A 52923-nucleotide genomic window follows, 5' to 3' on the forward strand; every position below is an offset into this window, starting at 1 on the left:
AACAACGACCTCGCCTACGAACGCGACTACCAAGCCTGGCTCGCCGAAGAAAACGGACCACCACCACCCTTCTGAGAAGAGCGATCAACCTTCGGTGGGCTCGGCCGCGTTCTGAGCGGCGTACTCCCCCGGCGTGCTGCCCAGCATGGACCGAAAGTCGTTGATGAAATGGGCCTGGTCATACCAGCCGAGTCGTACTGCCAGATCAGCGAAGTCGACTCCGGGCACGGTCTCGATCTCCAAAGCCGCCTGCTGCAGCCGATATCGGCACAGTACCCATTTGATCGTCACCCCGACATAGCGCCGGAACACCCGCTGCGTGGTTCGCGTACTCCACGGCGAGAGCTCCATGACCTGCTCCACCCGCTGCAATGTCGCGTCGTCACGCATCCGGTCGATCAACGGGCAGAGCGCCCGGTAGGTCGGGTCGGGCTCACCGGCCATCGCACCGATCGCCTCGTCCAGATCCGGTGCGCCCAACAACCCGTCGTCCACCGGCACTACGCGGCCGGTGAGCGCCGCAGCGTCCCCACCGAAACGGCCAACGAAACCACCGGGACGAAATCGCGCCCCAACCACACCACCCCGACCGCTGATCGTGATGCGGAAAACCTCGGGCACCACCCCGTGCAGCAACGTGGCGGGCAGCCGATGCCCATGGCGCACAACATCATCGCCCCACTCGTGGGTGAGATGCATGGCAGGGAAGGTGATCACCGTGCTCTCGAATGGACCTGCCTCATGCCGGTCCCAGGTCACCGACCAGAAGTGCTCGACGAAGCTCGCAGCCGCCTCCGACGGCGCCCACCGCTGAAGGTCGAATGCCGAGGCACTGCCCGCACGGCCGACCACGCCGCGCATCGGCGCGTTCTGCTGTGACGCGTTTTTCCAAGCCGGCATTGACCCCAGCCTACGAAACTGGTCGACATGAGTGTCACACCGATTCCGGAGGGCTACACGAGCCTGACCCCGTTCATCTGCGTCGACGGCGCTGCCGACGCGATCGCTTTCTACCAGAACGTGTTCGGTGCCACGGTCGTCGAGCGGATGGACGGCGCTGATGGCACCGTCTCGCATGCCGAGCTGGATTTCGGCAACGGTCGACTGCAACTCGGCGACCCGCAGGAGGCCTTTCAGATCGCCGCTCCCGCACCAGGCGCCCCGGCAACCTATTCGATGGGGCTGTACTGCCCCGACGTCGATGACGTGGTGACCCGCGCGGAGAAAGCCGGGGCGACCATCCGCGAACCTGCGCAGACGTTCGTCACCGGTGACCGGTTCGCGTCCGTCCTCGACCCGTTCGGTCTGCGCTGGACCGTGATGACCCGCGTCGAAGACCTCACGCCGGCCGAACGTGAACGACGCGTCGCCGAATGGGCGGCCACCGCCGGCGGCTAACGTGGCGGGATGTCTTGCGTGTTCTGCGCCATCGCCGCAGGTGATGCCCCCGCCATCCGCATCTACGAGGACGACAACTACCTGGGCGTCCTCGACATCAGGCCGTTCACCCGAGGACACACCCTGGTGATCCCGAAGCGGCACAGCGTCGACCTGACGGATACGCCGGCCGAGACCGTGGCGGAGATGGCCCGCATCGGTCAACGCATCGCGCGTGCAGCCCGCCGATCCGGACTGCACGCCGACGGCAACAACATCGTGATCAATGACGGCAAAGCCGCCTTCCAGAGCGTGTTCCACATCCATCTGCACGTCGTGCCGCGCCAAACCGGCGACAAGCTGTCCTTCGTCAAGGGCATGATGGTGCGCCGCGATCCGGACCGCGAGGAATCGGGACGCCTGTTACGTGCAGCGTTGGCGGAGCTCGACGAATCCGCGCAGGATTGAGCCCATGAGCATGCCCTGGTGGGAGCGGTATATCGGCCTCCCGTTGCTGTTGCTGCACGACAAGGTCTACAAGGCCACCGACGGCCGGATCGGCCATCACATCCCAGGCGGTCCGACCGCCCTGATCCTGCATACGGTGGGTGCCAAAACCGGTCTGCAGCGCGCGAATTCGCTGACCTACGCAAAAGACGGCGATAACTACCTCGTCGTGGCGTCGAAGGGTGGTGAACCGACGGCACCCGGCTGGTACCACAACCTGAAGGCAAATCCGCAGGTCGAGATCAACGTCGGCCCCAAGCGATTCGGTGTGACGGCCACGCCGGTGATGCCCGATGAGCCCGACTACCCGCGGCTGTGGGAGATCGTCAACGCGATGCCGGGCAACAAGGACCGTTACAAGGGGTACCAGAAGCGGACGTCACGTCCGATCCCGGTGATCGTGCTGAGCCCCTAGAACAGCTCCTTGGCCAGCAGTTCCAGGGTGGTGTCACGGGCCGTCGCGGTCGTCGGATCGGCGCCGCGACGAGCCGAGCCCACGGGGTTGACCATCACCTCGTCGACGTCGAATTCCTCGGCCAAGGCCCGGACCTGCTCTGCCGCCTCGGTAGGTGAACCGACCACGGCGCGCGCGAGCCCGGAGGCCACAACGGCCTGCGCCTGCGGGGTCATGGTCGTCGCCTCGGCGTCCTCGACGAGATCGAGAGCGCCGAACGGCTGGCCGGTGCGCAGCCGGCCCATCATCTGTAATTGCGGCAGGAGCAGGGCCCTGGCCTCTTCGCTCGTCTCTGCCACCGAGGCGTTGACAGTCAGGAAGGTCACCGGCTCGGACGCCAGATCGCTGGGCTGGAACTCGTCGCGGTAGACGGCCAGCGCCTCGGCGGTGCCGTGCCCGGAGAAATGGTGGGCGAAGACGTACGGCAGCCCCTTGGCCGCGGCCAGGTGCGCTGAGTACATCGACGAGCCGAGCAGCCACATCCGGGGTTCGGTGACCGCGACGGGCGTCGCCTTGAGCACGTAGTTCTCCCGCATCAGGTCGCGCGGCAACGGCACGCGGACACCGCGCGCACTCATCAAGGCCACCACGTCGTCGAGGTACTGCGGGAACGCTTCGATATCGCGATCGTCGCGCCCGGCGGCGCCACGCAGGGCCAGCGAGGTGACCGGGTCTGATCCCGGGGCCCGACCGATGCCTAGATCGATGCGACCGGGATGGGCGGCCTCCAGCAGCGCGAACTGTTCGGCCACCGCCAGCGGTGCGTGGTTGGGCAGCATCACCCCGCCCGACCCCAGCCGCAGTTGCGTGGTGTGCGCGGCGAGATGCGCGATCAGCACCGGCGGGCTGGTGGCGGCCACCGCGGGCATGTTGTGGTGTTCTGCGAGCCAGTAGCGGGTGTATCCGAGCCGGTCAGCGGTCTGCGCCAGGTGTGTCGTGGCCGTCAGGGCGTCGGCAGTGGACTGGTCGGTGCGAACCGGGACGAGGTCGAGGACAGAAAGCCGCATGACAGCGTCAACGTCACGAGCGGCCCGGTTCGTTCCCGTCCGCCTCGGTCACCAGGTGCTCGGCGGTGACGAAGATGTCGTCGAGCATGGCAGGCGTGAGCCGGCCGGTGAAGGTGTTCTGCTGGCTGGGGTGGAAGCATCCGAGAAGCGTGACCGGGCCGAACGCCGAGGTCAGCGACGCCGTTGCACCGTGGCCGAACTTTGGGGCGGGTTTGGGGCGATCCCCGATCAACTCCAGCGCCGCCCGCCAGGCAAAGCCGCCCAATGCGATGACCACGCGCACCGACGGTCCGGCCAGCCGCCATTCGGCCTGCAGCCATGGCGCGCAGGTGGCCCGCTCGGCCGGTGTGGGCGCATTCGCCGGAGGAGCGCAGCGCACCGCGGCCGCCATCCGGGTGCCGCTCAACTGCAGACCGTCGGCGGCGTCGACGCTCTCGGCCTGGTTCGCCAGACCGGTCCGGTGCAGCGCGGCGAACAGGAAATCCCCCGAGCGGTCGCCGGTGAACACCCTGCCGGTGCGGTTGGCGCCCTGCGCGGCAGGCGCCAGCCCGACGATGAAGATCCGCGGCTGCTCCGAACCGAACCCCGTCGCCGGGCGACCCCAATATGGTTGATCGGCAAAAGATTTCCGCTTGGCGATCGCGACCTCTTCGCGCCAGGTGACCAACCGGGGGCAGGCCCGGCACACCGAGATCAGCGCGTCCAGCTCGTCCACCGACCCGGCCCCGGCCGCCAGCCGCCGCACCTGCGCGGCGGTCTTCGCCACCGGAGTGGATGGGGTGGCCGGATCACCGGGCCAGCCCGAGCCTGGCGGTACCGGGGACGTGAACAGTTCTCCGGTCCTTGGATGAGCGAGCTCCATCAGCTCACTGTGCCCGAAATTCCGTCGCGACGGGTGCGGGCACGCTGCTAGATTCGGCCGCGATAGCCATGACCGACACCAAGCGCGGCCCACTGCTGCTGATCCTGTTCGCCGCGCTGATGGCCGGGGCGGGCAATGGCATCACGATCGTCGCGTTCCCCTGGCTGGTGTTGCAGCGCAACGGTTCCGCGCTCGACGCGTCGATCGTGGCGATGGCCGGGACCCTGCCGCTGCTGATCGCCACGCTGATCGCCGGGGCAGCCGTGGACTATCTGGGCCGGCGGCGCGTCTCGATGATCTCCGATCTACTGTCGGCCCTGTCTGTGGCGGCGGTTCCGACGCTGGCCCTGACCTTCGGGGTGGACGCGGTGAATGTCGCGGTGCTGGCTGTCCTGGCCGCGTTGGGCGCCTTCTTCGACCCGGCCGGGATGACGGCCCGCGAGACCATGCTGCCCGAGGCCGCCGGCCGCGCGGGGTGGACGTTGGACCACGCCAACTCCGTGTACGAGGCGGTGTTCAACCTGGCCTACATCGTCGGTCCAGGCATCGGCGGCCTGTTGATCGCCACCATCGGTGGAATCAACACGATGTGGGTGACCGCCGGGGCGTTCTGCTGTTCGATCCTGGCCATCTCGATCCTGCGGCTCGAAGGTGCGGGCACGCCGGACCGCTCCATGCTGACCGAAGGCGTCCTCGCGGGCATCGTCGAAGGGCTTCGATTCGTCTGGCACACACCGGTATTGCGCACCCTCGCGATCGTCGACCTGGTGGCCACCGGGCTGTACATGCCCATGGAATCGGTCCTTTTCCCGAAATACTTCACCGACCGCAACGAACCCACCGAACTGGGCTGGGTACTGATGGCGCTGAGCATCGGCGGGTTGCTGGGGGCGCTCGGCTACGCGGTGCTGTCACGACCGCGGGCGGTCAATCGGGCACCGTACATGAGCCGACGGGCCACCATGCTGACCGCGGTGATCACGCTCGGCGTGGCGATGACGGTCATCGCGTTCCTGCCACCGCTTCCACTGATCCTGGTGCTGTGCGCGATCGTCGGGTTCGTCTACGGGCCGATCGCGCCCATCTACAACTACGTCATGCAGACCACCGCCCCGCAGCACCTGCGCGGCCGCGTGGTCGGGGTGATGGGTTCACTGGCCTACGCCGCCGGCCCGCTCGGCCTGATCCTGGCCGGACCGCTGGCCGACGCCGCCGGCCTGCACGCGACGTTCCTGGCCCTGTCCCTGCCGATGCTGCTGCTGGGTCTGGTCGCGGTCTTCCTGCCGGCACTGCGCGCCTTGGACTCCGGTCGTCAGCATTGACTCTGCGCCCACGGTGAGAAACTGCAGGTGATCAGCGCCCTCACCGCAGAGTGAACGGCCCGAACTACGATTCCGGTGTGGAATCCGCGCTGTCGAAGTTGATCGCCGAACTGCCCGAGGGGGTCGTGGTCACCGACCCCGACATCCTGGCCTCCTACCGCCAGGACCGGGCTGCCGATCCGGCGGCGGGCACCCCGCTGGCGGTGGTTCGGCCGACCCGCACCGAGGAAGTCCAGACCGTGCTGCGTTGGGCCGGCGAGCACCGGGTGACGGTCGTCCCGCGTGGCGCAGGGACCGGGTTGTCGGGCGGCGCGACCGCGCTGAACGGCGGGATCGTGTTGTCCACCGAGAAGATGCGTGACATCACCGTCGACCCGGTCACCCGCACCGCTGTCGTGCAGCCCGGCCTGCTCAACGCCGAGGTGAAGAAAGCCGTTGCCGCACACGGGCTGTGGTATCCGCCCGACCCGTCGTCGTTCGAGATCTGCAGCATCGGCGGCAATGTCGCGACCAATGCGGGCGGGCTGTGCTGCGTCAAGTACGGCGTCACCACCGACTACGTGCTCGGGCTGCAGGTGGTGCTGGCCGACGGCACCGCGGTACGGCTGGGCGGCCCGCGCTTGAAAGACGTTGCGGGCCTGAGCCTGACGAAGCTGTTCGTCGGCAGCGAGGGGACGCTGGGAATAGTCACCGAGGCGACGCTGCGGCTGCTACCCCCGCAGCACTCCCCGTGCACCGTGGTGGCCACGTTCGATTCCGTGGAAGCCGCGTCGAACTCGGTCGTGAAGATCACCGGCAAGATCCGGCCGTCCATGCTGGAGTTCATGGACTCCGTGGCGATCAACGCCGTCGAGGACAAGCTCAAGATGGGCCTCGACCGCAACGCCGCGGCGATGATGGTGGCCGCCTCCGACGATCGCGGTGCCGCGGGCGCCGACGACGCCGCGTTCATGGCCCAGGTGTTCACTGAATGCGGTGCCACCGAGGTGTTCTCGACGTCCGATCCGGACGAGGGTGAGGCCTTCGTGGCCGCCCGCCGTTTCGCCATCCCGGCCGTCGAGGCCAAGGGCTCACTGCTGCTGGAGGATGTCGGTGTGCCGCTGCCCGCACTGGCAGACCTGGTCAGCGGGGTGGCCGAGATCGCGGCCCAGCGGCGACTGCTGATCTCGGTGATCGCCCATGCCGGTGACGGCAACACCCACCCGCTGATCGTGTTCGACCCGGCCGACGCCGATGAGGCGCAGCGGGCTCAGCTGGCGTTCGGCGAGATCATGGACCTCGCGATCGGCCTGGGTGGCACCATCACCGGTGAGCACGGCGTGGGCCGGCTCAAGCAACCGTGGCTGGCCGGCCAGATCGGCCCGGACGCCATGGAACTCAATCACCGGATCAAGCGGGCGCTGGACCCACACAACATCCTCAACCCCGGCGCAGCGATCTAGCCCGGACTCAGGCCGCTGCGAACATCGTCAGCAGATGGCTTGTGCGCCAGGCGATCAACGCAAGGAATACCAGTAGCACCGCCACCGAGACCCCGGCCTGGATGGCATTTCGACGCGCGCCCGGGGCGTACACGTAAGCGGCGGCGATACCCGCACCCGTGATCAGGCCGCCGATGTGGCCCTGCCAGCTGATCGCCCCGGTTCCCAATGCGGGCCCGGCGAAGGTGAACACCAAGTTGATGATGACGACGGCAGCGATCATGCGGACGTCGAGTTGGAGCTTGCGGGCCACCACGAAGATCGCACCGAACAGGCCGAAGATCGCCCCGGATGCGCCGGCGGTCGGGACGTTGACCGGCGTGAGCAGGTACACCAGTACCGAACCGCCCAGCGCGCTGAGCGCATACAACGCCCCGTATCGCAGCCGGCCCAGCCACTGCTCCAGCGGCGGACCCACCACGTAGAGGGCCCACATGTTGAACAACAGGTGCATCACGCCGTAGTGCAGAAAAGCCGAGGTCACCAGCCGGTAGTACTGGTCGTAGACCGCGATCCCCGGGGCCCACAACGTCAGCTCCTCGGTGACCCGATCCCCCGAGGCCATCTGCAGCACGAACATCACGACGTTCACCGCGATCAGCGCGTAGGTCAGGATCGGCGCCCCGGCCCGGGCCACCCCGCCGAACTGCGTGCGCTCGGCCCGCACCGACCTGGCGCCCTCGTTGACGCACTCCACACACTGATGGCCGACGGCCGCCGAGCGCATGCACTCGGGGCAGACAGGGCGCCCGCAGCGGGTGCAGCTCACATAGGTGGGACGGTCCGGATGCCGGTAACACGTCGGCGTCTGGGCAGGTAGCTGCGGCGTGCCAGGGGTGTTCATCACGCCCGAGCCTAATGCGGGTCCGACTATTGACACAGATGCCACGACTGTCGTACGAATAAGACATGGCAGCGACTTTGTCTCACAGCTCCGCCCGGTTCGTTCCCGCCGACGCCGACACCTGGCCCAATCCGTGGCCGATGTACGCCGCTCTGCGCGACCACGATCCCGTGCACCACGTCGTGCCCGAGGAGTCGCCGGAGCACGACTACTACGTGCTCTCCCGGCACGCCGACATCTGGGCGGCCGCCCGGGACCACGAGACCTTCTCCTCGGCGCAGGGCCTGACGGTCACCTACGGAGAGCTGGACATGATCGGGCTCGCCGACAACCCGCCGTTCGTCATGCAGGATCCACCGGTGCACACCGAGTTCCGCAAGCTGGTCTCGCGCGGGTTCACCCCGCGTCAGGTGGAAGCGGTGGAGCCCAAGGTGCGGGAATTCGTCATCGAGCGCCTCGAGGGGTTGCGCTCGAATGGCGGCGGGGATATCGCCGCCGAGTTGTTCAAGCCGCTGCCCTCGATGGTCGTCGCGCACTACCTCGGGGTGCCCGAGGCAGACCGGGACCAGTTCGACGGCTGGACAGACGCCATCGTCGCGGCCAACAGCTCGGCCGGCGGTATCACGGCGGCGATGGGCACCGCCGGGGCTGCAGTGGCCTCGATGATGGGCTACTTCTCCGAGCTCATCGAACGACGCCGCCGCGAGCCCGGCGACGACACCATCTCGCACCTGGTGGCCGCCGGCGTCGGTGCGGACGGCGACATCGCCGGCGTGCTGTCGATTCTGGCCTTCACGTTCACCATGGTCACCGGCGGCAACGACACCACCACCGGAATGTTGGGCGGCGCAGTGCAACTCCTGCAGCAGCGGCCCGATCAGCGTCAACTTCTGATCGACGACCCCGAACTGATCCCGGAAGCTGTCGACGAGTTCCTGCGGCTGACCTCCCCGGTGCAGGGTCTGGCCCGCACCACCACCCGCGACGTCACCATCGGCGACACCACCATCCCGGCCGGGCGCAAGACGCTGTTGCTGTACGGCTCGGGCAACCGCGACGAGCGTGAATTCGGTGAGAACGCAGCCGAACTCGACGTGCGACGCGCCCCGCGCAACATCCTGACCTTCAGCCACGGTGCACACTTCTGCCTCGGCGCAGCAGCTGCCCGCATGCAGTCCCGGGTGGCACTGACCGAATTGCTCTCCCGCTACCCCGGTTTCGAGGTCGACCTGGACGCGGTGGTCTGGGCCGGCGGCAGCTATGTGCGACGGCCGTTCTCCGTGCCGTTCCGAGCCGGGGCCTGATGCCCCGCGACTGGTTGTCGGCCCGGCGGTCCGAAGTGGCCGCCGACCACATCCTCGACGCCGCCGACTCGCTGTTCACCCAGCAGAACGCGGCGACCGTCGGCATGCACGAGATAGCCGCCGCCGCAGGATGTTCCCGCGCCACGCTGTACCGCTATTTCGAGAACCGCGAGGCGCTCTACACCGCCTATGTGCACCGCGAGGCACGTCGGCTGTACGAAGAGGTCAGCGAACAGGTGGCCACGGTCACCGATCCGGCGCAGCGCCTGATCGAGGGCGTGATCACCGCGCTGCGGGCAGTGCGTGTCAGCCCGGCGCTGTCGTCGTGGTTCGCCACCGCTCAACCGCCGATCGGCGGCGAGATGGCCGAACACTCCGAGGTGATCCGCGCGTTGGTGGAAGGCTTCGTGCGTTCACTCGCCGGCGAAACGGGGCAGCGCGACGACGTCGTGGGCCGCCGCGCCAGGTGGCTGGTGCGCGTCATGGTGTCGCTGCTGGTCTTCCCCGGCGTCGACGAGGCGGACGAGCGGACCATGCTGGCCGAGTTCGTCGCCCCGCTGGTGATCCCGTCAGGACTGCGCGCACAGTAGCCGATTGCCCGGCACGCAGGGCGAACCTGCCCCATACTTTCGATTATGGCCAGCCACCCGACGCCACTGCCGCCGCTCCCGGCGGTCACCAGCATTGCCGAGGTTGTCTCGGCCATCGACACGGTCACCGATTGGGCTGTGGAAACGTCAAGTCGGCTGGGCTATTTCGCCGCCCTGTACAAAAGGATCACCATCGCAGTAGGCACCGCGGTCGACGCCGGCACATTCGAGGACGGTCCACGGATGGACCGGCTCGACGCGGCGTTCGCACAGCGCTACTTCGATGCGCTCAACGGCTACTTCCACCCGGACCGGTACCCGAAACCCACCCGGTCCTGGCGGGCCACCTTCGAGTGGGCCGACAAACCCGCACCGATCCTGGTGCAGCACATGCTCGCCGGCGTCACCGCCCACATCGTCCTCGACCTCGGCATCGCGGTACAGGGTCTCGTGGGAGCAGGCCGGCTACCGTCGCTGCACAAGGACTTCGACACCATCAACGCCGTGCTGGCGAGCCAGATCGCCGGGGTGGTCAACGACATCAACGAGCTGTCACCGGCGCTGGCCGACATCTATGCCGTGCTCCAACAGCATCAGATCTTCGTCCTGAACGAGGCGATCCGCTCCCTGCGTGACAGCGCATGGCGGTTCGCCACGGTGCTGGCGTTGGAACCCGGATTCGCGCGGCCACCGACGATCTGGGCCCGAGACCTCCAGGTGAGCCGGCAGGCGCAGGCCGTGTTCGACCCACCCAGCCTGGTCGGCGCCTTCGATCTGGCGATCAAGGAGATCGCCGCGCGCGAGAGTCGCGATGTGGCCCACAACGTTCGGGTGCTCGACCAGATCGCCGAGACGCCCGCCCCGATTCAGACAGTGCTTTGACGGTGTGAGGCCGGGCGGCGTCAGGCCACCCAGTAGGCCTGCGCCTTGATGGACTTGCGCGGGATCCCGTATTCCTCGCGGAAGACCCGTGCCACGGCCCGGGTGGTGCGGTTGTTGCATGCGACCCAACCGAAATGGTCCGAGGCGTCAAAGGCCGACGCGCTGACGGTCGCCAGCAGATCCTCTTCCGCCCGGTCCACCCAGATGATCTCCGCGCCACCGGTGACCGGCAGCTCGCGGTCGTCGTCATATCCGGCCTCCAGGAAGACCCAGGCCGGGGTATCCCCGATCGCGTCCAACAGTGAGTTGATCGCGGGAAGCGACGCCGTGTCACCGACGATCACATAACCGGCCGGTGCCGGCTCGGGTAGGGCGAAATTGCTGCCGAGGACCGTCACGTCCAGGACGTCGCCGGGCTGGGCCGCACGGGCCCAGCGGGTGGCGATGCCGTCGTGCATGGCGAAATCGATGTCCACGGTGCCGGCGTGCGGATCGGCGTTGACCAGGGTGTAGCCGCGCTGATGAGCCTTGCCGTCGTCGGGAAACCAGCCCCGCACCCACATCGTCGGATGAACCCGATGCTCAGCGAGCAGTTTTTCCGCTTTGAAGTGAAGTCGGAGGTAGTTCGGCGTGAGCTCGGTACGGCCCGAGACCGTCAGCTCGTAGTCACCGCCCCGCCAGAGTTTGACCAGGGCCCCCTCGAGCCCGCGCGACGCCTTCTGCTCGGCCATGCGTACCTCCTGTGAACCTTCTTATTAGGTAAGCTTACCCTAACTAAAAGATCAGGAGCGGACGCGCGTGAACCGGTGCAGCAACCAGGCGGCCGGGATGGTGAACACCATGGTGAGCACGAACAGGTTGAACATCGACCCCGTGTAGACCGGATCGCGCATCACCTCGACCATCACCAACTCCATGATCATCAGGTGGATCAGGAAGATCTCGTAGGAGATCTCACCGAGGAAGACCATCGGGCGCGACGCCAGGAACCGGCTGTACCAACCTCGGTCGCCCAAAGCCGGCGGAGCCACCAGCAGAGCCGCGATCACCGCATAGAAGAACGTCTTGGCCAACGCCTCGCTCAGCTTGGCCGGCGACGTGGTCGGCTCCCCCGCGAGCGGCGTCGACGCGATGAAGTAACACACCACCGCCAACGGCACGCACACCATTCCGTAGCCACGCACCTTGAGCTGGCTCAGCACGGTCAATGCCATACCCGCCACGAACCAGGCCATGTACGTGGGCAGCCACAACCGGGCACCGTCGGGCAGACCCGTGGAATCGTGCACGATCCACAGCCACAGCGGAGACATCGCCGCCAACGAGGCCAGGCCGAAGAACAACAGGCCCGGGCGCCAACGCCGCCGGCACAACACCACCAGCAGCAGATAGGCCACCAGCGGCAACGCGACGTAGAACGCCGCTTCCACCGCCAGGCTCCACATCTGGGTCAACCCCTGATGCAGGTAGGAGAACAGGTAGTTGTCCGTATAGATCTGAGACAACGTCAGATTGCGGAACAGACCCATCCAGGTGTGCCCGGGATTGGGGCCCGCCGTCCGGAAGTGGTAGAGCAGGTAGGCGAGCAGCACCGTGACCACATAGGCCGGCATGATCCGTCGCACCCGGTGCCAGGCGTAGCGGCGGACGGACGGGGACTTGCCCCGCCCGATGTCGCCGGAGGCGGCAGCCCGCACCCACGGTCGGAACAGCAGGAAACCGCTCAGCACGAAGAAGATCGGCACACCGATCTCGGCCCGCGAATACACCAGCCCGAGATAGCCCTGCCCATACTTGCCGGTCGTGTACGCCGCGTGGGTCAGCACCACCAGAATGGCGGCCACCGCACGGATCCCGGTCAGCGACGCGACCCGCGTGGACCCAGAAGCCCCGGAGACCACGTTGTCTACCGACTCGAGGCCACCTTGATCCGACGGCCCCTTCACGCTTCTGGAGACCGTCACTTGGTCTTCCGGTGCGGCTTCCCCGAGCGGTCGCGGTGTTCGGAACGGCCCTTGTACTCACGGCGCGGCCCACGGTCACTATGGTCGGCGCGCTCACCGCGCTCCCGCTCCAGATTGATCAGCATGCCCGAGATCCGGGTGTTCTCCAGCGCCTTGAGCGTCTTGCTCGGCAGCTTCTCCGGCAGCTCCACGAGCGAATAATCACCACGGATGGTGATGTGGCCGAACTCGTTGCGATGCAGGCCGCCTTCGTTGGCGATCGCGCCGACGATGTGGCCGGGACCCACCTTGTGCCGCTTGCCCACCGAGATCCGGTACGTTGCCAGGCCCTCACGCGGCGGACGCTCCTTGCGAGCAGGCCGCTCGCCCCGATCGTCGCGATCGCGCTCCCGGCGCTTCTCCGGCGGCGGCTCGGTCATCAGGAACTCTTCGCCGTTACGCGACTGCAGCGCCAGCGCGGCGGCGATGTCGACCATCGGCACGTCGTTCTCGCGCTCGAAGTCCTCGATGATCCGGCGGAACAATTCCAGGCCCGGACCATTGAGCGAGTCGGTGATGGAATCACGGAACTTGGCCACGCGCTGCGCGTTGACGTCGTCGACGCTGGGCAGCTCGGCCTCGATGACCTTCGACCGGGTGTGCTTCTCGATCGACTTGAGCAGGTGCCGTTCGCGCGGGGTGACGAACAGCAGGGCGTGCCCTGAGCGACCGGCCCGGCCGGTGCGGCCGATGCGGTGCACGTACGACTCGGTGTCATGCGGGATGTCGTAGTTGACGACATGGGAGATGCGCTCGACGTCCAGACCGCGGGCGGCGACGTCGGTGGCGACCAGAATGTCGATCGTGCCGTCCTTGAGCGCGCTGATGGTGCGCTCACGTTGGGACTGGTTGATGTCGCCGTTGATGGCGGCCGCCGCGAAGCCGCGGGCCTTGAGCCGCTCGGCGACCTCCTCGGTGGCCTGCTTGGTGCGGACGAACACGATCATCGCGTCGCCCTCTTCGACCTCGAGCACCCGCGTCAGCGCGTCCAACTTGCGCGCACCCGCCACCTGGATGAACCGCTGGGTGATGTTCTCGGCGGTCGCAGTCTTGGCCTTGACCGTGACCTCGACCGGATCGTGCAGGTACTTGGTGGTGATCTTGCGGATGGCCGGCGGCATCGTGGCCGAGAACAGCGCCACCTGCTTGTACTCCGGGGTGTCGGCGAGGATCCGCTCGACCTCTTCGGCGAAGCCCATGGTGAGCATCTCGTCGGCCTCGTCGAGCACCAGGTAGTCCAGGTTCGACAGATCCAGCGTGCCGCGCTCGAGATGGTCGATCACGCGGCCCGGAGTGCCCACCACGACCTGGGCGCCGCGACGCAGCCCGGACAGCTGCACGGTGTAGGACGCACCGCCGTAGATCGGCAGCACGTTGACCGCAGGAAGGTGCGCGCCGTACCGGCCGAATGCCTCGGCGACCTGCAATGCCAACTCACGAGTCGGTGCCAGCACCAGCGCCTGGGTGGCCTTGCTTGAGGTGTCGATCTTGGACAGGATCGGGATGGCAAAAGCGGCCGTCTTGCCGGTGCCGGTCTGAGCCAGCCCGACCACGTCGGAGCCCGCGAGCATGGCTGGAATGGTCGCGGCCTGGATCGCCGAAGGCGTCTCGTATCCGACATCAGTGACTGCCTTCAACACTGCAGGGTCGATCTGCAGGTCGGCAAACGTTGGGGCGGTATCCCCCGAATCCGGGTCTGGCGAGGTCATCGGTTCAGAAGTCTAGTGCCAATCGGCCGGATTCCCGGCCGCGCGCCTGCACAACCCCGCAGCGGGGTCACGGTAGGTTGCCCAACTGTGAAACGGGTCGCAGTGTTCGCCATGGCGCCCGGGGTCGTCGTGGCGGCCGTGCTCACGCTCGCGGGGTGCGGATCAGGAGATTCCACGGTCTCAAAAACCCCCGAAGCCAGCGCCAACGCGGCACCGCCCCCGGCGTCGAAACCAGCCGCCAAGGCCGCCCCGACACCGGCGGCACCGCAGGCCGACCCGTGCGCGGTCAACCTGGCCGCACCCGAGATCGCCAAGGCCGTCTCCGAGTTGCCCCGTGACCCGCGCAGCAATCAGGCCTGGAGCCCCGAACCGCTGGCGGGCAACTACAACGAGTGCGCGCAGCTGTCGGCGGTGATCGTCAAAGCCAACACCAACTCCGAACACCCCAACACCCGGGCCGTGCTGTTCCACCTCGGCAAGTTCATCCCCACCGGCGTGCCCGACACCTACGGCTTCAACGCCATCGACAAGACGGCCAGCACCGGGGACACCGTGGCGCTGCAGTACTCGGGCGGATTCCACGGACTGGCCAGCACGGTGAAGTTCCGCTGGAACGGCGGCGGCGTGGAGTTGATGGGCAACACAGGCTAGATCCGCAGCCCCGTCACAGTTGTGACTCGCCGCCGTCGACCACCAGCTCGGTGCCGGCGACATACGTCGCGTCAAGCGCCAAAAATGCCACCGCAGGCGCAAACTCGCTGGGCCGACCCCACCGCTTCATCGGACTGCTCGCGGTGAACTCGGCCTTGAGTTGGGCGGCCTTCTCCGGCACTTCCTTCTCCAACTTGCCGGTGTCGATCGAGCCGGGGCTGATCGCGTTGACCCGAATTCCTCTGGGCAGCAACTCCCGGCTGAGAGTGCGGGCCATCGATCGCAGCGCCGCCTTGCTGGCCGAGTACACGCTCAGCGCATCCCACCCCGTCTGGTTCGCGATCGACGTCGTCAGCACCACACCACTGCCCTCCGCGAGCAGCGGCGCCAGCCTCTGCACGGTGAAGAACGGCCCCTTGGTGTTGATCGCGAAGACCTCATCGAAGGTCTGCTCGGTCACCGCATCGAAGGGGTCGAAGCTACCGATGCCGGCGTTGACGACCAACGCGTCGACCGTGCCGAATTCGATCTTGACGCGGCCGGCCAGCGCGTCGATATCCGGTAGCGAGCTCGCGTCGCTACGGACCGTGATCCCGTTGCCGCCGAGCTGCCGCCCCGCATCGTCCAGCGTGTCCTGGCTGCGGCCGGTGACCAGCACGCGAGCGCCGTTGTCCACCAGGAACTGTGCGGCCGCCAGCCCCAGCCCGCTGCTTCCCCCGGTGATCACCACGTTCTTGCCGTCGTATCTGCTCATACCGTCGAGTCTTCGACAGTCCTCCGAACCGCGTCCAAGACCTGTTCGGCACCGCGTCATGCCGAATCGGAATACCGCTGGGCCCGAGCCAGGTTGAGAACAGCCATGGAGACAGTGCGGTGAACGACGCCGGGGTCGACCTGGAGTTGCGCTTGGTGCGGTATTTCACGGTGGTGGCCGAGCAACTGAACTTCAGCCGGGCGGCCGCCGAGTTGCACGTGGCCCAGCCGTCGCTGAGTCGCCAGATTCAACGCCTGGAAAAGCGGCTCGGCGTACGTCTGCTGGAGCGTATCCCGCAGGGCGCCCAGCTCACCGAAGCCGGCAAGGCATTCCTGCCGGAGGCGCAGGCCCTCCTGCGAGCCGCCCGGCAGGCCGCCGTCACCGCGCGCGCCTACGCGCCCGCGGGCAAGGTCATGATCGGGTACGTCGAGGATCTCGTCATCACCCCGGCCGTGCGGGAACTGCGCCGACTGCACCCCGGTACCGAGATCGGCACCCGCCACCTCGAATGCCACGAAGAGAAGGCCTTCACAGACGGACATGTGGATGTCCTGGTGGCCCGTGCCCCGCTGTTCGTCCCGACCGACGGGGTCCGGGTCACCGCGCTGTACGACGAGCCACGGATGCTCGTGGTGCCTGCCGACCATCAGCTGGCCGGCCGGACGTCGGTGTCGCCCGACGACTTCGCCGGCGAGGATTTCATCTGCCCCCACGGCGGGGCCCGCTCGATCTATCCGACGGGTTCATTCCAGGACAGCGACCCCGGGCCGATGTCGGCTGGTCCCATCGACGAGAGCTTCGAGGACCGGCTCGAACTCATCGCAGGCGGGCAGGCGATCGCGGTGCTGCCCGTCGGTGATCGGCGTGCGTCACTGCGCGCCGATCTGGTCACCGTTCCGGTGGTGGGCTTCCCGGCCAGCACGGTGGTGGTGGCCAGCCGGGTCGGTGAACCGAACCCGCTGGTTGCCGAGTTTGTCCGGACCGCTCGCACCCACCTCACCGCGCAAGCCGCCTGACCTGTCGGAGCGCTGCCCTACAGTGGCACCGTGTTCGTCACCGACGAAGGCGCGTCGGGCCCGACGGTCATCTACAGCGCGTCGGACCTGGCTGCGGCCGCCCGCTGTGAGTACGCCCTGCTGCGTTCGTTCGACGCGCGGCTGGGCCGGGGACCGGCAGTGTCTTCCGACGACGAATTACTGGCCCGCACAGCAGAACTCGGCGAGGAACACGAGCAGCGCCACCTCGATGAATTGCGCGCCGACGCATCACCGTCCGAGGTGACGGTGATCGGCCGGCCCGCCTACACGGTGCCGGGTCTGACCACGGCTGCCCAGGCCACTCTCGAAGCAGTAGAGCGCCGGGACCCGGTGATCTACCAGGCCGCGATGTTCGACGGGCGCTTCGCCGGGTTCGCCGACTTTCTGATCTGGGACGGCGACCGCTACCGGCTGCGGGACACCAAGCTGTCGCGCTCGGTGAAGGTGGAGGCACTACTGCAGCTGGCCGCCTACGCCGACGTACTGGCCCGAGCCGGCGTGCCGGTGGCGGACGAGGTCGACCTGGTCCTCGGCGACGGCGCGGTAGCCAGCTACCGCGCCGACGAACTGCTGGCGGTGTACCGGCCGCGTCGTAGCGCGTTGCAGACACTGCTCGACGGCCACCTCACCGCCGGTACCGCGGTGTCCTGGTCCGACGAGACGGTGCGGGCCTGTTTCGGCTGCGATGAATGCCAGGAGCAGATCCGCACCACCGACGACCTCTTCCTGGTCGCCGGAATGCGGGCGACCCAGCGCGCCCGGCTCATCGACGCGGGCATCACCACCGTGCATCAACTGGCCGAGCACACCGGAGCCGTACCCGGGCTGGCCCGGCGCGTGGTGACAGCGCTGACCGGCCAGGCCCGCTTGCAGGTGGCGCCGCGGGTGGACGCCAAGCCGCCGTACGAGGTCGTCGATCCGCAACCGCTGATGCTGCTGCCCGACCCGGACAAGGGTGACCTGTTCTTCGACTACGAGGGCGACCCGCTGTGGACGGTCAACGGTCACGAGTGGGGCCTGGAATACCTGTGGGGCGTCCTCGGCGCGGAGGGCAACTTCCAACCGCTCTGGGCCCATGACCGGGCCAGCGAACGTCAGGTGCTCATCGATTTCCTGGACCTGGTCCGCAAGCGCCGCAAGCGTTTTCCCAAGATGCACATCTACCACTACGCGCCGTACGAGCGCAGCACCCTGCTGCGGCTGGCCGGCCGCTACGGGGTCGGCGAGAACGACGTCGACGATCTGTTGCGCAACGGCATTCTCGTCGACCTACTGCCATTGGTACGCAAGAGCATTCGCGTCGGCACCGAGAACTACAGCATCAAGTCGCTGGAACCGCTCTACATGGGCAACGAGCTCCGCGACGGTGAGGTCACCAAGGCCACCGATTCGATCACCGAGTACGCGCGCTACTGCGCACTGCGGGAGGCCGGGGAGCACGACGAGGCTGCCACGGTGCTCAAGGAGATCGAGGACTACAACCGGTACGACTGCCGATCCACCCACCGGCTGCGGGACTGGTTGATCAACCGGGCGTTCGAAGCCGAGGTTCCGCCGCGCGGTCCGCAACCGGTGCGTGACGGAGGGCCGATCGAGAAGGCCGACGCCACCGACCGCAAGCTGCTGAAGTTCGCCGGCGACGGTGTCGAACCGCGCACCGACGAGCAGCAGGCGGTCGCGATGATCGCCGCGGCCCGGGGTTTCCACAAGCGTGAGGACAAGCCGTTCTGGTGGGGCCATTTCGACCGGCTCAACAATCCGGTCGACGAATGGGCCGACAGCACAGGTGTTTTCGTCGCCGAGAAGGCACAGGTGGTCACCGACTGGCACACCCCGCCACGCGCCCGCAAACCCCAACGCCAGGTCTTGCTAACCGGCGCCATCGACGCCGGGGAACTCAGCACCGAGGTATATGCGCTGTATACCCCGCCCGCTCCGGCCGGCCTGTCCGACGACCCGGACCGGCGCGGCTTCGGCAGCGCGGCCGTCGTCGGCTGCGACAACCCGGAGGCACCCACCGAAGTGCTGATCACCGAACGCCAACCCAAGGACGGTGACGCCTTCACCCAGGTGCCGTTCGCGCTCACCCCTGGCCCGCCGATCAACACCAAGCCCCTGCAGGCATCCATCGACAGCACCGCCACCACCGTCGCCGCCGGTCTGCCGAACCTGCCCGCCGATGCGATGACCGATGTCCTGTTACGTCGTCCGCCCCGCACCGTCAGCGGCGGCCCGCTACCCCGCAACGGTGACACCGCCGCCGACGTCAGCGCGGCTCTGCTGGATCTGGACTGCTCGTACATCGCGGTGCACGGGCCGCCCGGCACCGGGAAAACCCACACCTCGGCGCGGATCATCGCCGGACTGGTCAACCAACACGGTTGGCGCATCGGGATCGTCGCGCAGTCGCATGCGGTGATCGAGCATCTGCTCGAGCAGGTACTCGATGCCGGGGTGGACGCGGCGCAGGTGGCCAAGAAGCGCAAAGGCGCCGACCCGCGGTGGACCGAGATCGGCGAGAACCACTACGCGTCGTTCATCGCCGACCACCCCGGCTGCGTGATCGGCGGCACCGCATGGGATTTCGCGAACGAGACGCGGGTACCGCGGCAATGCCTCGATCTGCTCGTGATCGAGGAGGCCGGGCAGTTCAACCTGGCCAACACCATCGCGGTGGCCCCCGCCGCGCGGAATCTGCTGCTGCTGGGCGACCCGCAACAACTCCCGCAGGTCTGTCAGGGCACCCACCCGGCACCGGTGGACGATTCCGCGCTGGGCTGGCTCGTCGACGGGGCGCACACGCTGCCGGCCGAGCGCGGCTACTTCCTGGACCACTCCTTCCGGATGCATCCGGCGGTGTGCGGCCCGGTCTCCCGACTGTCCTATGACGGCCGGCTGCAGTCGCATGAAAAGGTCAGTGCGGCACGCAAACTCGACGGCATCGAACCGGGAGTCCGGGTGCTCACGGTCGAGCACCTCGGCAATTCGACCGACAGTCCGGAAGAGGCCGCCGCGATCGTCACCACCATCACCGGTCTGCTGGGCACCACCTGGACCGACGAACACGGCAGCACCCCGCTTGAGCAGGACCACTTCCTGGTCGTCACGCCCTACAACGCTCAGGTGACCACGGTGCGTCGCGCACTGGACGCAGCGGGTCTCACCGAGGTGCAGGCCGGCACCGTGGACAAGTTCCAGGGCAGACAGGCGCCCGTGGTGTTCGTGTCGATGACGGCGTCCTCGGCCGCCGACGTCCCCCGCGGCGTCGGGTTCCTGTTGAACCGCAACCGGCTCAACGTGGCGATCAGCCGGGCCAAGTACGTCGCCTTTATCGTGCGTTCACCACAGCTCACCGACTATCTGCCCGGCCAACCGGACAGCCTGATCGCGCTGGGCGCATTTCTGGCCCTGACCGAATGACGGACCCGGCCTGTGATACACCCAACCGGTGACTGAAACGCTTACCGGAACCCTTGCCGGAATCGTCGGTGCCGGCTACGTCACCACCGATCCCGACGTGCTGGACGGCCGGTGCGTCGACCACACCGGGCGGTATCGCGGACAGGCATCAGCTCTGGTCCGGCCCGGCACCGCCGACGAAGTCGCCGCGGTACTGCGCGCCTGCCGCGATGCGGGGGCGTGTGTCACGGTGCAGGGCGGCCGGACCTCTCTGGTGGCCGGGACGGTGCCGGAGAACGACGACATCCTGCTGTCGACCGAGCGCCTCACCGAGATCGGTGTCGTCGACACCGTCGAGCGCCGTATCCGAGCCGGCGCCGGGACTCCCCTGGCCGCGGTGCAACGCGCCGCCACCGCAGCCGGATTGGTGTTCGGGGTGGACCTGGCCGCGCGCGAATCGGCCACCGTCGGCGGGATGGCCTCCACCAATGCCGGCGGTCTCCGCACCGTTCGTTACGGCAACATGGGCGAGCAGGTGCTGGGCCTGGACACCGCTCTGCCCGACGGATCGGTGGTCCACCGGCACAGTCAGGTACGCCGCGACAACACCGGCTACGACCTGGCCTCGCTGTTCGTCGGCGCCGAGGGGACGCTCGGTGTGATCACCGCACTCGATCTGCGCCTGCACCCCACCCCTACCCACCGGGTCACCGCGATCTGCGGGTTCACCGACCTGGAGGCGCTGACCGGGGCCGGCCGCGTCTTCCGCGACCTCGACGGCATCGCGGCCCTGGAGCTGATCGACGCCCGGGCCAGTGCGCTGACCGCCGAGCATCTCGGGGTCCCCGCCCCGGTCGACGGTGCCTGGCAGTTGCTGATCGAACTGGCCGGCGACAGCGACCAGACCGAACGCCTGGCCGACGCGCTGGACGGGGCCGACCTCTGTGGTGAGCCGGCCGTCGGCATCGACACAACCGCCCAGCAGCGGCTGTGGCAGGTACGGGAGTCGGTGGCCGAGGTGCTCGGATTGTTCGGTCCGCCATTGAAATTCGATGTCTCGCTGCCACTTTCGGCAATCAAGAACTTCGCCACCGAATCCACCGAACTGATCGCCACCCATACGGCGGACGCCATTCCGGTGCTGTTCGGCCACATCGGGGAGGGCAATCTGCACCTGAACGTGCTGCGGTGCTCCACCGACGCCGAGGCGGGGTTGTATGCCGCGATGATGACGTTGATCGCCGACTGCGGCGGCAACGTCAGCTCCGAACACGGCGTCGGGTCACGCAAGCGCGACTATGTGGCGATGTCACGCACCGAGGCCGACATCGCAGCCATGCGCACGATCAAGGCCGCCTTCGATCCGGACGGATACCTCAATCGCGCCGTGCTGTTCAATCCTCGCGCTCTGCCATGAACTCGGCGTAGATGTTCTCCCATTTCTCGGGATCCTCGGTCAGCGGCAGCACCCGGAACGAATCGGTCACCGCGTCGGCCACACCGTCGCCATCGATGTGGTGATGGCTCACCGTGAACTCCACGTAATCGTCGTCATCGTCGTCGCGGGGGTCCAGGTAGGGATCCGGCTCGGAAGTGAACACGGGCTCGGCATCGAAACCGAGCAGGAACAGCGCGGCCACCACCCCGAACAGCGCGATGAAGGCCGGCAGGAGCATGGACTGCGACATCGCCGCCGCGAACGGCGCGTGCAGGAACTCCGGCAACTCGGCGACCGCACCCTCACCACGGGGCGCCGCGCCGGCCGCCCCCGGCATCTCTGCGCTGATACGCGACGTCATGTACGCCGCGATCCCCGCGCTGCCGAGCACCGACCCGACCTGGCGGGTGGCGTTGTACACGCCGGATCCGGCCCCGGCCAGATCCGGCGGCAGGTTGCGCGTCGCGGTCGCTGCCAACGGCGACCAGATGAACGCCATGCCGACGCCCATCACCAACTGCGGCAGCAAGAGGCGCCAGATCGGCGTCGTCGGGGTCATCTCCATCGCCAGCCAGGTCAGCCCGATCGCCATCGCCGAGAAACCGAAACCGATCACCGGCGTCGGATGCGCCCGGTCGACGATGCGACCCACGACCGGCGCCAGCACACCGCTGGCGATCGCCGTCGGAGCAGTCAAGAGTGCCGACCGGATCGGCGACAGTCCGCACACCGTCTGGGCGTAGAACATCAACGGCAGGATCATCGCGGTCACCGCGAACCCGATCGTGGCGACGCCCACGTTGGCCAGGCTGAAGTCGCGATCTTTGAAGATCCGCAACGGGATCAGCGGCTCGGCGGTGTTGACCGCCTGCCAGCACACGAACGCCACCATCACGGCAATACCGACCGCGCCGGTGGCCCACACCCACGGCGCCCAGTGGCGCGACTGCCCCTCCTGCAGCGCGAACACGATCAGGAACATGCCCACCCCGGACAGCACCACGCCCAGCACGTCGAACCGGTGGTCCTGGGTGGGTAGCACCGGCACCAGCCAGACCGCCAGTGCGAAGCCGACAACCCCGATCGGCACGTTGACGAAGAAGATCCACTGCCAGCCCAGTCCCCCGACCAGCACGCCACCGGCCAGCGGACCGACCAACGTGGCCACCCCGGCCGTCGCGCCCCACACACTCATCGCCACCCCGCGCCGCTCGGGCGGGAAGATGCGGGTGATCGTGGACAACGTCTGCGGGGTCAGCAGGGCCGCACCGATGCCCTGCACCACACGGGCCGCGATCAGCATCCCGATACTGCCGGCGAAACCGCACCACAGCGAGGCCGCGGTGAACACGGCCAGGCCGGCGAGATAGAGGTTCTTGGGCCCGTAGACATCGCCCAACCGGCCCGCGACGAGCAGCGGCACGGCGTACGCCAGCAGGTAAGCGCTGGTCACCCAGATCACGCCGTCGTAATCGGCGCCGAGCTCTTCCATGATGGTCGGATTGGCGACGGCGACGATCGTCGCGTCGACCAGGATCATGAAGAAGCCGACCATCATGGCCCACAGCGCGTTCCACGGGTTGTCCGCACGCGCGGGCACCCTGCCCTGCGGGCTCGGGGTGCGGGCGTTCAGCGCTGGAGACATGGCGATGCGGTGTGTTGGGCCTCGGGTCCGGCTCAGTTGGGTGGTTGGCGGGCCCAGCCGACGCTACCCGGGAGCGCGTCAGGCGGGCTCGACAACCGCCTCGGAAACGACGAGCGTGTCGCCCGGGCATTCGCTCGGCTCGTCATCGTCGTTACGCCGACCGACCAGCAGCGCCGTCAGGGCGATCGCCATGCCGGCCGTCATCACCCACGACAACGCCAGCGCACCGTTGCCCAGGGCCCCGATCGCCGGTGCCACCGCCGCGCCGAGGCCGAACTGCGCCGCGCCCAGCAACGCGGCCGCCGTTCCGGCAGCGTCGGGATGCCGCGACAGTGCGACGGCCGGGGCGTTGGGAAGCACCAGGCCCATTCCCGCCAGGATCGCCAGCACCGGCACCACGAAGGCGGACAGCCCACCGACGTGCGCCACGGTCAGCACCACGAACACCACCCCGGCAAGGGTCGACCAGCTCAGCGCCGCCACCGTGATGGTCTGCGGCGAGAACCGGCGCAGCAGCACGACGTTGAACTGGGTGGAGCCGATCAGCGCGATCGCCCCCGCGGCGAACACCAGCGCGAAGGCCTGCTGGTCGAGACCGTAGTGGCCCTGCAGGACGAACGGCGCCGCCGAGATATAGGCGAACAACCCGGACATGCCCAGTGCGGCGACCAGCACCAGGATCACGAACCGCGAATCACGCAGCAGCTCGATGTACGTGCCGACGATGCCGCTCACCGCGAGTGGGCGCCGATGGGCGACCGGCAGGGTTTCCGGCAGGGCGAGCGCAGCCATCGCCAGCAGGCCGCCGGCCACCACCACCAGCGCGACGAAGACCCAGTGCCAGGACCCGTGCAACAGCACGGCCGCCCCCAAGGACGGGGCCAGCACCGGGGCCACCCCCAGCACCAGCATCAACCGCGACATCACCGTCGCCGCCACGGTGCCGCTGAACAGGTCGCCGACCACGGCGATCGCGACGACCGAGGCCGCCGCCGCACCCATGCCCTGTAGGCCGCGCGCCAACCCGAGAACGGTGATGTTGGGTGCCAGCACGCACAGCACCGAAGCCACCATGTGCAGCACGATGCCCGCCATCAACGGGCGCCTGCGTCCCAGCGAATCCGACAGTGGGCCGACGATCAGCTGGCCGAGGGCCAGACCGGCCAGGGTTCCGGTGAGCGTCAACTGCGACACCGAGGAGGAGACCGAGAGCTCCTCGGCGATCCGGGGCAGGGCCGGCAGATACATGTCGATGGTCAGTGGACCCAGCGCCACCAGCGCACCCAGGACGAGAATCATCCGGATCCGACCCGGCATCCGACTGTGCTCAGCTACCGATGTCGTCTGGTCCACGTCGGGCGATGATGCCATGAAGGTGAACAGCCCCGCATTTCAGTTTTTTGTTCCCGTGACGGCTGTCACCCTCGGGCACCGGCAACGGGTGACCGTTCGTTCTCCCGACGTCAGGTCAAGCGTTAGCCTGGCAGTCAACGATGGGTTCACACCTGGGAGGCCCCGAAGTGCGTGCGCGGTCCAAAGCCCTGCCTGCGAAGGTCGAAGAGACCGAAGATCCCAGCACGGCGGCCAAGGTGCTCTCGGCCATCATCGAGCGCAGTTCGCGCGTCCAGGCTCCGGCCGTCAAGGCCTACGTGGACCGGTTGCGCAGCCACCAGCCCGATGCCACCCCGGCCGAGATCGTGACCCGGCTGGAGAAGCACTACCTGGCCGCGGTGATGGCCAGCGGCGCCGCAGTCGGCTCGGCCGCCGCCTTCCCCGGCATCGGAACCCTGGCGGCGCTGTCGGCCGTCGCCGGCGAGACGGTCGTGTTCCTCGAAGCCACGTCGGTGTTCGTGCTCGCCGTCGCCGAGGTGCACGGCATCCCGGCCGACCATCGCGAACGGCGCCGTGCGCTGGTGCTTTCGGTCCTCGTCGGCGAAGACAGCAAGCGTGCCATCGCCGACCTGCTCGGCACCGGGCGGACCAGCGGTGCGTGGCTGTCCGACGGTGCGGCGACGCTGCCGTTGCCCGCGGTCTCCCAGCTCAACTCCCGGCTGGTCAAGTACTTCGTCAAGCGGTATACGCTCAAGCGCGGCGCGATGGCTTTCGGCAAGATGCTGCCGGTGGGCATCGGCGCTGTCATCGGCGGCGTCGGCAACCGGCTGATGGGTAAGAAGATCGTCGCCAACGCCCGCCAGGCGTTCGGCGCACCCCCGCCGCGGTGGCCCGCAACGTTGCATGTGCTGCCGTCCGCCAACCCCTGAGGACCATGCTGACCTCAGGTGGCGCTGAAAGGCGATAGCCTTTATGCGGCGGTCCAGAGGGGTCGGCCGCCCACAGAAGAACACAAGCGGCAAGCCTGCATGTGACGGCTGGCCGGACACAAGAATCGAGGCGAGTGTCTGCCGTGAGCAGTTCACCTTCACCATTCGGGCAGAACGAGTGGTTGGTCGAGGAGATGTATCGCAAGTTCCGCGAGGATCCCTCTTCGGTGGATCCGAGTTGGCACGAATTTCTGGTCGACTACTCCCCTGAACCCACCACCGACAACACCGTCGCCAACGGTCAGCCGGCGGCGCAGACAGCGCCTGCCGCCGCACCGCCAGCAACTCCCGCCGCGCCGGCGGCACCCGCTCCGGCAGCGGCGCCCGCCAAGGCCGCACCGGCCAAGGCTGCTGCACCGGCCAAGCCGGCGAAGCCGGGCCCCACCCCCGCCGAGGGCGACGAGTCCCAGGTGCTGCGTGGCGCGGCGGCGGCCGTGGTCAAGAACATGAACGCGTCGCTGGAGGTGCCCACCGCGACCAGCGTGCGGGCCATCCCGGCCAAGGCGATGATCGACAACCGCATCGTCATCAACAACCACCTCAAGCGCACCCGTGGCGGCAAGGTCAGCTTCACCCATCTGCTCGGCTACGCGATCGTGCAGGCGGTCAAGAAGTTCCCGAACATGAACCGGTACTTCGCCGAGGCCAACGGCAAGCCGGCTGCGGTCACCCCGGCCCACACCAACCTGGGCCTGGCCATCGACCTGCCCGGCAAGGATGGCAACCGGTCACTGGTCGTTGCAGCGATCAAGCGTTGCGAGACAATGCATTTCGGCCAGTTCATCGCAGCCTACGAGGACATCGTGCGCCGTGCCCGTGACGGCAAGCTGACCGCCGAGGACTTCTCCGGCGTGACCATCTCGCTGACCAACCCGGGCACGATCGGCACCGTGCACTCGGTGCCGCGGCTCATGCAGGGCCAGGGCGCCATCATCGGCGCGGGCGCCATGGAGTACCCGGCCGAGTTCCAGGGCGCCAGCGAGGAACGCATCGCCGACCTGGGCATCGGCAAGCTGATCACCCTGACATCGACCTATGACCACCGCATCATCCAGGGTGCCGAGTCGGGCGACTTCCTGCGCACCATCCACACCCTGCTGCTCGACGACGAGTTCTACGACGAGATCTTCCGCGAACTCGGCATCCCGTATGAGCCGGTGCGCTGGCGCACCGACAACCCGGACTCGATCGCCGACAAGAACGCCCGTGTCATCGAGCTGATCGCGGCCTACCGCAACCGCGGCCACCTGATGGCCGACATCGACCCGCTGCGGCTGGACAACACCCGCTTCCGCAGTCACCCCGATCTCGACGTCAACACCCATGGCTTGACGCTGTGGGACCTGGACCGCGAGTTCAAGGTCGACGGGTTCGCCGGCAAGCAGTACATGAAACTGCGCGACGTGCTCTCGGTGCTGCGTGACGCCTACTGCCGCCACATCGGTGTGGAGTACACGCACATCCTCGAACCCGAGCAGCAGCGCTGGATCCAGGAACGCGTCGAGGTCAAGCACGACAAGCCCACCGTCGCCGAGCAGAAGTACATCCTGAGCAAGCTCAATGCGGCCGAGGCATTCGAGACCTTCCTGCAGACCAAATACGTTGGGCAGAAGCGCTTCTCGCTGGAAGGCGCGGAGACCGTCATCCCGATGATGGACGCCGTGATCGACCAGTGCGCCGAGCACGCGCTCGCCGAGGTGGTCATCGGCATGCCGCACCGCGGCCGCCTCAACGTGCTGGCCAACATCGTCGGCAAGCCCTACAGCCAGATCTTCACCGAGTTCGAGGGCAACCTCAACCCGAGCCAGGCCCACGGCTCCGGCGACGTCAAGTACCACCTCGGCGCCACCGGCACCTATATCCAGATGTTCGGCGAGAACGACATCGAGGTGTCGCTGACCGCCAACCCCTCGCATCTGGAAGCCGTCGACCCGGTGCTCGAGGGTCTGGTACGGGCCAAGCAGGATCTGCTGGACGGCAGCAAGGACGCCGACGTCTCCGGCGAGTACCCGGTCGTCCCGCTGATGCTGCACGGCGACGCGGCGTTCGCCGGCCAGGGCGTGGTCGCCGAGACGCTGAACCTGGCCCTGCTGGACGGTTACCGCACCGGCGGCACCATCCACATCGTGGTCAACAACCAGATCGGGTTCACCACGGCGCCAACGGATTCGCGCTCCAGCGAGTACTGCACCGACGTCGCCAAGATGATCGGCGCACCGATCTTCCACGTCAACGGCGACGACCCCGAGGCGTGTGCCTGGGTGGCGCGGCTGGCAGTGGACTTCCGCCAGGCGTTCAAGAAGGACGTCGTCATCGACATGCTGTGCTACCGCCGCCGCGGACACAACGAGGGCGACGATCCGTCGATGACCCAGCCGTACATGTACGACCTCATCGACACGAAGCGCGGCTCCCGCAAGGCCTACACCGAATCACTGATCGGCCGTGGCGACATCTCGATGAAAGAGGCCGAGGACGCCCTGCGTGACTACCAGGGTCAGCTGGAGCGGGTGTTCAACGAGGTCCGCGAGCTGGAGAAGCACGCTGCCGAGCCCAGCGAATCGGTCGAGGCCGACCAGCAGATCCCGCAGCGGCTCGCCACTGCGGTGGACAAGTCCCTGCTCGCCCGGATCGGCGACGCCCATCTGGCCCTGCCGGACGGGTTCACCGTGCACCCGCGCGTCAAGCCGGTGCTGGAGCGGCGCCGTGAGATGGCCTACGAGGGCAAGGTCGACTGGGCGTTCGCCGAGTTGCTCGCGCTCGGGTCGCTGGTCTCGGAGGGCAAGCTGGTCCGGATCTCCGGCCAGGACACCCAGCGCGGCACCTTCACCCAGCGCCACTCGGTGATCGTCGACCGCAAGACCGGCGAGGAGTTCACCCCGCTGCAGCTGCTGGCCACCAGCACCGACGGCACCCCCACCGGCGGTAAGTTCCTGGTCTACAACTCTGCGCTGTCGGAATACGCCGCGGTGGGCTTCGAGTACGGCTACTCGGTGGGCAATCCCGACGCAATGGTGTTGTGGGAGGCGCAGTTCGGCGACTTCGTCAACGGCGCCCAGTCGATCATCGACGAGTTCATCAGCTCCGGTGAGGCCAAGTGGGGCCAGCTCTCCGACGTCGTGCTGCTGCTGCCGCACGGCCATGAGGGTCAGGGCCCCGACCACACCTCGGGCCGCATCGAGCGCTTCCTGCAGCTGTGGGCCGAGGGCTCGATGACCATCGCGGTGCCGTCCACTCCGGCGAACTACTTCCACCTGTTGCGCCGGCACGGCATGGACGGCATCCAGCGTCCGCTGATCGTCTTCACCCCGAAGTCGATGCTGCGCAACAAGGCCGCGGTCAGCGACATCCGCGACTTCACCGAGAACAAGTTCCGTTCGGTGCTGGAGGAACCGGTCTACACCGACGGCGAGGGCGATCGCAGCAAGGTCACCCGCGTCCTGCTGTGCAGCGGCAAGATCTACTACGACCTGGCGGCCCGCAAGGCCAAGGACAACCGCGAAGACGTGGCGATCGTTCGGCTCGAACAGCTCGCCCCGCTCCCGCGGCGCCGGTTGGCCGAGACGCTGGACCGCTACCCGAATGTCACCCAGAAGTTCTGGGTGCAGGAGGAGCCGGCCAACCAGGGCGCCTGGCCGTCACTCGGCCTGACCCTGCCCGAGGTGCTGCCGGACTACTTCAACCCGATCACCCGGATCTCGCGGCGCGCGATGTCGGCTCCGTCATCGGGGTCGTCGAAGGTGCATGCCGTCGAACAGCAGGAGATCATCGACCTGGCCTTCGGGTAACCCCAGCTGCGCGAGCGTGCGTGTCTGCAGGCCTACACGCCGGTATAGGCCAGCATTCTGCGCACGCTCGCGGCCGGGTTTGAATCACCTCGCGCGCAACGGTGTGCGCAGCGTCGGGCGGTCACTAGACAACTAGGGTGACTATCGCAGCCGCCCCGCCCACCGCCTCCACGGCGACGCCCGCCTCAGGAAACACGGTGCGCACGGCGGTGCTGGCCAGCGTGCTCGGGACGACGATCGAGTGGTACGACTTCTTCCTCTACGCCACCGCCGCCAGCCTGGTGTTCAACCACACCTTCTTCCCGGACCAGAGCTCGTTCGTCGGCACCATGCTGGCATTCGCCACGTTCGCGGTCGGGTTCGTCGTGCGGCCCATCGGCGGATTCGTGTTCGGCCACATCGGCGACCGGATCGGCCGCAAACGCACGCTTGCCCTGACCATGCTGTTGATGGGTGCGGCCACCGCACTGATGGGAGTGCTGCCCACCGCGGCGCAGATCGGCGTCCTGGCCCCGATCCTGCTGCTGGTGCTGCGCGTGGTCCAGGGATTCGCCCTCGGCGGCGAGTGGGCCGGCGCGGTGCTGTTGGCCGTCGAGCACAGTCCCCGGCATCGCCGCGGACTGTTCGGCAGCATCCCGCAGGTCGGGCTCGCCCTGGGTCTGGCACTGGGCACCGGGGTGTTCGTGCTCCTGCAGCTGTGGCTGTCCGCAGAGGCGTTCCAGACCTACGGCTGGCGGATCGCGTTCCTGTTCAGCGTCGTGCTGGTGGTCTTCGGCGTCGTGGTGCGGTTCCGGGTGGCCGAGACGCCGGCATTCGAGAAGCTGCGCGACGACGACGAACGCTCGGCGGTCCCCGTCAAGGAGATCTTCCGGCCCCCGGCGTTGCGTTCGACCGTGCTCGGCCTGCTGTCGCGCTGGGGTGAGGGTGCCGCGTTCAACACCTGGGGCGTGTTCACCATCGCGTATGCCACGACGACGCTGCATCTGGGCAAGGTGCCGGTCCTGATCGTGGTGACCGCGGCGGCACTGCTGATGGCGGTGCTACTGCCGGTGTCGGGTCTGCTCGCCGACAAGTTCAGCCCGAAGGCCGTCTACGCGTCGGGCATCGCCGCTTACGCCGTGGTGGTGTTTCCTGCCTTCGCATTGTTCAACACCGGCAGCATCACGGCCTATGCGGTGGGAATGTTGTTGGCGTTCGGCGTCATTCACGCCTGGTTCTACGGCGCGCAGGGCACGCTGTACGCGTCGTTGTTCCCGACGCGGACTCGCTACACCGGACTGTCGACGGTGTATCAGCTCTCGGGCGTCTACGCCTCGGGTCTGACCCCACTGATCCTCACCGCACTGATCGCCGCCGGCGGCGGCACGCCCTGGCTGGCGTGCGGATATCTGGTGGCCACCGCGGCGATCAGCGTGATCGCCACGCTGCAGTTGCGCCCACAGCATTGAGCAAAAGGCCAGCACGACTCAACACGTGAGTACCACCGGGCCGGATTCGGTGATCGCCACGGTGTTCTCGGTATGCGCGGTGCGGGAACCGTCGGCGGATCGGATGGTCCAGCCGTCGCGGTCGAAGACGATGCGGTCGGTACCGGCGGCCAACCACGGTTCCAGCGCCAGTGTGATGCCGGCTCGCAGCTTCATGCCGCGACCGGGCTTGCCGCGGTTCGGTACATGCGGGTCCTCGTGCATCGTCCGGCCCAGTCCGTGCCCGCCGAACTCGAGGTTGACCGGGTAGCCGTAGTCGGCGGCGACGGCGCCGATGGCGGCCGAGATGTCACCGAGCCGGTTCCCCGGACGCGCGGCGGCGGTGCCGGCCTCCAACGCCTCCTCGGTGGCCCGAACCAACCGTGCATCGGCGGCCGACGGTGTCCCGACGATCACGGTGCGGGCCGCGTCGGCGACCCACCCGTCGATGGACACCGCGAAGTCCATGGTGAGCACGTCGCCGTCGGCCAGCCGGTAGTCGTGCGGAAGGCCGTGCAGCACAGCATCGTTGACCGACAGGCAGATGACATTGCGAAACGGACCGCGGCCGAATGACGGGTCGTAATCCCAGTAACACGATTCGGCACCGCGACGCTTGACCATGTCGCGGGCGTGCAGTTCGAGGTCGAGCAGGTTGACCCCGATATCCGCGAGCCCGCTCAGCTCGGCGAGCACGTCGGCCACGAACCGTCCGGTGACCCGCATCTTCTCGATCTCGGCGGCGGTCTTCAGCTCGATCATGTCCACACCCTTCTCGGTATTTAAATACCAACACTAGCGGTATATAAATACCGGCGCTACCGTGGTGACGTGGTCCGCACCCCACTCACCCCCGCACAGATCGCTGCCGGCCGCCGACTCGGCGAGACCCTGCGTGCCACCCGGGGCGCCCGCCCGCTCGACGAGATCGCCGCGCACGCCGGCATCTCCCCGGAGACGTTGCGCAAGATCGAGACCGGACGGCTGCCCTCCCCGGCGTTCGGCACGGTCGTCGGACTGAGCGACGCCCTGGGAATTCCGCTGGAGACGCTGGCCGAAGTCTGGCGACCGGTGCGCGCGGCCGCGTCGTAGCCCACCAGCTACCGGCCGACCTGGCTACCGTGGGTGAAATGGACTCCCCCGATTACGGATTCGACGGCGATTACAACACGGTGTCCGCGCCCGCCCAGGCCGCGATCGCCGGCGGTGCGTTTACCGCCCTACTGGTCGCGACGATCGTCAACATCGCCCGCAGTCGACGCCGAACCGCCTGTCTCACAGGTGCTTCCGCCGCTCTTCTGGCGAGCACCGTTTCGTCGTTCGTGCACACCACCCGCCGCGGCAAGTTCGCAGTGTGGAGCGACATCCTCGATGGCCTGGCCCTGCGCGGCGATGAGACGCTGCTCGATCTCGGCTGCGGCCGCGGCGCGGTGCTTCATGCCGCGGCAAAACGACTTCCACGCGGACGCGCACTCGGCGTCGATCTGTGGCGCGCCGATCAGACCGGCAACTCGCCGGAACAGACTCTGGCCAACGCCGCAGCCGAGGGCGTCGCCGACCGGGTCGAGGTCCACACCGGCGACATGACCGCCCTGCCCTTCGACGATGCCAGCGTCGACGTCATCGTCAGCAGCCTGGCCATCCACAACATCCCCGATCGGGCCGGGCGGTCCCGTGCTCTCGACGAAGCCGCCAGAGTGCTGCGCCCGGGCGGCCGGCTGGCCATCGCCGACATCTGGGAAACACGTCGCCATTCCGAGCGTCTGTGCGCCAACGGCTGGCAGCATGTGCAGCGACAGAATCTCGGCTGGCGGATGTGGTGGGGCGGCCCCTACGTCGGAACCCACCTGGTGACAGCGACCAAGCCGGCCAACACAACCGGGACCGCGGGTACCGGGTAATCTCGACGCAAGTCGAACGACACAAGGGAGTGTTCTATGGAGGGCTTCGCCGGAAAGGTCGCCGTCGTGACCGGCGCCGGATCAGGCATCGGACAGGCGCTGGCCATCGAGCTCGGACGTTCCGGGGCCAAGGTGGCGATCTGCGACGTCGATACCGAGGGACTCGCGGTTACGGAGGAACGCCTCAAGGCGATCGGCGCCGAGGTCAAGACCGACCGGATCGATGTCACCGAGCGCGAGGCCTTCCTGCTCTACGCAGACGCGGTCAAGGAGCATTTCGGCAAGGTCAACCAGATCTACAACAACGCAGGCATCGCGTTCACCGGTGACGTCGAGATCAGTCAGTTCAAGGACATCGAGCGGGTGATGGACGTGGACTTCTGGGGCGTCGTCAACGGCACCAAGGCCTTCCTGCCGCACCTGATCGAATCCGGCGACGGACACGTCATCAACGTCTCCAGCCTGTTCGGCATCTTCTCGGTTCCGGGCCAGGCCGCCTACAACTCGGCCAAGTTCGCGGTGCGCGGCTTCACCGAGGCCCTGCGTCAGGAGATGGCTCTGGCCAAGCATCCGGTCAAGGTGACCTGTGTGCACCCCGGCGGGATCAAGACCGCCATCGCCCGCAACGCCACCGCCGCCGAGGGACTGGATCAGGAGGCACTCGCCGAGACCTTCGACCGGAAACTGGCCAACACCACCCCGCAGCGCGCGGCCACGATCATCCTCGAAGCGGTGCGCAAGGACCGGGCACGGGTACTCGTCGGCGCCGACGCCAAGGTCCTCGATGTCATCGTGCGGATCACCGGCTCGGCGTACCAGAAGCTGTTCGCGGGCGCGATGGGGCGGATGCTCCCCCGCTGACGCCGAGGGTTACCGAGGGCTAGTGGCCCAGCGGGTTGGACTGGAGAAATTCGTCGGCCACCGCACCGGGATCCTTGCCCTCGGCGACCTGTCTGCGCATGTCGGCCAGCGATCCGGTGTCCAGGACGCCGGCGATCTCGTTGAGCGCCAGAACCTGGCGTTCGTTCAGTGTGTTGCGGCGATACAGCGGCACCACGTTCTCACCGCGGATCAGCGCCGTCTTGTCGGCCAGCACGGTCAGGTCCGACGGGATCGCCGGATCGGCTGTCGTGGACCAGGCTGCGTTGATCTTCCCCGCACGTAATGCGGCGAACAGGCTCTTGTCGTCGGCGAATGTGACGGCCTTCGGCAGAGTGCAGGACCCCACCGCCTCGGGCACCGAGGAACCGACCACGGCACCCGGCCGTGCCTGGGCACAGTTGCGGCGCAGCGCGCTCAGATCGGTCCCGCCCCACGCCGTGGCGGTGGCCTCGGCGACCACCAGCGCGGGCTTGTCCTGTGCCGACATGGTGTAGTCGCCGGCCGCGACGCCTTCGGGCAGCGCCGAGACCAGGTCCCGGTAGACCTGCTCATCCGCGCGGGCCGTGGCGGCCGGATCCAGCCGCGTCAGGAACCGGCCGGTGAACCCCGGCTGCACGATCACCGATCCCGAATCCAGCACCCCGAGGCTGCCGTCGGTCTCGGTGACCACGGCCGGCGTGCCGTAATAGCGCAGTGCCGCGGCATACAGATGACCGAGCAGTGCCGACTCCGGCGCCGGCCCCGCCCCGACCGCGAGAGCAGCCGAGGCCGAGTTGGACGCGCAGCCCCCCAACACTGCCACGAGCAGCGTCGACATGGTCAACAGCGCCAACGCCAGAGTTCGGCGCATTCGCGAACTCAGGATTCTGCGGTATCAGACGCCGCTGCGACCGCGGCCGCAACCGCGGGACCGACCCGCGGATCGAGCGCACTGGGCACGATGTGGTCGACCGCCAGATCGTCGCCCACGACCGAGAAGATCGCCTCGGCAGCCGCCACCTTCATCTTCTCGGTGATACGACGGGCACCGGCGTCGAGCGCCCCGCGGAACACGCCCGGGAAGGCCAACACGTTGTTGATCTGGTTGGGGAAGTCGCTGCGTCCGGTTGCCACCACCGCGGCGTACTTGCGGGCCGCGTCCGGGTGGATCTCCGGGTCCGGGTTGGACAGCGCGAAGACGATGGAGTTGGGAGCCATCGTCGCGATGAGCTCCTCGGGCACGACGCCGGCCGACACCCCGAGGAACACGTCGGCTCCCTCGAGCGCCTCGGCCACCCCACCGGTGAGCTTGCGCGGGTTGGTGCGCCCGGCCAGCTCGGCCTTGAAGGAATTGAGGTTGTCACGACCCGAGTGCACGATGCCCTGCGAGTCGAGCACGACGACGTCGGTGATGCCCTTGTTCAGCAGGATGTTGGCACACGCCACACCCGCTGCACCGGCGCCCGAGATGACGACGCGCAGTGCATGGATGTCACGCTCGAGGACCTTCGTGGCGCCCAGCAGCGCGGCCAGCACCACGATCGCCGTGCCGTGCTGGTCGTCGTGCATGACCGGGCAGTCCAGCGCCTCGATGACCCGGCGCTCGATCTCGAAGCACCGCGGCGCCGAGATGTCCTCCAGGTTCACCGCGCCGAAGGTCGGACGCAGCCGGATCAGGGTCTCGACGATCTCGTCGGGATCCTTGGTGTCCAGCACGATCGGGATCGAGTTCAGCCCGCCGAAGGACTTGAACAGCGCGCTCTTGCCCTCCATGACCGGCAGCGACGCCGCGGGGCCGATATCGCCGAGGCCCAGCACCGCGGTGCCGTCGCTGACCACCGCGACCAGGCGGTTGGCCCAGGTGTACTTGGCAGCGAGCGTGTGATCCGTGGCGATCGCCCGGCTCACCTGGGCGACACCAGGGGTATAGGCGATCGACAGCGCACGCTGGGTGTCCAGCGGCTCCTTCAACTCGACCGAGAGCTTTCCGCCTTCATGAGCATCGAAGATCTCGGCGTCTTCGATGACAACTTGCGGGGTGCGCTCCGCTGACGAGCGCTCGGACGAGGAGGCGACTGTACTTTCCGACACGGCGCAAGGGTACTTCAATGCCAATTCTCACAGGGCCCGGTTCCCCGCTGGTGAGCGTTACTTAACAGTAACTACGCGTAGCATTCTCTGTGCTGATCAGGTAGCTGCACACCGCGCAGGAAGGTCGCAGATCATGCCCTCATTCCGCGCCTTGCCACCGGCCCTGCGCTCGACGGCAAGGACCCGCCCCACCGACCCCGACGCCAAGACGATCCACGTTCCGGTCGCCCGCGCGATGGTCGATTGCGGTGTCTACTGCGGCGGTGACCGGTTACCCGGCAAGTACACCCACGCCGCGGCTCTGAACAAGGTCCGTGAGTTGCAGAACGCCGGTCAGAAGGCATTCGTCTGGATCGGTCTGCACGAACCCGACGAATTCCAGATGCAGTCGGTGGCAGACGTTTTCGGCCTGCACGAGCTGGCCGTCGAGGACGCGGTGCACGCCCACCAGCGCCCCAAGCTCGAGCGGTACGACAAGACCCTGTTCCTGGTACTCAAGACCATCAACTACGTCGAGCACGAATCCGTGGCACTGGCCCGCGAGATCGTCGAGACCGGCGAGATCATGATCTTCGTCGGGCCGGACTTCGTCGTCACCGTTCGTCACGGCGAGCACGGAGGGCTGGCCGGCGTGCGGAAGAGGCTCGAATCCTCGCCTGCCACCCTGAAACTCGGGCCATTCGCGGTCATGCACGCGATCGCCGACCATGTGGTGGACAGCTACCTCGACGTGACCGATCTGATGGAAACCGACATCGACGCGATGGAGGAGGACATCTTCTCCCCCGGCACGCACACCAACATCGAGAGCATCTACCTGCTCAAGCGGGAAGTCGTCGAAATGCGCCGTGCGGTGGCCCCGTTGACCCTGGCCCTGGCCCGCCTTCTCACCGACCACAACGACCTGATCTCGGTCGAGGTACGCAGGTACATGCGCGACGTGCACGACCACAACGTGCAGGCCTCCGATCGCGTCACGAGCTACGACGAGATGCTCAGCTCGCTGGTGCAGGCCGCACTCGGCAAGGTCGCCATGCAGCAGAACGTGGACATGCGCAAGATCTCCGCGTGGGTGGCGATCGCCGCGGTGCCGACCGCGATGGCCGGGATCTACGGGATGAACTTCGAGCACATGCCCGAATTGCAGTGGACCTGGGGCTATCCCGCCGTACTCCTGTCCATGGCCCTCATCTGCTTCGCGCTGTATCGCACGTTCCGCCACAACGACTGGCTCTAGCTGGGGCTCGCTGCCCGTCTGGTCGGATCCAGCACGTCCACCCCATCGGTCTGCCACGCCTCCCGCATGGCGTCCGCACCCTTCAGGCGCACCCAGGCTGCCTCGGTGGCGGTGATCGGCGTGGCCGAGAGCACGGTCACCGGCGAGAGCGGCTCGGCCAGAGGAACCTCGCCGATATCGCTGGGGCCCAGCAGGAATGCGCTGAACGGTGCGGAGTCGAACAACTGCGTCTCCAGGTCGATGAGCGCGTCGGCCTCCAGCACCAGACCTTCCACCGCGGGTGCGGCAGCCAGCACGGCCAGTGACCGGGCCAGCCCGCCCGGGGTCGGACCCCGGAGCGAGAGCACCACCTCGGCCCGGGGACCGTGGATCGGATCGGAGACCAGTTCGGTCGGATCGAACATCGGGTGACGCGAACAGCCCACCGTCACATAGTGATACAGATCCTGTCCGCTTCCACCAGAGCGCAGGTCCGGGCCGAACCGCAGGACGTCGATGCGCTCGGTACCCAGGAACGTCACGCTGGCACTGACTGGTTCCGCGGAAATGCCTGCCGCACCGAAGTATTCGCCCACGTGGGCGCGGACGGCAGCCAGGACGTCGATCACTCTGCTGTCGGTTCTCCGGCCGGCTCGGCCGACTCGGCGGGTGCGACTGCCCCGGATTCCTCGGTCTCGTCGGGCCCGGTCTCGGTCTCCGCGGTGTCCTCGGCCGGCTCGGGTTCCTCGGCGGGCTCGGTACGGGTCAGGTTCACCCCGGTCGCGGCGTCGAAGATCGCCAACTTCGAGGTGTCGAAGGCCAATTGGATCTGCTGGCCGCCGGCGGCCGTGGACTCGGCAGACACCCGGGCGACGAACTCGTTGGCACCCGCGCCGGAATCCGCCGCCAACTCGGCAAGCTGTGCCGCCTCGGCGCCCGCACCCTCGATCGTGAAGTGCACGTACTTGTCGGCACCGAGCGACTCGACGATGTCGGCGCGCACCGGGAAGCTCAGAGCCCGGATCCGCGCGTACCCGTCGAGCAGCGAAGCGTCCTCCAGATGCTCGGGCCGGATCCCGACGATGATGTTGTCGGGCTTGGGATGCCGCGCCAGCTGATCATGCACCTGCTGGGTCAGGGTGACGTCGCCGAACGGCAGCCGCACCCCGACGTCGGTGAACGTGGCCGGGAAGAAATTCATCGCCGGTGATCCGATGAAGCCGGCCACGAACAGGTTCGCCGGGTTGTTGTACAACTCGTCGGGCGTGCCGATCTGCTGAATCTCGCCTGCCAGCAACACCACAACCCGATCGCCCAGGGTCATCGCCTCGGTCTGGTCATGCGTGACGTAGACCGTCGTGGTGCCCAGCCGGCTCTGCAGTCGCGAGATCTCGGCACGCATCTGCACGCGCAGCTTGGCGTCCAGGTTGCTCAGCGGCTCATCCATCAGAAATGCCTTGGGGCGACGCACGATTGCCCGACCCATCGCCACCCGCTGACGCTGCCCGCCGGACAACTGGGCGGGCTTGCGGTCGAGCAGCTCGGTCAGGTCCAGGATCTTGGCGGTCTCGGCGACCTTGGCCTCGATCTCGTCCTTCTTGAGCTTGGCCAGGGTCAGCGGGAAGGCGATGTTCTGCCGCACCGTCATGTGCGGGTAGAGCGCATAGGACTGGAACACCATCGCGATATCGCGGTCCTTGGGCGCCTTCTCGTTGACCCGCTCGCCACCGATCCGGAGCTCGCCCGACGAGATGTCCTCAAGCCCGGCGATCATGTTCAGTGTGGTGGACTTACCGCACCCGGACGGTCCCACCAGGATGATGAACTCACCGTCGGCGATCGTCATCGAGAACTCTTTGACGGCCTCTCTCGTGCCGCCCGCACCGTCGGGGTAACTCTTGGTGACCCGGTCCAACACAATTTCGGCCATCCAATTACCCCTTTACCGCACCGGATGTCAGGCCAGCGACGATCCGCCGCTGGAAGATGAGAACAAAGATAATGATCGGGATCGTGATGACCATCGCACCGGCCGCGATCGACCCGGTCGGTTCCTCGAACTGGGAACTGCCGGTGAAGTTCGCAATCGCCACCGGCGCGGTGATCGCCCGCTCGGTCGCGGTCAACGACAGCGCCAAGAGCAGGTCGTTCCACGCGAAGATGAACACCAGGATGGCCGCCGTGACGATGCCAGGAGCCGCCAACGGAGCGATCACCTTGCGGAAGGCCTGCGCCGGGGTGGCCCCATCCATCTTCGCGGCCTTCTCCAGATCCCAAGGGATCTCCCGGAAGAACGCCGAGAGCGTGTAGATCGCCAGCGGCAGCGCAAAGGTGATGTAGGGGATGATCAGCCCGGGCCACGTGTCGAACAGACCGATACTGCGCCACAGATTGAAGATCGGGGTCACCAGCGAGATCTGCGGGAACATCGCGATCAGCAGGGCGACCCCCACCAACAGCTTCTTGCCGGGGAAGTCCAGTCGGGCCACCGCGTAGGCCGCCATGCCGCCGATGGTCACCGCGATCACCGTGGTGATCAAGCCGATGCCGATCGAGTTGATCAACGCCGAGGTGAAGATGTTCCCGGTGAAGATGCCCTTGTAGTTGTCGAACGTGATCTGCGACGGAAACAGCTTGCCGTCCTTGACACTCGACGTCGGCTTCAACGACAGCGACAGAATCCACAAGACCGGTATCAACGCGTAGAGCACCACCAGGATGTTCACGACCGTCCACCCGGTTGCGCGCCGCGCACCCACTCGCTCGGTCATCTCAGCCCTCCGCTCTTCGCGCAAGCGCTCATCGGTGCCCCTCCGCCTCTGCACCGGGCGCCGACGCACCGAACAGCTTGATGAAGATGAATGCGATGACCGCCACCGACAGGAAGATCAATACGCTGATGGCCGAGCCCAATCCGAGGTTGAACGCCTTGAACAGGTTGTCATACCCCAGGATCGACACCGACCCGGTGCTGTTGGCTCCCCCGGTCAACACATAGATGTTGTCGAAGATCCGGAAGGCGTCCAGGGTGCGGAACAACAGGGCGACCAGGATGGCCGGTTTGATCAGCGGCAGAATAATTCTCACCAACCGCGTCCACGCTCCGGCCCCGTCGACCTCGGCGGCGTTGAGCAGATCCTGCGGCACCAGCGCTAGCCCGGCCAGTAGCAGCAGCGCCATGAAGGGCGTGGTCTTCCACACTTCGGCCAGCACGATGATGGCCAGCGAGGGCAACTGTTCGGTCAACGGAGCGCTGCCGTCGGGCAGCAGGTTGGCCAGATAGCCGGTGCCCGGCGTCCAGGCGTAGTACCAGCTGTAGGAGGCTGCCACCGTCACGATCCCGTAGGGGATCAACACCGCGGTGCGCACCACGCCCTTGCCGAAGATGGTGCGGTGCATGACCAGCGCCAGTGCCATGCCGAGGACGAACTCGATCGCCACCGAGACGACAGTGATCGCCAGGGTCACCACGAACGCGGTCCACCAGTACCGGTCGGTCAGGATGGTCTGATAGTTGGCGAACCCGACAAATGCGGTGTCGTCGGGGGCGGCCAGGTTGTAGCGCTGCAAGCTCAGCCACACCGCGTAACCGATCGGATACGCGGTGACCGCGATCATCAGGATCACCGCGGGCGCGATCAGCGCAAACGCCAGCTTGCGTTCGGAGGCGCGGTTGGCCGTCGTGGAGGTCGTCGCCGAAGTCACGGGATCAGCCCCTTGCCGTCGATGGCCTTCTGCACCTGTTCGGTCAGCTCATCGGCGGTGTGCTCCGGATCGATGTCGGTGATCGGGGCCAGGGTGGCCGAAATGCGGGTGGACACAGCCTGATAGACCGGCGTCGCAGGCCGCACCGCGGCGTTGGTCAGCTGCTCCCGGATGATCGCGTACTGCGGGTACTTGGCCTGGAACGCCGGATCGTCGTACAGCGACTCCCGCACCGCGGGCAGACCGCCTTCGACCGAGGTGTACCGCTGGTTCTCGACATTGCGCAGGCAGCGGATGGCTTCGAAGGCCTCGGCCTTGTGCCGGCTGGTCTTGGCCACCGCGAGGTTCAGCCCGCCGATGGTCACCTTTGCCGGCTCGCCCTCGGACACCCCCGGGTAGTTCGCGAAGCCGAACACGTCTTTGCTCGCCTCGTAGGCCGACTCGAACTGTTCGTCGGTGGGCGAGAAGGTGCCGAGATCGTTGATGGCGCCGGTCAGGTCGGCACGTTTGTCGAGGGGAAGGAAGTTCACCCCACCCTTGACGGCGTTCTCCAGCAGTGAGGGCAGCACGAACGGCCAGTTGACCTCGAGCGCGGCCTTGCCCTGTTCGAGGGCCAGTCGGGCTGTTCCCTCATCGGTCTGGGTGACCGACGGGTCGGCGCCCGGCGCGGTGGCAACCGATTTGATGATCTGCAGTGCCTTGACCGTCGCCGCGCGATGTTCCGGGGTGTCGGTCAGCGTGACGGTCTTGCCGTCCTCGGAGAGCACCTGGCCGCCGGCACTGGCCAGCAGGGTGTTGAACCACACCACCAGGCCCTCGTACTGCTTGGCCTGCACCGCAATCCAACTGGGCTTGCCCGCCGCGTGCAGTCGCGACGCCTCCGAAACCATGCCGTCCCAGGTGGACGGCGGTCCGTCCATCAAATCGGCTCGGTACCACAGCAATTGGGTATTGGTGGTGATCGGTGAGGCGTACAACCTGCCTTGCCAGCGGGCCGTCTCCAACGGTCCGGGCAGGGTGTTGGATTCCGCGTCGGACTCGGCTTCGCCGGCCGGATCCTCGGACAATGGGACGGCCCAGCCGGCCTCGGCGAACTCGGCGGTCCAGACCACGTCGAGCGCCATGATGTCGAGCGTCTTGTCGTTACCGGTCAGCCGCCGGGCGAGCTGCAACCGTTGGTCGTCAGCACCTTTCGGCAAACTCACCTGCTTGATGGTGAAACGGCCGCCGAGTTCGTCATTGCAGCGTTTGGCCACGGCGGTGAAAGTCGCCATCTCGTTGGCCGGGGTGTAGTAGTTGATGACGATCCCGTCGTCGCCTTTGCCACAAGCCGACACCACCGAGGCCGTCGTCAACGCGGCCACTGCCGCAGCACATAGCCGCCGAGCGCGCACCGCTCTGCCTCCCGTCCGAGTCATCTCTCGCCGCCGGAGCGGCCCCCACGACGCCGGAGCGGCTCCCGCGCGCAAACCGTAGAGCCATGCGGAGCATATGTGCAACAGTGCCGGGCGCGCCGCGTCACAATCGTGACCTGCGGAACTTTGCCACCGCGGCCCGGCACTGGTGGCGAGACGGGTCAGATCGTCAAGCGGGCCAGCAGATCTCGGCCCTGCTCGGCACCCTGCGGGTCGCACAGCACGTCATAGCGGCCCGCGACCAGCTGCATCGTCGAACTGAAATCTCTTGTGCCGCGAGCCATCGCGTACGGGATCGCCGAGGTGATCAAGCCGAAGAAGACGCCGGCGACCAGACCGGTGAGCAGTGCGCTCCACGGGTTGGGGCTGAAGAAGCCCAGGATCAGGCCGATGAACAGGCCGAGCCAGGCGCCGGACAACACACCGCCGCCGAGCACCTTGGGCCAGCTCAGCCGGCCCGTGACCCGCTCGACCTGCATGAGATCCACCCCGACGATCGTCACCTGCTGCACGGGGAACTCTTGGTCGGACAGGTAGTCGACGGCACGCTGGGCCTCCGCGTACGTCGGGTAGGAGCCGATCGGCCAGCCTTTGGGCGGCGTCGGCAGCGCACCGCGCGCCGTGGGCGCGGCACCCGGTGTCTGACCGGACTGAAATGGGCTCGTCATCGAACTTCACTCTCCTCCGCACCGCCTGCTCGGCGGCTGCTCTCGTTACAGCAACGCCCTCACACCGGAATTGGTGCCGGAGTCACGCCCCCCTTGGCGCCATTGTCCGTGCGCTAGGTTGATCAGCATGACAAACGCGGACGGCAACGCGGGCGAAACGCCGCCATCCGACCCCGGTTCCCAACCGTCTGAACTGTCGTCCAGCGGCTACGAAGCACCTTCGATCGAGCACTCTCAGGATCGGCCGGATACCGGCGCGGCGCAACCGTCGTACGAGTTCGCGCCGCCGACCCCCGATCCCGGCACGCCTTATCCGCCTGCGATCGACTACCCCGCCGACATTCCGTACGACTACCCGCCACCGCCGGGGCTGCCGCCGTCAATGCCGGGTGGTGCCGGCTATCCCCCGCCGCTGCCCGGATATCCACCGCCACCGCCGGGTTACGCACCGCCGGATTTCGCACCGCCCGGCGGTTACCCCGCCGGCGTGTCCGGCTACCCGGGATACCCAGGTGGTTACGGGATGCCACCGGCCAACCCCACCAACAGCATGGCGATCGGATCGCTGGTCGCCTCGGTCCTGTCGCTCATCATGTTCTTCGCCTGCGGGGTCGGACTGCTCGCCGCCCTGGTCGGTATCGGTCTCGGGATCGTCGCGCTCAATCAGATCAAGCAGAGTGCACCGGGCTTCGGTCCGCAGAGCGGACAATTGGGCTTCGGTCCGCAGAGCGGACAATTGGGCTACGGCCCGTACGCCGAGCAACCGGGCCGCGGCCTTGCGATCGCCGGTATCGCTGTCGGCGCCTTCGGCACCCTGATCAACGGCGTCTGGCTGCTGTTCTTCATCGGCAGCGCCCTCGGCTCATAACCCGGCCCCACTGCGCCAAATCTGGTGCAGCACAGGGGGGTCCGGCCTAATGCGGCGGCCGGAAGGGGTCGGCCAGCCGGTTCATCCCCGCTGCCCGCCCCTTGCCCGCGATCACCAAAGCCATCTTGCGGCTGGCCTCGTCGATCATCTCGTCGCCGAGCATCACCGCTCCCCTGGCCCCGCCGGCCTGCGAGGTGTGCCACTCGTAGGCGTCCAGGATCAGCTCGGCGTGATCGTAATCGGCCTGGCGAGGACTGAAGATCTCGTTGCCCGCCTCGATCTGGTCCGGGTGCAGCACCCACTTGCCGTCGTAACCCAGTGCCGCTGAGCGGCCGGCCACCCGGCGGAACCCGTCCACGTCGCGCACCTTCACATACGGCCCGTCGATCGCGTTGATCCCGCGGTTGCGCGCGGCGATCAGGATGCGCATCAGCACGTGGTGATGGGCGTCGCCGATGTCGTACCCGTCGGGCTGCCCGCCGACCTCCAGAGTGCGCATGTTGAGGCTGGCCGCCATGTCCCCGGGTCCCAGCACCAGCGCGCACACCCGCGGGCCGGCTGCGATCGCGTCGACGTTGGTCAGTCCCTGCGCGTTCTCGATCTGCGCCTCGATCCCGATCCGGCCGGGTTCCAGCCCATGGGTGACCTCCAGCTGGGTGAGCAGCAGATCCAGCGCCTGCACGTGGGCCACCTCGGTCACCTTGGGCAACACGATGAGATCGATGGACGCCCCCGCTGATGCCACAGTGGACACCACCTCGATCACGTCGGCGTAGGTCCATGGGGTGGTCCAGTCGTTGACCCGTACCCCACGCAGCTGGCCTGCCCAGCCGTCACCGGCCAGTGCCGCCGCCACCTGTGCGCGGGCCGACGCCTTGGCCTCGGGGGCGACCGCGTCCTCGAGATCGAGGAACACCTCGTCAGCAGGCAGCGCTTTGGCCTTCTCGATCATCTTCAGGCTGCTGCCCGGAACCGAGAGGCACGTTCTGCGGGGTCGATACGTGTTCTCCACGACCACAGTCTCTACCCTTTGACTCATGGCGGCGGTGAACAGGGTCTACGCGGCCCGGCTGGCGGGGATGGTCGTGCTGGGCCCCGACGGGGAGTCCATCGGCCGTGTCCGCGACGTGGTGATCAGCATCAGCATCGTCCGGCAGCAGCCGCGTGTTCTCGGCCTGGTGGTCGAATTGCTCACCCGACGAAGGATTTTCGTTCCGATTCTGCGGGTCACCGCGATCGAACCCGGTTCGGTGACGCTGGCCACCGGTAGCGTGTCGCTGCGCCGGTTCGCGCAGCGCCCCGGCGAGGTGCTGGTTCTGGGCCAGGTACTCGAAACCCGGGTGCGGGTCGACGATCCCGATCTGGAGCAACTGGCCGGAATCGACGTCGTGGTAGTCGATCTGGGCATCGAGCAGACCCGGACCCGCGACTGGGTGGTGACCCGGGTGGCGGTGCGTCCGCAACGACGCCTCGGCCGGCGCACCAACATCCACGTCGTCGAGTGGCAGAACGTGCACGGCCTGACGCCGTCCGGCCTGGCGATGCCCGACCAGGGGGTGGCCTCGCTGCTCGAGCAGTTCGAGGGACAACGACCCATCGAGGTGGCCGAGGCCCTCCGCGAACTGCCGACCAAGCGGCGCTACGAGCTGTACCGGGCGTTCGACGACGAGCGGCTGGCCGACGTGTTGCAAGAGCTCCCCGAAGATGAGCAGGCCGCGGTGCTGCGCCAGCTGAACACCGAACGCGCCGCCGACGTCCTGGAGGCGATGGACCCCGACGACGCCGCCGACGTGCTGGGTTCGATGACCCCGGCCGATGCCGAGACCCTGCTGCGCAAGATGGACCCCGAGGATTCCGAGGATGTGCGACGGCTGCTGGCCCACTCACCCGACACCGCAGGTGGTCTGATGACCAGCGAACCAGTGGTCCTGGCGCCCGACACCACTGTCGCCGAGGCGTTGGCGCGAATCCGCGACCCCGACCTCACGCCGGCCCTGGCCTCGATGGTCTTCGTCACGCGGCCACCCAGCGCCACCCCGACCGGGCAGTACCTGGGCTGCGTCCACCTGCAACGGTTGCTACGAGAACCGCCGGCGGCCCTGGTCAGCGGTATCGCCGATACGGATTTGCCCAGCCTGAGCCCGGCCGATTCACTGGCCGCGGTGACCCGCTACTTCGCCGCGTACAACCTGGTGTGCGGCCCCGTCGTCGATGAGGAGAACCACCTCTTGGGGGCGGTGTCGGTCGACGACGTGCTCGACCACATGCTGCCCGACGACTGGCGTGAACGTGACGAGCCTGAGCTCCCGGTGGCGGGCTCATGAGCGAAACCTCGGCGCGTCAGCGGCTGGACACCCCGCGCGCGACCCGCGGCTTCGGGCTGCACGTCGACATCGAGGCGGTGGGCGCGTTCAGCGAGTCGATCGCGCGTTTCCTCGGCACCGGGCGCTACCTGGCCATTCAGACCATCGTGGTGCTGGTCTGGATCGCCCTCAACATCGGCGTCTTCACCTTCCAATGGGACCCGTACCCGTTCATCCTGCTCAACCTGGCGTTCTCGACTCAGGCCGCGTATGCCGCCCCGCTCATCCTGCTGGCCCAGAACCGGCAGGAGAACCGGGACCGGGTCTCCCTCGAGGAAGACCGGCGCCGGGCCGAACAGACCAAGGCCGACACCGAGTACCTGGCCAGGGAACTGGCGTCGCTGCGGTTGGCGGTCGGCGAGGTTGCCACCCGCGACTACCTGCGCCGCGAGTTGGAAGAACTGCGTGACCTGATCACCGAGATCACCTTGCCCGCCGACGGCGACCGGGCGAACCCGAGCAAATCCGACGGGGGTGAACGCCGGTCCAAACGCGGTGGTTAATCTCGCTGTCGACCATTGTCGTAACACCGGAAACCGGGACTATGTATGGTGACTTGGTTCACAACATGGTATTTGGCCAAAGCTGACCTAAGGACAGGCAATTGCGCGTAGGGGGAGGAGCGGTGTTCGAGACCGCTCGGCGCCGTATGAGCCAGCTCATGCGCTCACCTGTGCTCGGCGTCGCCGTCCTGGCTCCCATCGTTCTGGTCGCCGGCGCCGGGTCTTCCGCATCTGACGTCGACATGTCCGATACCGCGGTCACGCCGCTGGCCGCGGTGCAGCCGCAGATCGACCGCTCGGGCCCCGCGGTGGTCGCCGCGGCCAGGCCCCCCACGAACTTCCGCATCAAGGCGATGACCACGATCTCGGCTCCCCCGCCCGCTTTCGTCGTCAATACCCCTGGTGCCCTTGGCATTCCGGGTACGTCACTGAAGGCGTACCGCAATGCCGAACGGATGATGGCCGCGGCCTACCCCGGTTGCGGGATCAGCTGGAACCTGCTGGCCGGCATCGGCCGGATCGAGTCGGGGCACGCCAACGGCGGCGCCACCGATGCCCGCGGCACCGCGGTGCGGCCGATCTACGGTCCCGCCCTCGACGGCACCCTGCCGGGCAACGAGATCATCGTCCAGAGCGCTCAGGCCGGGCGGATCTCCTATGTCCGGGCGATGGGGCCGATGCAGTTCCTGCCCGGAACCTGGGCCCGCTATGCCTCCGACGGGGACGGTGACGGCAAGGCCGACGTGCAGAACGTGTTCGATTCGGCGCTGGCCGCCGCCCGCTACCTGTGCAGCGGCGGGCTCAACCTGCGGGAACAGTCCCAGGTCATGACCGCCATCCTCCGGTACAACAACTCGGTGGCCTACGCCCGCAACGTGTTGGGCTGGGCCGCCGCGTATGCCACGGGCGTGGTGCCGGTCGACCTGCCGGAGATCACCGGGTCCATTCCGCCGATCGGTGATTCGCATCTGGACAATCCCGAGGGCCTCGGACCGGGCCTGCCGGCCGATGCCACCGGGCTGCCCGCTGGCGATCCGCTGGCTCTGATCCCGCTGCTCAACCGCAATGAGACCGGCACACAGAACGTCCCGGGATTCGCGCCCGGGCAGGTGCTCGGCCCGCTGCCCGGCCCGGCCCAGGCCATCCCGTCCGAGACGCCCGCCGCCCCGCCGCCGTGGGTCCCGCCCTGGGAGCAGCCGCGCCAGCCCGCATGCGTGGTGTTCTGCCTGGGCGAGCAGGCTCCCCCGCCGGCTCCGGCGCCGCCGCTGGGGCCGCCCCCCGCTCCAGGACCGGGGCCGGTCCCCGCTCCGCAGCTGGCGCCCCCGCCGGGACCGTTGCCTGGCGCGCCGGTCGGCCCACCGATCGAGGCCGCGCCTGCCGCACCGGCACTTGTCGGGCCGGCACCCGGACCCGCGCCGGGACCGGCACCGGGTCCGGCCTGATGCTGGCCTGAATCCAGGTCGCGGTGCCGCCGCCGTAGACTCAGCGGTGATGTCCGAATCTGCCACTGAGCTGCAATCCGCAGTTCGCGCTGCGCTGGCCAAGGTGATCGACCCCGAATTGCGGAAGCCGATCACCGAACTCGGCATGGTCAAGAACATCTCGATCGATGCCGACCACGGCGTCCACGTCGAGATCTACCTGACCACCGCGGCCTGCCCGAAGAAGACCGAGATCGCCGACCTCGTGACGGCCGCCGCCACCGATGTGCCGGGCACCGGCGCGGTCAAGGTGAGCCTGGACGTGATGAACGACGAGCAGCGCGCCGAACTGCGCACGCTGCTGCGTGGCGATTCCCGCGAACCGGTGATCCCCTTCGCCCAGCCCAACTCCCTGACCCGGGTCTACGCGGTCGCCTCCGGGAAGGGCGGCGTGGGCAAGTCCAGCGTGACGGTCAACCTGGCCGCGGCGATGGCCGCCCGCGGTCTGTCCGTCGGTCTGCTGGATGCCGACATCTACGGCCATTCGGTACCGCGCATGATGGGCACCAACGACCGGCCCACCCAGGTCGACTCGATGATCCTGCCGCCGATCGCCCACGACGTGAAGGTCATCTCGATCGCCATGTTCACACAGGGCAACACGCCCGTGGTGTGGCGTGGGCCGATGCTGCACCGAGCCCTGCAACAGTTCCTGGCCGACGTCTACTGGGGCGATCTGGACGTGCTGCTGCTCGATCTGCCGCCCGGCACCGGCGATATCGCAATCTCGGTGGCCCAGTTGATCCCCGGCGCGGAGATCCTGGTGGTGACCACTCCGCAGATGGCTGCCGCCGAGGTGGCCGAGCGCGCCGGCGCGATCGCCCTGCAGACCCGTCAGCGCATCGCCGGCGTGGTCGAGAACATGTCCGGTCTGCAGATGCCCGACGGCACCGTCATGCAGCTGTTCGGTGAGGGCGGCGGCCGTCAGGTCGCGGAGTCGCTCACCCGCTCGGTCGGCGCCGAGGTCCCGCTGCTGGGCCAGGTCCCGCTGGACCCGGCGCTCGTGGCAGCCGGGGACTCCGGAGTTCCGCTCGTCCTGTCGGCGCCCGAATCAGCGGCCGGTGCCGAGCTGCGCAAGATCGCCGACGGACTGTCGGCCCGCAAGCGGGGCCTGGCCGGGATGTCGCTGGGTCTGGATACCGCGCGCCGCTAGGTGGCGTCGGGGTCGAACGTCGTGCCGGCCGCCTTGTCTACCGGCTTGCTGTCGATCTCACCGGCCGGCTTGTCGCCCGGGACCGACGGCTGCTGATTCTTACTGTCGTCGAACGCCCCGGTGAGGAACGAGTCGTCGCCGTCGAGCAGATGCTTGGTGAGCGCGGCCCGCGGCGTCATGCCGCGCAGCTTCTGCAACTCGGCCAGGGGCTGCCGCAGATCGTCGAACTCCGGGCCCAGGTCTTCGCGCAGCTGGCTGGTGGCACCGCTGACATAGTCGCGTGCCTGACGCAGGGCGCCGGAGGTCCACCGGATGGCACCGGGCAGGCGCTCAGGCCCCAGGATCACCAGACCGGCGATCACCAGGACCAGCATCTCCCCCCATCCGATGTTCGCGAACATCGCTACTGCGCTTTTTGATCGTCGCCGATCGGCGTGACCATGAAGGTCATGGGCCGACCGTCGCGGAGCACCTCGATCGGGGCTTCCTGCCCGATGTGGAGCTGACGCACCGCGACCACCATCTCGTCGGCGTCGGCAACCTTGCGGTCCCCGACCTTCACCACCACGTCGTTCTCCAGAATGCCGGCCTTGTCGGCCGGGCCACCGGCGTTGACGTTGCGGACCTGCGCACCGGAGGCCACGCTGTTGCTCACTGTGACGGCGCTGAGCAACAGCGTCGGATGCGCGACCTTGCCGTCCTTGATCAGGTTCTCGACGACCTGCTTGACCTCGTTGACCGGGATGGCGAAACCGAGGCCACTGGCGCTGTCCGACAGGGACTTTCCGGCCGTGTTGATGCCGATCACCTCGGAGGACATGTTGATCAGCGGGCCACCGGAGTTGCCGTGGTTGATGGAGGCATCGGTCTGAAGGCCGTCGATCACCGTGTCGGTGTCCGACCCTTCGCCCGACAGGGGCACCGGCCGGTGCAGCGCGCTGATGATGCCGTGGGTGACCGTGCTGCGCAGACCCAGCGGGGCGCCGGCCGCGATGACTTCCTCACCGACGCGCACCTTCTCGGAATCGCCCATCCGCGCCACGACGAGATTGTCGACGTTGTCGACCTTGAGTACCGCCAGGTCGGTCTTGGGGTCGCGACCGACCAGGTTGGCCGGCACTTCCTTGCCGTCGTTGAAGACCACGGTGATCTGGTAGTCGGCGGGCTTGCTTGCCGCATCGGAGATCACGTGGTTGTTGGTGACGATGTAGCCCTTGCCGTCGACCACGACGCCGGAGCCCTGCGAGCCCTCGGTCTTGCTCTTGGCCTCGATGGTCACCACCGAGTCCTCGACCGCTGCGGCCACCGTGGCGAACCGGCCGGCGTCCGGGGACGGCAGGTCACCGGTCTCCAGTGTCACCTTCGAGGTGGTGAAGGCCTGCACGGTACCTGCGGTCTTCTGCCCGACCCAGCCACCGATCGCGCCGACCATGAGCGTGATCAGGAGCAACACGACCAGCGCGAGCCACGACACGCGGCCGCCGAACAGCACTTCGCGGGCACCCAGCTTGCCGATCGGCGCAGGCACGATCACCGGAGCGGCCGGTGCCTGCGCGGGCGTGCCCAGCGCCGGGACGGCGCCCGGGTTGCGCCATGGGTCGTCGAAGTCGTCTTCACCTGCGGTCCGCTCGGCCTCGAGTGCCCCGGCGTCGGTGGGGTGCCGCTGCAGCGAGTCACCGCCGGCGGAGGGTCGACTGAAGGCCTCGGCCAGCACGGGATCCGGCGGGAGGTCCTTGGGGGCGTACTCGCCCTGGTCCTGGTACTTCTCTGCACCGAGGAACGAGCCGTCCACACCGGCGGGACGGCCGAACGTGCGCTGCGACAACTGGTCGACGGGTGGCCGCTCGACAGGGCGCGGTTCCAGACGGCCGCTCTCGTCGGACTGGTCCTGATTGGTCACCGGTGTATCACTCTCTATCGGAGCGCCCGCCCCAGCCAGATAGGCCGACGCCGGTCACTGATCGCCTTGTGGTCCAGCCTACCGGCGCTTACGCCGACTCCGCGTCGGGTCATCAGCAAACTGAGGCTGTTCGTCGACGTCAGCCGGGGGCTGCGGACTGTGGTGCGGAATCTGCGACAACAGTCCCAACAGGGAATTCGGAATGGCTATCGGACAGGAATCCCGCAATGCGGCCCGGGCCTGACCCTGGGCATCGACCTCGGCCGCGCAGTCCGGGCACAGGGACAGGTGGTGCGCGGCCCGCAGATGCGCACTCATCCTCAGCTCACCGTCGACGAAGGCCGCGATGGCCTCGGTCGACAGGTGTTCGGTGGAACCGAACTGTCGAGGTGCACCTACCGGTGCATCGCTCTGGGAGGCGAACTGCGCAGGCAACCAGGAGAATGCGCGACGGAACACGTGTCCCGGGTCGACCATCGCCCAGCTCCTCCCGCCATGACCAAATGTCCTGACCCGAATGTAGCGCGACCGGGCGCGCCGAACACCAACCACCACTAGGCGGATTTGGCGGTTTCCGGCGAGTGCTTCGCCAGGTACTCGCGCAAGGCCTGCCGACCGCGGTGAATGCGGCTGCGGACGGTACCGAGCTTCACACCCAGCGTGGCGCCGATTTCTTCGTAGGACAGACCCTCGATGTCACACAGGACCACGGCGGCGCGGAACTCCGGCGCCAGCGAGTCCAGCGCGGCCTGCAGATCGGCTCCCAACCGCGAGTCGTGGTAGATCTGCTCAGGGTTCGGATCGTCGGCCGGCACGCGGTCGTAGTCCTCGGGCAGCGCTTCCATGCGGATGCGGCCACGACGACGGACCATGTCCAGGAACAGGTTGGTGGTGATGCGGTGCAACCACCCCTCGAACGTTCCCGGCTGGTAGTTCTGCACGGAGCGGAACACCCGGATGAAGGTCTCCTGGGTCAGGTCCTCGGCGTCGTGCTGGTTACCCGAGAGGCGATAGGCCAGCCGGTATACCCGGTCCGCGTGTTGACGCACCAGTTCGTCCCATGACGGCATGGCAGCCTGATCGCCGGTGGCGTCGAACACGGCGGTGCCGGTCAACTCATCAGACGGCTCCACCCATTCGCCTGCGGTGAATTGCTCCAGGTGGGCCATGGTCACCGGGGCGGCCTGGGTGGCGGGGTTCGAGGTAACAGCGTTCGCGCTCGTCGGATCCTCCTGATCACAGTTTTCACTCAGCTCAACACGACTGATGACTTCGCTATTCCGATTGCTGTCCTGGTTGTGCTGGGCAGTGCGCCAGCGGGCGCCGTGTTCCATGCGGATACCGTTCCTGATCCCGGTGTGGCGGGCATATGAGCAATCTGAACTTTCCCTGAGAAAGCCGACGATACGTCCGGTTACCTGCGCAGACCAGCGAATTTTCAGTGGTGATACCTACCACCCACGGGCGTGTCGCGACGGTGCCCCCGGCCTCTGGCCTACGCTGCGGGCATGGTCAGCTCCAACCCCGGTCGCGCCGAAGCGATCGTCACGCATGCCGAACGGTCGATCTCCGAAGACGAGATCGTCGCGGCCGCGCGTGAGCGGGCCGAAGAACTCGGCGCGGGTGCGGTGACGCCGGCCGTCGGAGCGTTGCTGAGCGTGCTCGCGCGGCTCACCGGAGGCCGGGCGGTCGTCGAGGTCGGCACCGGTGCCGGCGTGAGCGGGTTGTGGCTGTTGTCCGGTATGAGCGACGACGGCGTACTGACCACCATCGACGTCGAGCCCGAGCACCAACGAATCGCCAAGCAGGGGTTCAACGAGGCCGGAGTCGGCCCGGGACGTACCCGTCTGATCAGCGGTCGCGCCCAGGAGGTGCTGACCCGCTTGGCGAGCTCGTCCACCCGGACCTTGAGGTCACGCATTGCCTTGGGGCGGAACCAATCTGCCCCGATCAAAAT

At 67.5% G+C, this 52923-nt stretch carries 49 protein-coding genes; 25 read left to right on the plus strand and 24 right to left on the minus strand.

Annotated features, from left to right (window positions below; all coding sequences use genetic code 11):
* Window positions 1-84 precede the first annotated feature (84 nt).
* Window positions 85-900, minus strand: a complete 816-nt coding sequence (locus tag A5779_RS26340; RefSeq protein WP_064886671.1) for an AraC family transcriptional regulator — start codon at window positions 898-900, stop codon at window positions 85-87.
* 27 nt (window positions 901-927) lie between these two features.
* Here A5779_RS26340 and A5779_RS26345 point away from each other — a divergent pair, with 27 nt between their 5' ends.
* Genes A5779_RS26345 through A5779_RS26355 form a run of 3 tightly spaced genes read left to right on the plus strand, consistent with a single transcriptional unit; the run spans window position 928 to window position 2299 of the window.
* The gene (locus A5779_RS26345; protein WP_064886672.1) at window positions 928-1398 is read left to right on the plus strand and encodes a VOC family protein; all 471 of its coding nucleotides are present in this window, start codon (window positions 928-930) and stop codon (window positions 1396-1398) included.
* 9 nt (window positions 1399-1407) lie between these two features.
* Complete coding sequence (locus tag A5779_RS26350; protein ID WP_064886673.1) at window positions 1408-1845, plus strand: HIT family protein; 438 nt, start codon at window positions 1408-1410, stop codon at window positions 1843-1845.
* 10 nt (window positions 1846-1855) lie between these two features.
* Window positions 1856-2299 carry a nitroreductase family deazaflavin-dependent oxidoreductase gene (locus tag A5779_RS26355; RefSeq protein ID WP_064886710.1) on the plus strand — a complete coding sequence of 148 codons (444 nt, stop codon included), beginning with the start codon at window positions 1856-1858 and terminating at the stop codon, window positions 2297-2299.
* On the opposite strand, the gene A5779_RS26360 is transcribed toward A5779_RS26355, so the two are convergent.
* Both A5779_RS26360 and A5779_RS26365 read right to left on the minus strand, forming a co-directional pair.
* On the minus strand, window positions 2296-3345 hold the full coding sequence (locus A5779_RS26360) for an LLM class flavin-dependent oxidoreductase (RefSeq protein WP_064886674.1): 1050 nt from the start codon (window positions 3343-3345) through the stop codon (window positions 2296-2298). The two genes, A5779_RS26355 and A5779_RS26360, sit on opposite strands and share 4 nt — an antisense overlap.
* 13 nt (window positions 3346-3358) lie before the next feature.
* A complete protein-coding gene (locus tag A5779_RS26365; RefSeq protein WP_064886675.1) occupies window positions 3359-4207 on the minus strand; it encodes a uracil-DNA glycosylase in 849 nt (282 codons plus the stop codon).
* A gap of 68 nt (window positions 4208-4275) precedes the next feature.
* On the opposite strand from A5779_RS26365, the gene tap reads away from it, so the two are divergent.
* Together tap and A5779_RS26375 are read left to right on the plus strand one after the other, a co-directional pair.
* Window positions 4276-5529 carry a multidrug efflux MFS transporter Tap gene (gene tap / locus A5779_RS26370; RefSeq protein WP_064886676.1) on the plus strand — a complete coding sequence of 418 codons (1254 nt, stop codon included), beginning with the start codon at window positions 4276-4278 and terminating at the stop codon, window positions 5527-5529.
* 77 nt (window positions 5530-5606) lie between these two features.
* Entirely contained in the window at window positions 5607-6971 is a 1365-nt protein-coding gene (locus A5779_RS26375) for an FAD-binding oxidoreductase (protein ID WP_064886711.1), read from the plus strand.
* Window positions 6972-6978: 7 nt separating this feature from the next.
* Here A5779_RS26375 and A5779_RS26380 read toward each other — a convergent pair whose 3' ends face one another.
* Entirely contained in the window at window positions 6979-7854 is an 876-nt protein-coding gene (locus tag A5779_RS26380) for a rhomboid family intramembrane serine protease (RefSeq protein WP_082941861.1), read from the minus strand.
* 65 nt (window positions 7855-7919) lie between these two features.
* Here A5779_RS26380 and A5779_RS26385 point away from each other — a divergent pair, with 65 nt between their 5' ends.
* From A5779_RS26385 to A5779_RS26395, 3 genes are read left to right on the plus strand one after another with little or no spacing between them, the layout of a single operon-like run.
* The gene (locus A5779_RS26385; RefSeq protein ID WP_064886678.1) at window positions 7920-9158 is read left to right on the plus strand and encodes a cytochrome P450; all 1239 of its coding nucleotides are present in this window, start codon (window positions 7920-7922) and stop codon (window positions 9156-9158) included.
* Window positions 9158-9748: a TetR/AcrR family transcriptional regulator gene (locus tag A5779_RS26390; RefSeq protein WP_064886679.1), complete on the plus strand. Its 591-nt coding sequence runs from the start codon at window positions 9158-9160 to the stop codon at window positions 9746-9748. Before A5779_RS26385 ends, A5779_RS26390 begins: the two co-directional genes overlap by 1 nt.
* 45 nt (window positions 9749-9793) lie before the next feature.
* Window positions 9794-10630, plus strand: a complete 837-nt coding sequence (locus A5779_RS26395) for a DUF5995 family protein (protein ID WP_064886680.1) — start codon at window positions 9794-9796, stop codon at window positions 10628-10630.
* Window positions 10631-10650: 20 nt separating this feature from the next.
* Here A5779_RS26395 and A5779_RS26400 read toward each other — a convergent pair whose 3' ends face one another.
* The 3 genes from A5779_RS26400 to A5779_RS26410 are packed head-to-tail and all read right to left on the minus strand — an operon-like array spanning window position 10651 to window position 14342.
* Window positions 10651-11361: a siderophore-interacting protein gene (locus A5779_RS26400; protein WP_064886681.1), complete on the minus strand. Its 711-nt coding sequence runs from the start codon at window positions 11359-11361 to the stop codon at window positions 10651-10653.
* 51 nt (window positions 11362-11412) lie between these two features.
* Window positions 11413-12594: an acyltransferase family protein gene (locus A5779_RS26405; protein ID WP_064886682.1), complete on the minus strand. Its 1182-nt coding sequence runs from the start codon at window positions 12592-12594 to the stop codon at window positions 11413-11415.
* Entirely contained in the window at window positions 12591-14342 is a 1752-nt protein-coding gene (locus tag A5779_RS26410; protein ID WP_064886683.1) for a DEAD/DEAH box helicase, read from the minus strand. Before A5779_RS26410 ends, A5779_RS26405 begins: the two co-directional genes overlap by 4 nt.
* A gap of 111 nt (window positions 14343-14453) precedes the next feature.
* Here A5779_RS26410 and A5779_RS26415 point away from each other — a divergent pair, with 111 nt between their 5' ends.
* Entirely contained in the window at window positions 14454-14993 is a 540-nt protein-coding gene (locus tag A5779_RS26415) for an LppP/LprE family lipoprotein (protein WP_064886712.1), read from the plus strand.
* Window positions 14994-15006: 13 nt separating this feature from the next.
* On the opposite strand, the gene A5779_RS26420 is transcribed toward A5779_RS26415, so the two are convergent.
* Window positions 15007-15747: an SDR family oxidoreductase gene (locus tag A5779_RS26420; RefSeq protein ID WP_064886684.1), complete on the minus strand. Its 741-nt coding sequence runs from the start codon at window positions 15745-15747 to the stop codon at window positions 15007-15009.
* Window positions 15748-15866: 119 nt separating this feature from the next.
* On the opposite strand from A5779_RS26420, the gene A5779_RS26425 reads away from it, so the two are divergent.
* The 3 genes from A5779_RS26425 to A5779_RS26435 are packed head-to-tail and all read left to right on the plus strand — an operon-like array spanning window position 15867 to window position 21600.
* Window positions 15867-16763 carry a LysR family transcriptional regulator gene (locus tag A5779_RS26425; RefSeq protein WP_064886685.1) on the plus strand — a complete coding sequence of 299 codons (897 nt, stop codon included), beginning with the start codon at window positions 15867-15869 and terminating at the stop codon, window positions 16761-16763.
* A 30-nt stretch (window positions 16764-16793) separates the two neighbouring features.
* Window positions 16794-20204, plus strand: coding sequence for a TM0106 family RecB-like putative nuclease (locus A5779_RS26430; protein WP_064886686.1), 3411 nt, complete (start codon window positions 16794-16796; stop codon window positions 20202-20204).
* A gap of 28 nt (window positions 20205-20232) precedes the next feature.
* The gene (locus A5779_RS26435; protein ID WP_064886687.1) at window positions 20233-21600 is read left to right on the plus strand and encodes an FAD-binding oxidoreductase; all 1368 of its coding nucleotides are present in this window, start codon (window positions 20233-20235) and stop codon (window positions 21598-21600) included.
* Here A5779_RS26435 and A5779_RS26440 read toward each other — a convergent pair.
* Both A5779_RS26440 and A5779_RS26445 read right to left on the minus strand, forming a co-directional pair.
* On the minus strand, window positions 21578-23266 hold the full coding sequence (locus A5779_RS26440; RefSeq protein WP_064886688.1) for an MFS transporter: 1689 nt from the start codon (window positions 23264-23266) through the stop codon (window positions 21578-21580). The genes A5779_RS26435 and A5779_RS26440 overlap by 23 nt on opposite strands.
* A gap of 78 nt (window positions 23267-23344) precedes the next feature.
* Window positions 23345-24637: a multidrug effflux MFS transporter gene (locus A5779_RS26445; RefSeq protein ID WP_064886689.1), complete on the minus strand. Its 1293-nt coding sequence runs from the start codon at window positions 24635-24637 to the stop codon at window positions 23345-23347.
* Window positions 24638-24759: 122 nt separating this feature from the next.
* Between A5779_RS26445 and A5779_RS26450 the strand changes: the two genes are divergently transcribed.
* The 3 genes from A5779_RS26450 (at window position 24760) to A5779_RS26460 (ending at window position 30823) form a co-directional block, all read left to right on the plus strand.
* The gene (locus A5779_RS26450) at window positions 24760-25527 is read left to right on the plus strand and encodes a hypothetical protein (protein WP_064886690.1); all 768 of its coding nucleotides are present in this window, start codon (window positions 24760-24762) and stop codon (window positions 25525-25527) included.
* Between the two features lie 143 nt (window positions 25528-25670).
* Entirely contained in the window at window positions 25671-29375 is a 3705-nt protein-coding gene (locus tag A5779_RS26455; RefSeq protein ID WP_064886691.1) for a multifunctional oxoglutarate decarboxylase/oxoglutarate dehydrogenase thiamine pyrophosphate-binding subunit/dihydrolipoyllysine-residue succinyltransferase subunit, read from the plus strand.
* 137 nt (window positions 29376-29512) lie between these two features.
* A complete protein-coding gene (locus A5779_RS26460) occupies window positions 29513-30823 on the plus strand; it encodes an MFS transporter (protein ID WP_064886692.1) in 1311 nt (436 codons plus the stop codon).
* Between the two features lie 18 nt (window positions 30824-30841).
* On the opposite strand, the gene map is transcribed toward A5779_RS26460, so the two are convergent.
* Complete coding sequence (map, locus tag A5779_RS26465) at window positions 30842-31603, minus strand: type I methionyl aminopeptidase (protein ID WP_064886713.1); 762 nt, start codon at window positions 31601-31603, stop codon at window positions 30842-30844.
* Window positions 31604-31672: 69 nt separating this feature from the next.
* Between map and A5779_RS26470 the strand changes: the two genes are divergently transcribed.
* Genes A5779_RS26470 through A5779_RS26480 form a run of 3 tightly spaced genes read left to right on the plus strand, consistent with a single transcriptional unit; the run spans window position 31673 to window position 33603 of the window.
* The gene (locus A5779_RS26470) at window positions 31673-31933 is read left to right on the plus strand and encodes a helix-turn-helix domain-containing protein (protein WP_064886693.1); all 261 of its coding nucleotides are present in this window, start codon (window positions 31673-31675) and stop codon (window positions 31931-31933) included.
* 38 nt (window positions 31934-31971) lie between these two features.
* Window positions 31972-32742, plus strand: coding sequence for a class I SAM-dependent methyltransferase (locus tag A5779_RS26475; protein ID WP_064886694.1), 771 nt, complete (start codon window positions 31972-31974; stop codon window positions 32740-32742).
* Window positions 32743-32778: 36 nt separating this feature from the next.
* Entirely contained in the window at window positions 32779-33603 is an 825-nt protein-coding gene (locus A5779_RS26480; protein ID WP_064886695.1) for an SDR family NAD(P)-dependent oxidoreductase, read from the plus strand.
* A 19-nt stretch (window positions 33604-33622) separates the two neighbouring features.
* Here the strand turns inward: A5779_RS26480 and A5779_RS26485 are convergent, their stop codons facing one another.
* Both A5779_RS26485 and A5779_RS26490 read right to left on the minus strand, forming a co-directional pair.
* Window positions 33623-34474, minus strand: a complete 852-nt coding sequence (locus tag A5779_RS26485; RefSeq protein ID WP_064886696.1) for a glycine betaine ABC transporter substrate-binding protein — start codon at window positions 34472-34474, stop codon at window positions 33623-33625.
* 8 nt (window positions 34475-34482) lie between these two features.
* Complete coding sequence (locus A5779_RS26490) at window positions 34483-35694, minus strand: NAD(P)-dependent malic enzyme (protein ID WP_064886697.1); 1212 nt, start codon at window positions 35692-35694, stop codon at window positions 34483-34485.
* Window positions 35695-35827: 133 nt separating this feature from the next.
* Here A5779_RS26490 and corA point away from each other — a divergent pair, with 133 nt between their 5' ends.
* Window positions 35828-36931, plus strand: coding sequence for a magnesium/cobalt transporter CorA (gene corA, locus A5779_RS26495; RefSeq protein WP_064886698.1), 1104 nt, complete (start codon window positions 35828-35830; stop codon window positions 36929-36931).
* Here corA and A5779_RS26500 read toward each other — a convergent pair.
* The 6 genes from A5779_RS26500 to A5779_RS26525 form a co-directional block, all read right to left on the minus strand.
* Window positions 36928-37539 (minus strand): suppressor of fused domain protein, encoded by a 612-nt coding sequence (locus tag A5779_RS26500; RefSeq protein WP_064886699.1) that lies wholly within the window; start codon window positions 37537-37539, stop codon window positions 36928-36930. The two genes, corA and A5779_RS26500, sit on opposite strands and share 4 nt — an antisense overlap.
* Window positions 37536-38840, minus strand: coding sequence for an ABC transporter ATP-binding protein (locus A5779_RS26505; protein ID WP_064886700.1), 1305 nt, complete (start codon window positions 38838-38840; stop codon window positions 37536-37538). The genes A5779_RS26500 and A5779_RS26505 overlap by 4 nt, the downstream gene beginning before the upstream one ends.
* Window positions 38841-38844: 4 nt before the next feature.
* Complete coding sequence (locus A5779_RS26510) at window positions 38845-39669, minus strand: carbohydrate ABC transporter permease (RefSeq protein WP_174554306.1); 825 nt, start codon at window positions 39667-39669, stop codon at window positions 38845-38847.
* Between the two features lie 40 nt (window positions 39670-39709).
* Window positions 39710-40615 (minus strand): carbohydrate ABC transporter permease, encoded by a 906-nt coding sequence (locus tag A5779_RS26515; RefSeq protein WP_064886702.1) that lies wholly within the window; start codon window positions 40613-40615, stop codon window positions 39710-39712.
* Window positions 40612-42009, minus strand: a complete 1398-nt coding sequence (locus tag A5779_RS26520) for an ABC transporter substrate-binding protein (protein ID WP_064886703.1) — start codon at window positions 42007-42009, stop codon at window positions 40612-40614. The genes A5779_RS26515 and A5779_RS26520 overlap by 4 nt, the downstream gene beginning before the upstream one ends.
* A 182-nt stretch (window positions 42010-42191) precedes the next feature.
* Window positions 42192-42698 carry a YflT domain-containing protein gene (locus tag A5779_RS26525; RefSeq protein ID WP_064886704.1) on the minus strand — a complete coding sequence of 169 codons (507 nt, stop codon included), beginning with the start codon at window positions 42696-42698 and terminating at the stop codon, window positions 42192-42194.
* Window positions 42699-42825: 127 nt separating this feature from the next.
* Here A5779_RS26525 and A5779_RS26530 point away from each other — a divergent pair, with 127 nt between their 5' ends.
* Window positions 42826-43566 carry a DUF4190 domain-containing protein gene (locus A5779_RS26530; protein ID WP_064886705.1) on the plus strand — a complete coding sequence of 247 codons (741 nt, stop codon included), beginning with the start codon at window positions 42826-42828 and terminating at the stop codon, window positions 43564-43566.
* A 46-nt stretch (window positions 43567-43612) separates the two neighbouring features.
* On the opposite strand, the gene A5779_RS26535 is transcribed toward A5779_RS26530, so the two are convergent.
* Window positions 43613-44578 carry an HpcH/HpaI aldolase/citrate lyase family protein gene (locus tag A5779_RS26535; RefSeq protein WP_110777761.1) on the minus strand — a complete coding sequence of 322 codons (966 nt, stop codon included), beginning with the start codon at window positions 44576-44578 and terminating at the stop codon, window positions 43613-43615.
* 25 nt (window positions 44579-44603) lie between these two features.
* Between A5779_RS26535 and A5779_RS26540 the strand changes: the two genes are divergently transcribed.
* The 4 genes from A5779_RS26540 to A5779_RS26555 all read left to right on the plus strand — a co-directional run bounded on the left by A5779_RS26540 (window position 44604) and on the right by A5779_RS26555 (window position 49066).
* Entirely contained in the window at window positions 44604-45890 is a 1287-nt protein-coding gene (locus A5779_RS26540; RefSeq protein WP_055116441.1) for a magnesium transporter MgtE N-terminal domain-containing protein, read from the plus strand.
* On the plus strand, window positions 45887-46432 hold the full coding sequence (locus tag A5779_RS26545; protein WP_064886707.1) for a DUF1003 domain-containing protein: 546 nt from the start codon (window positions 45887-45889) through the stop codon (window positions 46430-46432). Before A5779_RS26540 ends, A5779_RS26545 begins: the two co-directional genes overlap by 4 nt.
* 158 nt (window positions 46433-46590) lie before the next feature.
* Window positions 46591-47874: a lytic transglycosylase domain-containing protein gene (locus A5779_RS26550; RefSeq protein ID WP_064886714.1), complete on the plus strand. Its 1284-nt coding sequence runs from the start codon at window positions 46591-46593 to the stop codon at window positions 47872-47874.
* A 49-nt stretch (window positions 47875-47923) separates the two neighbouring features.
* Complete coding sequence (locus A5779_RS26555; RefSeq protein WP_064886715.1) at window positions 47924-49066, plus strand: Mrp/NBP35 family ATP-binding protein; 1143 nt, start codon at window positions 47924-47926, stop codon at window positions 49064-49066.
* Here the strand turns inward: A5779_RS26555 and tatB are convergent.
* The 4 genes from tatB to sigE form a co-directional block, all read right to left on the minus strand.
* Window positions 49063-49467, minus strand: a complete 405-nt coding sequence (gene tatB / locus A5779_RS26560) for a Sec-independent protein translocase protein TatB (RefSeq protein ID WP_064886708.1) — start codon at window positions 49465-49467, stop codon at window positions 49063-49065. The genes A5779_RS26555 and tatB overlap by 4 nt on opposite strands.
* Window positions 49468-49469: 2 nt before the next feature.
* Window positions 49470-50966: a serine protease HtrA gene (gene htrA, locus A5779_RS26565; protein ID WP_064886709.1), complete on the minus strand. Its 1497-nt coding sequence runs from the start codon at window positions 50964-50966 to the stop codon at window positions 49470-49472.
* A 78-nt stretch (window positions 50967-51044) separates the two neighbouring features.
* Window positions 51045-51443 (minus strand): anti-sigma E factor RseA, encoded by a 399-nt coding sequence (gene rseA / locus A5779_RS26570; protein ID WP_054602999.1) that lies wholly within the window; start codon window positions 51441-51443, stop codon window positions 51045-51047.
* A 77-nt stretch (window positions 51444-51520) separates the two neighbouring features.
* Window positions 51521-52300 carry an RNA polymerase sigma factor SigE gene (gene sigE, locus A5779_RS26575; protein WP_055116450.1) on the minus strand — a complete coding sequence of 260 codons (780 nt, stop codon included), beginning with the start codon at window positions 52298-52300 and terminating at the stop codon, window positions 51521-51523.
* Window positions 52301-52474: 174 nt separating this feature from the next.
* On the opposite strand from sigE, the gene A5779_RS26580 reads away from it, so the two are divergent.
* A partial coding sequence (locus A5779_RS26580; protein ID WP_207549121.1) for an O-methyltransferase occupies window positions 52475-52923 on the plus strand: 449 nt, incomplete at its 3' end.

Source organism: Mycolicibacterium peregrinum (genome assembly GCF_001665625.1).
Classification (GTDB): Bacteria; Actinomycetota; Actinomycetes; order Mycobacteriales; family Mycobacteriaceae; genus Mycobacterium; species Mycobacterium peregrinum_B.

Bases quoted from the DNA above. Each gene is read 5' to 3' on its own strand.
- A5779_RS26340 (WP_064886671.1), bottom strand. From the start codon at position 900: ATGCCGGCTTGGAAAAACGCGTCACAGCAGAACGCGCCGATGCGCGGC.
- A5779_RS26345 (WP_064886672.1), top strand. From the start codon at position 928: ATGAGTGTCACACCGATTCCGGAGGGCTACACGAGCCTGACCCCGTTC.
- A5779_RS26350 (WP_064886673.1), top strand. From the start codon at position 1,408: ATGTCTTGCGTGTTCTGCGCCATCGCCGCAGGTGATGCCCCCGCCATC.
- A5779_RS26355 (WP_064886710.1), top strand. From the start codon at position 1,856: ATGCCCTGGTGGGAGCGGTATATCGGCCTCCCGTTGCTGTTGCTGCAC.
- A5779_RS26360 (WP_064886674.1), bottom strand. From the start codon at position 3,345: ATGCGGCTTTCTGTCCTCGACCTCGTCCCGGTTCGCACCGACCAGTCC.
- A5779_RS26365 (WP_064886675.1), bottom strand. From the start codon at position 4,207: ATGGAGCTCGCTCATCCAAGGACCGGAGAACTGTTCACGTCCCCGGTA.
- tap (WP_064886676.1), top strand. From the start codon at position 4,276: ATGACCGACACCAAGCGCGGCCCACTGCTGCTGATCCTGTTCGCCGCG.
- A5779_RS26380 (WP_082941861.1), bottom strand. From the start codon at position 7,854: ATGAACACCCCTGGCACGCCGCAGCTACCTGCCCAGACGCCGACGTGT.
- A5779_RS26385 (WP_064886678.1), top strand. From the start codon at position 7,920: ATGGCAGCGACTTTGTCTCACAGCTCCGCCCGGTTCGTTCCCGCCGAC.
- A5779_RS26390 (WP_064886679.1), top strand. From the start codon at position 9,158: ATGCCCCGCGACTGGTTGTCGGCCCGGCGGTCCGAAGTGGCCGCCGAC.
- A5779_RS26395 (WP_064886680.1), top strand. From the start codon at position 9,794: ATGGCCAGCCACCCGACGCCACTGCCGCCGCTCCCGGCGGTCACCAGC.
- A5779_RS26400 (WP_064886681.1), bottom strand. From the start codon at position 11,361: ATGGCCGAGCAGAAGGCGTCGCGCGGGCTCGAGGGGGCCCTGGTCAAA.
- A5779_RS26410 (WP_064886683.1), bottom strand. From the start codon at position 14,342: ATGACCTCGCCAGACCCGGATTCGGGGGATACCGCCCCAACGTTTGCC.
- A5779_RS26415 (WP_064886712.1), top strand. From the start codon at position 14,454: ATGGCGCCCGGGGTCGTCGTGGCGGCCGTGCTCACGCTCGCGGGGTGC.
- A5779_RS26420 (WP_064886684.1), bottom strand. From the start codon at position 15,747: ATGAGCAGATACGACGGCAAGAACGTGGTGATCACCGGGGGAAGCAGC.
- A5779_RS26440 (WP_064886688.1), bottom strand. From the start codon at position 23,266: ATGTCTCCAGCGCTGAACGCCCGCACCCCGAGCCCGCAGGGCAGGGTG.
- A5779_RS26445 (WP_064886689.1), bottom strand. From the start codon at position 24,637: ATGGCATCATCGCCCGACGTGGACCAGACGACATCGGTAGCTGAGCAC.
- A5779_RS26450 (WP_064886690.1), top strand. From the start codon at position 24,760: ATGGGTTCACACCTGGGAGGCCCCGAAGTGCGTGCGCGGTCCAAAGCC.
- map (WP_064886713.1), bottom strand. From the start codon at position 31,603: ATGATCGAGCTGAAGACCGCCGCCGAGATCGAGAAGATGCGGGTCACC.
- A5779_RS26475 (WP_064886694.1), top strand. From the start codon at position 31,972: ATGGACTCCCCCGATTACGGATTCGACGGCGATTACAACACGGTGTCC.
- A5779_RS26480 (WP_064886695.1), top strand. From the start codon at position 32,779: ATGGAGGGCTTCGCCGGAAAGGTCGCCGTCGTGACCGGCGCCGGATCA.
- A5779_RS26485 (WP_064886696.1), bottom strand. From the start codon at position 34,474: ATGCGCCGAACTCTGGCGTTGGCGCTGTTGACCATGTCGACGCTGCTC.
- corA (WP_064886698.1), top strand. From the start codon at position 35,828: ATGCCCTCATTCCGCGCCTTGCCACCGGCCCTGCGCTCGACGGCAAGG.
- A5779_RS26505 (WP_064886700.1), bottom strand. From the start codon at position 38,840: ATGGCCGAAATTGTGTTGGACCGGGTCACCAAGAGTTACCCCGACGGT.
- A5779_RS26525 (WP_064886704.1), bottom strand. From the start codon at position 42,698: ATGACGAGCCCATTTCAGTCCGGTCAGACACCGGGTGCCGCGCCCACG.
- A5779_RS26530 (WP_064886705.1), top strand. From the start codon at position 42,826: ATGACAAACGCGGACGGCAACGCGGGCGAAACGCCGCCATCCGACCCC.
- A5779_RS26540 (WP_055116441.1), top strand. From the start codon at position 44,604: ATGGCGGCGGTGAACAGGGTCTACGCGGCCCGGCTGGCGGGGATGGTC.
- A5779_RS26545 (WP_064886707.1), top strand. From the start codon at position 45,887: ATGAGCGAAACCTCGGCGCGTCAGCGGCTGGACACCCCGCGCGCGACC.
- A5779_RS26550 (WP_064886714.1), top strand. From the start codon at position 46,591: ATGCGCTCACCTGTGCTCGGCGTCGCCGTCCTGGCTCCCATCGTTCTG.
- A5779_RS26555 (WP_064886715.1), top strand. From the start codon at position 47,924: ATGTCCGAATCTGCCACTGAGCTGCAATCCGCAGTTCGCGCTGCGCTG.
- tatB (WP_064886708.1), bottom strand. From the start codon at position 49,467: ATGTTCGCGAACATCGGATGGGGGGAGATGCTGGTCCTGGTGATCGCC.
- rseA (WP_054602999.1), bottom strand. From the start codon at position 51,443: ATGGTCGACCCGGGACACGTGTTCCGTCGCGCATTCTCCTGGTTGCCT.
- sigE (WP_055116450.1), bottom strand. From the start codon at position 52,300: ATGGAACACGGCGCCCGCTGGCGCACTGCCCAGCACAACCAGGACAGC.